Here is a 57,671-nt window from a genome sequence, read left to right on the forward strand (position 1 = left end):
ATCCATTATCTATACATTTTCCTACACGGGACATGCTATGAATCATGTTTGCTTTTTCTATTTTTCTCTTAAACCCATGTGACGTATATTGATACCCTCGATCACTATGAATCAATGGTTGTTCATTTTCTTTTAATATAGTGATAGCTTGGTCCAATGTTTGAAATACCAATTTATTATTGTTTGAATGACCCAAYACATAGCTAATAATAGAGCCATCATAAAGATCTAAAATGGCGCTTAAATATGTTTTYCTTCCGTTTCCTAATTTGAATTCGTTCTTCTAATGTTTTTCTTCTACTTGTCATAGAGTTTGTCATTCCTTTACCGGTATCATTTAATTCTCTATGACTAGTATACTTTTTAATCCATTTTCCCAAAACCGCAGTACTGGATATATTGTATTTTTGGATAACCTTGCTTAACGAATAATGTCCTGATAGATAATCATTGACGGCTGCTAACTTTAGCTCTTTTGAATAAGACTTCCAAGAAGTCGCTTCTGTTAAACCGTCTTCACCATTCATTTCATATCTTCTCTTCCAATCTCTAATCGTMCCAGGATCAACAGAAAACTTWKCYGTAATGTCAGCTATTGAATGATGACCATCTTTATAAAGAGTTAAAATAGCCAATTTTTCAGCTTTAGAATACTTTATTCGAGCCATAGAAAATACTCCCCTTAGATAAACAAATTTTATTTTTTATCTGTCTACCTAATGGGGAGCATATCAAGCTTTTCCAAAATAGATTCTTTTATTATATAAGTTTACATAATAAAATTATAATACCTAAAATGCATTCTAAATCTAGTCTGATGTGAATTTTTTACAAATTATTAATTTCTCCGTTTTTCTCTTTTTCATTCATGAAATCTAAATGTCCTCTTCCTCAACCACACATACTATCTAAAACAACGCTCACCGTTTTTCCATGCTCCGATAAACTATATTCAACTTTTGGAGGAATTTCTTGAAAGATTTCACGACTAATCAGTCGATCTTGTTCTAATTCTCGGAGTTGCTTTGCTAATGTTCCTTGTGAGATTTCTGGTATGAGACGTTTTAGTTCTCCAAACCGCTTTGTTCCATCTGTTAATAAAATAAACAAAATAAGTGGTTTCCATTTCCCACCGATTACTTGTAAGGTTGCAATAACTCCCTTCAATCTAGGTTCATGTAAATTCATTGTGTTATATCATCTCCTCTATCCCATGATATATCATATGTCGAGATTTTTATATTTTACAAGTTTCTCCATTCAAGTTATCCCTTCTATATCCATTCGTACGAATTTTACGACTAACTCCATATAAAGTGCGTACTTTTCAATGTTCATTTTTTATCCAATAATAAAAATATAAGATGATCTATCTGTTATGAATTATCTTACCTTGCGAATCAGCCAATTATCCCGTAAAAGCCCGATTGGTGAAGGCTAATAATCAATTGTCACTATATATTTTTCATAAAGAAAAGGAGCGAATTATTTATGTCTGTAACGTCGTTAAAGGCTAAGCATATTGTAATAATTGGTGGAAGTTCTGGTATTGGATTAGCTACCGATAAACAAGCAATGGAACAAGGAGCAAAGGTAACTATTGCCGGACGCTCCAAATTAAAATTAGAGAATGCCCAACAAAGTTTAAGCACTGATTCCATTCAAACTTATGAATTAGATAACAAAAAAAAAGATCAATTACAAAGCTTTTTTGAGAAATTTGGAGAATTTGACCATCTATTCACCCCAGGAGCTTCTTACGTGCGTGGACCAATAACTGCCTCTGCTGAAGTTGCTGAAAGTAGTTTTATAGGGAAATTTTGGCCGCAGTATTATGCAGCAAAATATGCAGCTAATTTTATTTCAAAATCAGGTTCCATCGTTTTAATGTCCGGAGCTTTCAGTCAGAGACCTCTTACAGATGGGGCTTCTTACGCAGCCTGTAATGGCGCTATAGAAAGTCTAGGAAAAGCGCTAGCTGTTGAACTAGCTCCTATTAGAGTAAATATAGTTTCCCCAGGAACTATATGGAGAGATGGACAAGAAGGAACGAAACGAGCAGCTTCTTTTGAAGAGTATAAAACAATTACCCTCTTACGGCGCGTTGGATATAATGAGGAAATTGCTCATACTGTACTTTATTTAATGGAGAATGGCTTTACAACAGGAAACGTTCTTTTTCCAGATGGAGGTTACACATTGCACTAACAGAAATAAAAGAAATTTTATGAAACTTCGTTGATACTTGACGTTAAAAATCTCCTCATTTTATATCAAGTGAGGAGATTTAGTTGGAGAAAGGATTTCTGCTTACAATTTCGACTTTCTAACTATGCATTACCAAGATGTCCAGCCACCATCAATACAAATATTTTGCCCTGTTACATAACTTGAAGCATTAGATGAAAGAAAGACAATCAATCCTTGTAATTCCCATGGATTTCCAATACGACCCAGCGCTGTTTTTTTATTTAAATTTTGAATAAATTCTTTATTTTTCTGAACTTCCTCATTAGGAAATGGACCTGGAGAAATAGAATTAGCTCTAATTCCTTTTAAACCATAGTGACATGCAAGATACCGAGTAAATTGTATGATAGCAGCTTTTCCAGCTCCATAATTAGGAGGATTATTAAAGCCTGAATCACCATAAATAGAAGGATCTGGGGAAACAACACCATACATTGAAGAGATATTGATAATATTACCTTTATTCTGTAATAACATATATTGTAATGCCGTTTTTGTAACTCTAAACACATTATTTATTGAACCGTCAATTCCTGTTTCCCACTCCCTATCTGTCATTTTTTCAATAACCTTTCCTGCTCCAAAGTAAGCATTATTAATCAGAATATCAATCTTATTAATAGAATTATAAATTTCCTCAAATGTATGCTTTATTGAATTACTATCTGAAACATCTAGACCATACCCCTGACAATTCACATTATACTTTTGATTTAACTGATTGGCTAAATTCATACATTTTTCTTTGCTCCTACTAACTATCATAACATTTGCACCATATTTAGCCAGACCTTCAGAAATTGCAGAACCTAGATAACCGGCTCCACCAGTAACAATTGCATTCTGTCCTTCTAAACTAAATAATTCATGTTGATTCATTACTCATCCTCCATAGATTTGGATTAATAATTATCTCAGGTATATCCTTAAATAATTTCTTTGCGGAAGTAAGAACTTCCCTTTCTAATAAGGGTAAATTACAGATTTGAATATTTTCTTTTAATTGGTTTACTGTTTCACATCCAATAATTATTTTGTCAACTTCTTTCATTTCTCGAACAAATAATAAAGCTAATTGTGCTCTACTTAAATTAAACTCTTTAGCTAGAAGTTCAAGTTCTTTTATTGGTTTTTTAGCAATGTTCAAATAATCAGGAATTTCTTCTACATCCATTAATAACAGTCCCTGGAGATATGGACTCCTTGCATGTATTTCTATTCCTTTTGTTTTCAATTCTTTTAGTAGACCTGAATAAATTAAACGCTGATCAAATATATTTAAAGGGACTTGAATAATATCAAAACAATCAAATTTCAAAAACTTTCTAACTTCATCAGGTGTATAAATGGACACACCTATCTTTTTGATTTCTCCCTTTAATTTTAATGTATTTAATTTTCGAATTATATATCCATTATGGGAATCAATATTTTTAGAATCATGTAATAGGCAACAGTCTAGACTTTTTGTTTTCAAATTCATTATAGATTGTTTAATATATTTATCAATTAGCCTATCTAAATGCTCCATACCAACATTTTTTTCATCAATCATAGGAATTTTAGTTACAATCCGAAAATTTTTTCCTGTTTTTTTACTTGAGACATATTCACCTATAATAGCTTCACTATTGCCATAAGAGGAAGCTGTGTCTAAAACATCAATACCATTATTTATAGCATATTGGATAATGTTTAAAGCCTCTTCCCTATTAGGCTTACCCATTATATTTCCTATTCCATAATGAAGACCAAGCTGAACTGTACCTAATGCTAATTTCATAGAGCACCTCCGTAATAACCACTTAGGATAGTTCGATATTTTAAACAAAATGGCGATACCATATATACAGTAAAAATTCCTTATTTGTTCATTTTTCACAATCAATATCGCGTATATAGATGTTGATGTAAAGAGAATAGAACATGAAACTTTTAGAATGAATGCGTATAGAATCATAACTACTTCAAAATCTCTCTAAAGAGAATACATGTGCATGTGAATATAATCTGTTACCAGTTATGTCACGCATTCAATGAAGACATTTTACCGGAAGTTTTCATACGAAAGGTGCCACCAAGAAAGAATGGGCTATCATTTATGTCTTTATAAAAACGAAAGTCATGTTCGTTCCTATCGGCTACTTCGTACAACACACCGTAAAATAAAGTGAAATTTCCATCAGTGGGGTCTTACTGCCCGCAAATAACGGGATAAAACAGGCAAACAGTGTCGTACCCAGTATATGAAGGTCACTGCTATTTGGTACAATGATTTTGAATTTCGGATAAAACATGAAAATATTATGAGGATAAGTCTATCCTAATGTTACTAAATCCTACATGAACTCATCAGACAAAACTTCTTGTTTTTAGATAAACATTAACCTCATATTTCCTTATTCTCCGTTCAATATTTACCAGAACTTAATTTAATCAAACGAATATACAGATGCTTAAAAGAAAGCGGTACCTTAGGTTTCACAAAGGTAAAGAAGTGATAATCCATTACTTTCTAATATAATTAAAAGCTCACTTAAAAAATGCCACAACGAAAAGATTGCACAATCTAAGACATTGGAAGTTCATAATACATTAGTCCATAGAACACTACTAATTGATGTTTCTTCACCAGAAAATACACCCAGTATTTCCTATTTATCCAATAATACTTTTGTAGAGAAATACTTATTTCACGTTCTAAATTCGTTTATTAGTTCATATGTTATTAAAGTTGTTGAAAAATAAAAAAGCGAAAAATTTATAATATCATAAAAAGATTTCAATGTCATAGCCTGTGATTAGATATAACTATATTTCACTTCCGTTTAAACATTTCATAATAAAAAATTATGCTAACCCTTACAAATTCGCTTGAAAAATTACATTCTATACAACTGCTGCAATTTTGTAGTTACCTTGAGAAAGGATGGATAGCTGGTGCGGAAATTTAACATTAATGGAAAGTTAATTGGTGATGATTCATCAGTTTTTGTAATTGCCGAGGCTGGAATTAATCATGCGGGTTCATTTATTGAAGCAAAAAAAATGGTCGAAGTTGCCAATTTAAGTATGGCTGATGCCGTTACTTTTCAGCATATAGCCTATAATGACATTGATTGTAGAAAATCTTCTAAGACCAAATTAGATTGGGATAAATGGAGATTATCAGACGAACAGATTATAGAATTGTTTGATGATGCACATAGATTTGGATTATCTACGACGGCTTGTGTAGTAGATTTTAAATCTCTTGAGTTTATTGTCAAGTCGGGTGCTGACTTTCTTAAAATAGTTAGCGGGGATATTACATGCCATCCCTTTTTGGCTGAATGTGCAAAAACCGGTTTACCTATATTTCTTTCTACTGGAAGTGCATTGTTACCTGAAATAGAAGATGCTTTAGAAGTGATTGACAAATCTGGTGGGAAAAATGTCGTTGTATACCAAACTAATACTAAATATCCGACTCCACCTAATGAAGTTGACCTTAAGGTAATGGAAGTACTAAAAAAATTCAAATATCCAGTAGGTTTCTGTGATCACACTGCAGGAACAGCTATCTCCTTAGCAGCAGTGACGTTAGGTGCTCACGTTATAGAAAAGCACTTCAGTTTAGACGCTACAATAAAAAGACCAGACTATGAAGTTTCTATTAATCCTCATGAACTAAATCAATTTGTAACTGATATACGTAATATTAAAGAAGCAATAGGAGCACCCATAAAGCGCCGGCATACAGATGACACAAATTTTATACTAACTCGTAGATCCTTGGTAGCCTGTAATGATATGGCCAAAGGTACAAAAATTCAATGGAGTGATTTAACATATAAACGCCCCGGAACAGGTACGCAACCTTCAGAAGCAAAGAATTTTATAGACAGAACTTTAAAGTATGATGTAAGTAAAGATGATCAATTATATGAAGATATGTTGGAGGAGATTTAATGAATAAAATTGAGAAACGTACCGCATTAGTGTTAGCTAGTTCTGATGGACTTGGTTTAGCAGTTGCAAAAAGATTATATCGTGATGGACATAATGTAATTATTACAAGTAGAAGTGAAAAATTAGACAAGGCTAAAAAAGAAATTTGCGCTATAGGTAGTAAAGGAGAAGTTCTAGCAATTCAATCCGACGTAACTAGCATCGAAGATTTAAATAAACTTATTATGCAAGGGAAAAATCAACTGGGTAATATTGATATTTTATTTACAAATGTGGCTGGCCCTAAAGCTGGAACGATAGAAGATTTAACTATTGAAGATTTCTATAAAGCACACAATGATCTGTTATTGCCCGTAATTTATTTAACTAAACAATTAATTCCTGATATGGCCTCTCGTAAATGGGGAAGAATTGTTATAAATTCTTCACTTACTGCGAAAGAGCCTTCAGAAATGCTTACCTTATCAAATATATATAGGGCTGGACTAGCTTCTCTTTCAAAAACTCTTTCTCATCAATTCGCTAGTTATGGAATTACAGTTAATACTGTTGGACCTGGTTCTTTTAAAACTGCCCGTGCATTAGAATTATTAAATGAAATGTCTAAAACACAAAAACGTAATGTTGAAGATATTGAATTAGAAATTACACAAAGTTTACCCATGAAAAGGTATAATGAACCAATAGAATTTGGCAATGTTGTAGCTTTTTTAGCTAGTGATGCTGCAAGTGCTATTACGGGTACTTTTATTCCAATTGATGGCGGAATTTCTCGTGGAGTATTCTAAATCAATATTGTAATAGTGTTGTAAATTTATATCCATGAGATTGTCAAATAAAGTGAAACTTCCATCAGTGGGGGGTTCCACATCCCTCACCTGTCTTCCTTGCTTCTCTCAGAATCTTGAGGTGGGATTTTTTTATATTGTGATCCCTTCTATTAATAAAGCAAGTTTTTTACCACTTTCAACTGAAACCATTCGATCTGGTGTTAAAGCCATCTAAAAAGAAAAAACAGCAATAAAAAATTGCTGTTTTTTCTTAAGTATACTTTAATTATCGAACTATTATTTAACCGTCTTAATATAATCCTCTAATTGTGCAAACATCCTAGCAAATCCTTGTTTAACTCCCTCATGTCCTTCTTGGAACGATTTATATTCTCCTTCATTCGCAGATACAGGGATTTATTGCATAATAAGTTTTGTTTTCCTATCTTGTTCAACAAATGGCAATATGTTTTGAATTTCAAGCGGACAAGTTGGACTAAACGGAGCACGAACTGTATTGCCTTCCTCATCAGAAAAAGAATTACTAAATACAAGTTTATCTGGATCATTTATTTCATGATGAGGTAGAGTCAGGAAAATGCGGATTTACAACGTTAAGGAAACCCAAATATAAAAAATCCTAGTTTCTCGGTGGTGTAAGTGAGAAATTAGGATTTAATTACTTCATAAAAGCGCCCGATTGTTGAATAATATTTTTATATATTTGGGATTCCATTCCTTCTATTAAAGCATTTATACGATAGATTGAAAGCATTCCTAAAGACTTTTGCTTTGATTGGCGTGCTTAGATAATAAGTAGATTTTCTCCGTTCTTTTGTCTATCTAGATTGGCACTTTTAATATTCTTTTAAACCAACAAGCTCCACTTCAGAATAGCATAAAAACTCATTTGCAATTTATTATTGCAAATGAGTTTTCTATCACTAGCTGACATCTAGTCTAGCTTTGTTTTAAAATATGGATTTTTTTAATAATTCTAATTTAATTATTTTGCTCAAGACATTGATAAACCGCCATCATATCTCGTTTATTTAACTCACGAATACGATTGAAAATTGGAATATCTGCAACAGCCTCAATATTTAAGCTTTCAGCAACAACATCACTTACTGTTCCAGTTAACCATGTTTTTACTTGTATACCTTCAACAAGTCCCTTAAGGCCATCATCATTGATGCCACTTGCATAACAACTTACACATGGAATTGTTAATTTAAACACGCCATCATGCAGATTATCTTCTGATATAACTTTCTTTCCTTTACAGAATGGACATGGATGACTTTTTTTAATTTTATTAATTTGGGTAACTAATTTTTTGTAACCAAATGTTTCATAAACATATGTTAGTTTTTTGTATTTTCCATTTGTGAAATACTTATCTATGATGGTTTCTCTTGTTTCATTGATATTAGGAAAATCACAAATGGTCACTTGATTATTATTGCTAATGGATTCGATATTGTCTTTGATTGTGTCCCAGAATGGTAAAACATTTTGTAATACCATTTCGTAACCCGTAAAGCTTGCTTGTTCTAATTCAAACATTTTCAGTGCGACTTGTGTTTTTCTAGGCAGTAAAGAGACATCTTCTGTCAAAATCATGTCGCCACCTACAATAGATTTCAGTTTGACGAGTGCAGGTAAATCACCTACTATTTTCAACACTTGGTCAATCGGCTGATTGATAATTTCACGAATATCTGTGTCTCCAAATTTAAGCGATTTATGGTGGTTTAAAACAGTACCCTCACATATTGGACATGTAATCACTTCTTTAGAAGCTTTAATTTGCTCTTTAATAATTGATTTTGAAACGAAAATATATCCACCAACGATGGTATTAAAACCTACCCAAGTTCTACGTGTCTTGCTTTTCTTATCATAAAATGACTTTTCAAAATACCCGTACCAAAATGTATGCTTTTCTTCATCTGACATCTCATTATAGCTTTTCGTCAGGTCATGACCAAGCTCATTCTTAATTTCTTCAAATAGAAATTCTAATTTTGGGTATTGATAAAATTTTAATACTTCCATTACTTCTGGATAGAATAGACCATCCCAGAATGGAAGATTTTTGTCTTGAATCACAAGGTCTTTATCAAATATTTCAACCTTAAGACGTCCCGAGCATGATGGACAATGATTGTCCTGAGAAAAGAAATCAAAGCTTCTCGTATCTTTATTGGTCGGATGCGACGCTATAATATGGTTAATCATGCCACCAATTTCATAAAGGAAACTATATTGACTATACAAATGTCTTTCAAGATCAATGGCAATGACAGGTGCAATTATATTAGAATCGTATTCACCATAAATCAAACGGGCTATTGATGATAAGCTTTTTAAAATACCGCCCTTATAGACATTTTCTGCATTTTTAAAATAGTCGATATGATTTTCTTTTAAATACGTAATGCCATTTTGTGATTTGAGTGTAGACGAAATAGGCGATGGTAGTGCAATATCTTCCCTATTTTTAGTCTCATAATATTCATGATGACTAACAACATTAAGATGCGTGACAGGTTCATTCTTTCTTTTACCAAAATCAACGATAAAATCAGAACTTTCCATCATATAGGCATTATGTTCAATCATCATGATTGAAACTGATTCATCTTGTAGAATGCCCCTGATACTATCAATAAATTGATTTAAAATATTTTGTGATAAACCTTTTGAAGGTTCGTCAAAAATGAAAAGTGTATTAGGATTTCTAGAATTTGCAAACAGTTCCGAGACTAAATGCACACATTGAAATTCACCAGTCGATAATGTTTGCGTTTTTCTATTTAAAGTCAAATAACCTAGTCCAAGTTTGATCAATAAGCTCAAACGTTTATGTGCGATACCTTCATTTGGAAGTTCATCAATGATATCTTCAATTGAGCGATCGAAAACATCATCAATTGCTTCACTATATTTTGTGATTTTCTTTTTAATATCAAGAAAAGTCGCAACAGTTGACCGACTCGTAATGGATTGGTTTCGATCTTGTCCAACCATAACGAGTTTATCGTTTTTGTATTGCTTCTGAAAATCTTTGGCAATACATTCGTTGACAAGTGTAGATTTACCACATCCAGACTCTCCGGTAATGGTTACAAGTCTATTTTTTGGTATTTTAATTTCGGCCATTTGAATATTACGGCAATATAAATCATGAAATTGATAGTAATCTGTTGGCTCTTCCTCATTTCGTTCTAAGTGTACTGGTTTTGGACGCGGTGATTCATCCACGATTTTTCCGCCATATTTACCACTGCCAGGTCCAAAGAATACTTGGTCATCTGTTGTATCGAGCACTGTGTCAGAATGGTCAATAAGCCAAATTTGATTCTTATTTCCTAATTGTTTAATTTGTTCTAAAATTTTAAGTAATGTTTCGTGATCAATACCGACTGATATTTCATCAATGATAATGATAGTATTTTCACTTACAGCCATAAATTCTGCCAAGTAAAGTCGAGTTAATTCTCCACCAGACAATGTACCCATAATTCTGTTTAATGTTAAGTAACCCATATTCATATTGATAATGTTTTTAAGTATATGCTGTTTTTCTTCACTAATATTTAAATCTTTTGATAGCAAAAGAATAGTTTCAATACTTAAGTTGTTAATTTCTGATATACTATGCGGTTTACCAAATAAATCGATTGTATATTGCTCAACTTCCTCGTTATAACGCCTTCCCTTACACTTAGGACATTCGACATTTTTATTAGTACCGCGGCCTTTACACTTAGGACACCAGCCTAATTCATTATTAAATGAAAAGACTTCTGGAGAAAGATCGTATTTTTCAGCGAGTCTTACACGAATCTCTGTAAATACGCCAGTATGCGTGCCAATTGTTGAACGTGGATTAGAAGAAATTGATGATCTTCCAAGAAAAAGCACTAAAGGCATTTCTTCCATATTAATGGCACTGAAATTTGTTTCCATAATATCAGGAAATAAATACTGATATTCAGCCTTTGGCAATAATGAAACGAGACGTTTCTTAGACTCATCACCAATTGTCTGACAAAAAGTTGTTTTACCAGATCCAGATAAACCAGCAATGCCTAACGATTGATCAGTTGGAAGCGCTACATCTAATTTGTTAATATTGTTCGCAATTAATTGATTTATTTTCATTGTGATCTCCTTATAATTCTCTAAAGTTAGTATTGCCATGTTAGTAAAACTTCAAATGAATTTGTTGTGTTTTTTCGAATCGACAAACTCATACTAATTGTAGACGAAGATTTCTAAATTTCTTGTTATATATTCGCTTATACCGTTTTGAAGAAACAATTTTATGGCTCAAATCTAGCAATTAGTGGTCCTTTTTTCAACGCAACCCCACAAAGTATTTACTTAACTCTCAATTATATTATAAAAGCTTCTACAACCATCCTGCCACGTTTGCTAAATTACAATTATTACAAAACTTGTTATTTGACTTAATCCTTTATTCCATTAAAAATGACGCTTTCCGTATTACAGAGAGGACAAATAGTCTTCAAGAAAGACTATGATGGTTATCTGCCAATTGGAACAAGTTAGAGGGAGTGTCTCTTGAAAGAGGAAAACTGTCAATTGCTCGGTTGGAAAAAGATGTTCCGGTTCCGTCCACATACTAAACAGCAAACTATGTGGCACATCAAATACATGTACAATATTTAGTTCACTCTTCTCTATTTTTATTTCATTGCACATTACCCATAACTTCCCGTATTAATAACAGTTTAAGCTTTATTTATTATGTAATAACTATATGTTAAATGATTCGATACGAACGATTATTTTATGATTTTATTAACACAAACCTTATACCTTTCATACCATTGCTCCCATTCTTTTTTGGGAAAATCCATATATTCTCCATCTAATAAAGCAGATAAAACATCCAGACACACATGCCATCCAGCTAAATCTTTCGGTGTATGATCTGTTATTGAATGGATAAACTCTTTCAACAATAGTAGACATCCTTCAGATTCCCGATACAATTCAAATCGAACTCGATCATCTCCCCATGTGAATTCTAATACAGAGTTTACATGACAATCTAAAATTGGCATATCAATAAATGTTCCGGAATCATCCATCATATCAAATTTTATTATGCCTCCTGTGCGAAGCTCTTCCACTTGAAGGTTCGGCATCCATTTTGCTAATTTATCATTTTCTGTTAATATAGCCCATACTTGTTCAACCGAATAATTTAATGATCGATTAAATTGAGCTGCATAACCATTATCTTTTTTCTCTATTATAGCTAACATAGTTATCACTCCTATTTGAAACCAAAAAAGAACATACATTCGGTTTCATTTCTAATTCAATAGTACACGAATCACATTAAAAAGGAAATAAAAACTTCTCTTTCTATTTTAAATGAAGATAAGGGTTTTTCATCATAAAGTATTACAATACAAGATACATTTCATATTGTGCCAAGGAATTCTTTTCAAAACCACATTTCTTTACATAGCCCTCTAGCAAACTATTATTAGGGAAACCGATAGAAAGCGTTGTGAGGTTTAATTCCTTGTATGCTATTTGTAATAAGGATGGTACCAAACTGTTTTCTTAATTCTTCAAGTAACTCAACTTCTTGGCTAATACTATAATTTTTCGTATGAGATTCCGTTCTCCCACAACCAACTTGATCATAAAAAATAAGTGTAAAATAATTAGAAAGTTCTTCAACATGTGGGAGGAAATATTCATGATTATCCCCTGGTCCACCATGTAAAAAAATAAAGGTTTACCCCTCCCGATTTTCTTGATATAAACTTGATGACTTTTTAAAGTTATAAACTCTTCAGAAACATTCAAACCTTATTCTCACCTTTCCCTATTAATTTGAAATAAAAGGACATTTTTGCTTGTATGTATCATCATTAATTTGCTTTATAATAAACGGAGCAATATCTCCATTCTTTATTTTCATTCCAGGTAAATCTACTATACTCTCTTTGATTTTACCAATGCCTTTTCCCTCCACAACAAAAGGTAAACGCACAATAGTCCATTCAACATTGCTTTTTTGAATCATTTGTAATTCTTTATATTTATCCTTCATCATATCTGAAAGAAACAACCGAAATAACTTGGCTCCGAGTTTGTTAAAAAAACTCTTTTTATCTCCTTGTACATCCATTGATCCTCCAGAAACAAGAATATATCGTTTTATTTTATATTCTTCCATTATTTCTAAAATATAATTTGTAACCGTACTGAATATATATGATTCTTTTTTAGGCTGTCCTACGGCATTAATGACTGCCTCGCAACCTTGAAGTAATTGGCGTATTGCCGAAATATCTCGTGCATCGCCTTTCACAACTTCTAGATGTTTATGGGATATTTCAATTGTTTTTGGATTTCGAGTAAGAATGCGAATAAGATAACCTTCCTGCAGTGCTTGACTTATAAGAAACTTGCCAGCTTTTCCGTTTGCACCGATAATTGCAATTCTATTTGCTTTTTGCATTGCTATAATTAAACTCCTTCTATAGAATGATGATATTATTAATGAGCTATAGTTACTTCATAAACACGTAAAAATGCAATTAAAAACTCACATGCTCTCTCACAAGCTAACATTTTAAATACTTTTTGTTCTTCTACGGTTTTGTCATTCGCTTGATCCGAAGCCGCTTTCAAACACAGGAACGGTTTCTTATTCACATGGCATACATATGCAAAAGCTGCTATTTCTTGATCAACAGCTATTGCACCATATACAGTATGTAATAAATATCTCATTTCTGTACTGCGAATACGCTGATCGCCTGATATAAATGTACCGAAATGCACTGGATCATAGGAACGTACCTTTTTCATTTGTCTTACAAGATATTTTGTAGTTTCAATAGGAGCCGACCTTCCAGTGTATAAATCAAAACTATCTGTTCCTGTCCCGGCAGCGCTCACATCATGTTGCAACGTATTTAGTGCAACAACAATATGGCCATTCTTTACTTTCTCAGATAAACTTCCACATATTCCGGTCATAAATAATTGTTCTGGCCCGAATTCACTTATTAGTAACTGTACACAGCTGGCACAGTTTACTTTTCCAACCCCCGTGATTACCGATATTACTTCTAATTCATTTATAGAATGAAAATGAAACTCCCAGGCTGCTCGTTTTTCTACACGGTGACTTGGATAATGCTGATGCAAATATGTAAGCTCTGGTTCCCAAGCAGATACAATTGCAATACGTTTCATCAAACTTTTCACTTCCTCCTATTTTCATTTTCCTTTAAATAATTCCTCTAGATGTTCTTGGGTATAACATAGAATCCACTCTTTATACTTTTCATATAAATACCGTATTGTTTCTTTATTCTTCGCAATTACCTCACATCCTCTATCATCGTAAATAAACATAATAATATCTTTCGTCTTATTAATAAAAAACACATCCATATATTCTTTTTATTAAACGCCATGTATTACCGATCAGCTATTCATAATTTAGCTTTTAAATCCCAATAAGCTTCCCCCAACCACGGATGCAATACTTTAAGAGTCTCTCTTCTTTCCCATAAATATGAAATATACGCAAAAGCCGCATGCTCAATTGATTTTTCTAAAGCTTCCTGCACCTCAACAATATATGGCGGTATACCTTTTTGGTCCCATTCTATTTTATCAGCGACAAATAATACGAGATCGATCCGAGTCGCGTCTTTATGCAATGTTGTATGACAACCAATAGCATTTAATATTGTTTCATCTTTAACTTCAAAGATTTCTCTTGCTATTACCTTCGATATTTTTTGATGAATAATCATTGGAAATTGACGCTCTTCTTGTAATATTTCTATTCCAAATAACGACCGCAATGCGTTCGTTATTTGGAAAGATAGCACTAATATCGTGTAAATAACCAGCAATAACAGCTTGTTCTTCATTCACTTGGAATCTTTTTGCAATCTTCCTCGCTTCATTTGCAACACGAACAGAATGCTCATAAGTAAATAGGTGATTGTATTGCACTAAAAAACTTTTTATATCATTTTCCCAATCTCCGGTTGGTACGAATGTATATAAATGTTCATATGTCATCTTATCCTCTCCTTTTTACAACGATTATTTTGTATATTATAAACAACAAAATCTCCTATAATCTTTATTCTTTATATATTTATTAAATTTTTTAATACGTTACATGAAATTTTATATACTATCTTAACTCCCAAACACCTAAATGTTTGTTATTATTATAGTAATAACAACATGGAAAGAAAGGAATTAAAGATCCGATGGAAAGAAATATTTTAATTATTGATGATGATAAAGAAATTGTAGAATTACTTGCAGTTTATTTAAGAAATGAAGGCTATAAGATTCATAAAGCCTATGATGGTGATGAAGCATTACATATGCTTTCTCTACAGCAAGTTGATCTTATGATATTGGATATTATGATGCCAAAACGGAATGGATTGGAAGTTTGTCAACAAGTTAGAGAGAACCATACTGTTCCTATTCTTATGTTAAGCGCAAAAGCTGAAGATATGGATAAAATCCTTGGTCTCATGACAGGTGCTGATGATTACATGATTAAACCTTTTAATCCATTAGAACTAATCGCTAGAGTAAAAGCACTATTACGTAGATCTTCTTTTCAATATGCAGCAGCACCAACAAAAGACGATGGTATTCTTCACATTCGTTCAGTTGAAATACATAAACATAATCACACTGTTAAAGTAAACGGTGATTATATTAAACTTACATCTATTGAATTTGATATCTTATACTTACTTGCTAGCAATACTGGTAGAGTATTTAGTTCAGAAGAAATTTTCGAACGTGTTTGGGATGAAGATGGATATGGTTCCAATAAAACTGTAATGGTTCATATTAGTAATCTCAGAGAGAAACTTGAAACGAAAATAAATGGAGAGAAATTGATTCATACAGTTTGGGGAGTAGGTTATAAAATTGAAAAATGAAACATTTGATATCTTAAAAGTCATTCCAAAATGGAAAATTGTATTTTGGCTTTTATTAGCGATTTTACTTACGCCTATTACCCAAATTGTCATATATCGCCTTGTTACAAGTGTAATTGACAGCTCCCTTACATTAACAGCATTAAGTACAGAGTTTGTAAGGATTGTCGGTCATGAAAAATACAGAGGCTTAACAGAGTCACTTTGGGCGCTCATGCTGTCCTATTTATTTTTATTTTCTATTTTTTCATCTTACGTTTATACTTTTTATCGACATGAAAAGAAATTATATTATGAAGTTTGCATCAAACAAATGATTGAAGAAATACGTTATATTGCAAATGGAAATTTCAATCATAAAATCTCTGTTTTACAACATGATTATTTAGAAGATTTGGCCACCGGTGTCAACCAAATTGTAGAGCAATTAAAGGTTTCAATTGATGAAGAACGTCGAACCGAACAAGCTAAAAGTGAACTCATTACAAACGTCTCTCATGACTTACGAACGCCTTTAACATCAATTGTTGGCTATGTCAATTTAATTCATCATGATAATTATAGAGATGAAGTGGAATTACGTCATTATATCCAAGTTATTTATGATAAAGTAAATCGTTTAAACCTGCTAATGAATGATTTATTTGAATATACTCGTGTCCAAAATAAAGAACTAAGCCTTAATAGTGTACCTATTGATATGGTTGAACTACTTGGACAACTAAGTGTTCAATTTCGTATGCAACTTCAAGAAGCTAATATTGAGTGTAGGCCTTCTTTCCCTTCTCAAAAGCTAATGGTACTTGCTGATGGAGATAAGTTAGTACGTGTATTTGAAAATTTAATTATAAATGCAATGACATATGGAAGTGACGGGAAATATCTTGATATTATCGCATACCAAGACGACAAAATGATTGCAATCGGGATTACAAATTACGGGCAACCTATCCCAAGTACTGATTTACCTCATATTTTCGAACGATTTTATCGAGTAGAAAAGTCTCGCTCGGCATACACAGGAGGATCTGGACTCGGATTAGCTATTGTCAAAAGCATTGTGGAACTTCATAATGGAACAATTGAAGTATATAGTGATGAGGAAAAAACAACTTTTACAGTGAAGCTTATTCCGCATACACAATAAGAAGTATTTTTCTCAATAACTAAAGATATACTAAAAAAAATCACCTATCTATTTACCGAAGTAAATTTTTAAAATGAAATGCATATGAAACGAACTAAACTATCTGTTCTCTAATTTTTTTAGAACAGGTAGTTTTATTTCGTTTCAATTTGAACAAAACTAGAATAATAGCTTACTAATCATTAAAAATTATTAAACACTAAATATACAATATTTAAATACAACTTGGTGTAATCGCTTTACTTTGAGGAAAGTTTCCACAGGCATAGGTGTTCCTATGAAATAGTCTTCAACTTCTTTTTTAAACGTATCACTTAGAAAAACCTATTTTTCTTGTGTAATATTATTGAGTTTAAACATATGATGGGTTACCCTTCTATGCTTTATGTATAAAAAGAATGACCCATTTAAGTGAAAAATACTTTATACATTTAAGATTACGGATATAAACATGAATTTAACCTTTTTTACATTATTCATTTTCTCTAAATTGACCTTCTCTACCTCCAAACTTTTAGATTTTTCTTTAAGGATTAGCTCCTACACCAAACGGATTATCCCCAGCCGGAATGGTAGCAATCGCCGTATTCGTTATTCCATCGATCACGGATACATTATTGCTGCTTCCATTCGTTACGTAAATAAGATTAGTAAATGGATTGACTCCTACAGCTAGCGGATTGATCCCAACCGGAATGGTTCCAATCACGATATTTGTCGCCCCGCTAATGACAGAGACATCGTTACTTCCAGCATTAGCAATGTAAATAAGATTAGTAAATACTGCCCCCGTTGCTCCTGTTACTCCCGTTGGAAATGTAAAAGGAGGAATTGGTGGTAATGTTGGTCCAACTAAATTTGAATTTAATGCAGCACCAATTAAAATTTCATCCAGAGTAAAACCCTTTATAAAATTTTCATTATACATACATTCACCTCCAAAAATCTTTTATCATAGTTAATAAATGCACAATATATATATAAAGATACAAATATTAATACAATAGAAAAAATGTGTGGAATAAAATTCTTTAATACCAATCAAAAATTTCAAAACTAAATTAATATCACATTTATAAAAATATCCTATATGATAAAAGGAAACACATTTACCTCCCAAGAATCCCCATAAGCTTTTCAAAGCAAAAAGACGACTTATTATGAAGTGCACCCCAATTACCGTCGTCTTTTTTTCTAAGAGTTTTCTATAGTTTTGTAAATCAAATTAGAATTAAATATTCATTACTGTTTTCAAAAAATTATTATAATTAATGCTATTTGTTAAATGATTTATGTTATAAGTGACTATAGATTACTTTATCATGATTTGATAATTCTCTAGAGGAATGTACCATACTAACCAAGGAGGTTTGTCGGTGCAAATGATACATAAAGCATTAAGTGATTTTGCAGAAGTAAATGCAGGAGTACATGTAAAGAATGATTATGAGCTATTTCTTTCATCTGCAGATAAGGAAGAAATCTAATATTATCCCGACCTACTGTAAGATTGCTGGACATGACAATATGCCTATAAAAAAGGACCTAACTTAGGCTTTTATAAATTAGATCCTTTTCTGTTTTACTGCTAATACCAACTATTCTTAACTCATCTCCGCCACACTTAAGGAGATTTTTCATCTCAAACAATTATTTTTCTTCACTACCAACTCTTATTTATGTTTAAATGTGAATGAAAATACATTTTTATCCTCCCATACCGTCCATAATTATCCAAAATTAATAATTTCCTTAACATTCTTTAGAAATTCTTTACCTTTTCTTTCTTCCTAATTAAATATTAATTTTTACAATAGTGATATTGATGTAATAGGAGGATAGCTTATGCAATTCTTAAAAAGAACGATGATTTTATTTTTATCTTTTATTATTACCGCCATTATTGTTTTATATTTTTATTTTTATGTAAATGGACCTAAAATTCAAGCTACATCAGCTATTTTAATAGATGCCTCTTCAGGCGAAATTGTTTATAAAAAAAATGAGGCTATTCCCCTACCTTCAGCTAGCTTATCTAAATTAATGACAGAATATATTGTGTTAGAGCAAATACATAACGGTACAATACAATGGGAAGATCGTGTAAAGATAAGTAATCATACTGTTCAAACTGATGGAGACGATGTTGATCTAACACCTACAGACCAAATCACAGTTCGTGACTTGTTTCACGCAATGGTTTTAGCTTCAGACAATAGTGCCGCCATATCTTTGGCAGAACATGTTTCAGGTAAAGAACAATATTTTACAGAGCTAATGAATGAAAAAACCTCACATTTAGGATTATCTAAAGAAACATATTTTGCAAATGCAACTGGAATAACAAATAAACAAGAGAAAAATTCTCAAATAACAGCTTTAGATGCTTCGAAATTAGCTCGCCGTTTAATAACAGACTATCCAACCATATTAGAAGTTGCTGGGAAGGCTTCTTATCAATTCACCTTCAAAGAAACTTATGTTTTCAATACAAATAAAATGTTGTATTCACTTGATAAAAATATAAAATTTAAAGGTGTCGATGGTTTACAAACTAGTTTCTCAACTCATGGTGATTATAGCTTTATCGGAACAGCAAAGAAAGGAAATAAAAGGTTTATTTCCGTTGTAATGAAAACAGATGGAGAAAATATTGCATTTATGGAAACGAAAAGACTATTTAATTACGCTTTTGAGCCTACTTACCTTCCAGCATTTCAATCTTTCAAAGATAATGTCACATCATGGACATCGCTACTTCATTTTAAAAACCTTTTTTTACAAACAATAACAATGCTTCTGGTCATTTTCATTTCTATATTAGTACATATACGAAAAAAAGATTCAGAGGATTTTTAATTAAAAACCTCTTTTACATAAAGAACCGACTTGTATTTTCAAAACAAGTCGGTTTATCTTACTTTTCTTTTTTCTTTTTCATAATATAATTTATCTGCATATCTTTTATTTGTTCCCTTTAAATATGCCAAAATAATTTAATATAAACTTGATATTCCTACTCTTGATAATTCAGCTTCTGTATTATCTTTTAAAATATATAATTTATCATTATGCTTCCTCAACATATGTAAGATCTCCGCTTTACTACTTCTCTCAAAGTCGTTTGTCCACTTAAACATTTTCATAAACATTTCAAATGTAGGTTTATAGTTAGCCTTTTCCAGTCTAAGTAACTGCAAAGTGAATCTTTTGATTATTCTGATCATTCTTTTCGATACACTTACATCTAAAAATATGATTACATTTGCATTTTGGAAGCTTTGAGACACCCATGTATGATGAGCACCTTCAACAATCCAAGTGTTTGAATGTACAATATTATAAAGTTTTTCATCTCTTTCCTCAGTTGTATTTCTTACATCTCCATTTTGTGTTCTTCTCCAAACTACATTATCTAGCTCATAATAAGGAATATTTAATTGAGAAGATAGTACTCTTGCTAAGGTTGTTTTTCCACTTCCCACAGAACCAATAATATGGATTTTACTAGGTACAGTACCTTTCAAGACAATCACCACTTTATAGATTTTTACAAAATAGATTTCCGTACTTCATCTAATAAACCTCTTCTAATTAAGTTTGCTGACACTGGCTGAAGATTCAGCTCTCTTGACCAAATAGATAATTGACCAATATGATGGATTTCATGTGCAATTACATGGCGTACAACTTCACCATACTTGTACGTTTCATCAGTCCATGAAGCTACTAATATTTTATTCTCCAAATTACTGGACCATGTTTGTAAAAAGGCCTCCATTTTATTCCGGAAAGAATCCGAAAGAACCTTCACTTTTTCTAATGTTTGATAATCTTCAAATTCAAGTTCAAAATCCTCTTTCCCTTGAAGGGCACGTATCCAGCTATACTCTACATCTACAATATGAAACAATGTTTGCAAAATACCTCCTACTCCTCCAGCACGCTTACAGAGCAAATCTTCTTCTGAAAGTTGCTTACACCATTCAAACCATTCATCTCTAACTTGCCAGTTATATCGAAATAAAGTTTCCAATACAGATCGCTCCTTTTTACATATGAGATACTATCCATTTAGCAGCATTTATCACATATTCAGGCTCATCTCTCTGAATATAATGACCGCTATTGGGTGCAACTATCAATTTATGTTTATTTGATAATTGTAATAATTCTTTTTGCATTTGTAGCCATTTTTCTTGAGCTTCAAGAGAATAAAATGCTTTTTTTCCAGCAGCAACTATAACAAGTGGGGTGTTCCCTATTGATTTACAATAAAGATTTACTTCATTCAAAAAACTACAGTGAATGCCATGTAATTCATTATCAATTTCAGCTCAAAATATTTTTTTGTTTCAAACTACACCACTCATTCTCCAAAATCCCCATCTCCCACAAGTTCCAATACTTATCTCCCATTTTCCTTGCATCTCTCAATAAACCTTCTTTTACAAATCCAACCTTTTCATAACATGCAATAGCAGATGTATTAAAATCAAATACTCCAAGAGAAACTTTATGTAAGCATAATTGTTCAAATGCAATATTGAGCACTGCTTCCATCATCTTTTTCCCAATCGATTTCCCTCTCAAACTTGCATCGTCAACTAAAACCTTTCCAATTCTTGCTGATTTATTGATTCGGTCGATTTTCCCAAGTGAAATATGCCCTATAACCTTTCTAATTTTTTGATCTATCACTTTATATACAAATACGTCTGCATTCTCATAATTTGCATTCTCTATATACTTCTCTAATTGTTTCTCCTGTAATGGGTATGTAAACGCTGGTCCTCCCCACTGTAATAAAAACTCTTCCGAATCAATCCAATCTATAAGTTGTTTAAAATCTCTTCTTTCAAAATATTCAAGTTTGATCATTTTCACTGACTCCCTTTAAGATTTCAAATGACTCATTGTCAAGCTCGATAATTCTTCCCTAACTCCTCTCCTATGGAAAAATAATGTCTAAAACTATAAAATAACGGGCTCCACTTTTGCGGATCAATATGATTTTCACCTTTTAGTATCTCTTCATGCGCATGTACATGGACAACTTCTGTTTCAATAATGGCAAAGAAAGGTGCATATTCTGGAATTCTTATTTCTTTTACCTTTGCTTCAATTTGTAATGGACATTCTTTTATACGCTGCGGTTTTACGGATTGTGATTGAATCGATGTAAAACCAGCTATTGAAAACTTATCTTTTTGATATGTATAACCCATTTCTTTTTTATAATTCGGAACGTTTTCTATTCCTGTATATGGTGCGATTTTTTCTACCTGCTTCCATTGTAATGAGGAAGGTAAATTTATGACACACTCCTTGTTTAATTCTAGATTTTGAATGGATTTCCCTCCAAGTCCTATTCCTAAAACAATATTGTTTCCCAAAGCCCATGAAGATGACATTGGGCTAATGTTTGTTGTCCCATCCGCATTTAAAGTTGATAGCAAATAAATTGGCATTCCATAATATAAAATTTTCGGCTCTATCTCTTTGCATAATGTTTTATTTTCTATATTCATATTATCACTCCCAATCTTATTTCTGTATTTGTATTGTAAAACATAAAAACTTCCATTATCATCGAAATATGGATGTAAAAAAGGAGTGATGCAGATGAATGTAAATGTAGCACATATAGCTTCTCTTATTAGCGATACATCACGAGCAACAATTCTAGTTCAACTTTTGGATGGTCGTCCATATCCAGCTACTGAATTAGCACATGTAGCAAAAATCAAACCACAAACAGCTAGTTTTCACCTCAATAAATTATATGAAGCACAAATTGTTGAGGTTGAGAAACACGGTAGACATCGTTATTACAAAATAGCCAATCATGAAATTGCAGAATCGCTAGAAAAAATACTATATTTAGCTCCTCCAGAACCAATTCAATCCTTTAAACAATCAAAGGAGTCTAAAGAAATTCAATATGCTAGAACTTGCTATGACCATTTAGCTGGAAAATTAGGTGTTGAAATTACAAATTCACTTTTACACAATGAAATATTAATCAAAGATGATTTGCAATTTAAAGTAACAAAAAAGGGACTGAAATTTTTCGAAAATTTCGGCATTAATTTAGATTCGTTACATAACAAAAGAAGGTTTTTTTCAAAATGTTGCTTAGACTGGAGTGAAAGACAACATCATATAGCAGGATCCTTAGGAAATGCTATATTAGAACGAATGCTAGAACTAAAGTGGATTACAAAAGCCTCCCAAACAAGAGCTGTGTATATAACCCCTTTAGGAAAGCAACAAATATTTAATACATTTCTTATAAAATGAAGCTGCTATCAAAAAAATAGATTCTCTCATATACAGAAGAAAACTCGCTTCCTTATACTACAAAGGTTGCGAGTTCTACTTCTTACCAGTAATCATAAATGATAGAATCTAATATGACTAAGGTAAATATACTACGTGCCAGGGGCTGGAGCTGTCATGGAATCCATTAAACAATGGATTCTACTTATAATATATGTAAAACAAAGAGGAGTGCTTGTACACTTTTCTATATACTAACTCCCCATTTTAATTGGGATTTTTATCATTTAAATTTTCTATCATTATAATTTATTTCGGATACAAAACTTCTTTATTCATAATAACTATATAAAAGAAGCCATTCACTTTTGTAAATGGCTTCTTTTGAACATTGAAAACTAGTTATTAATATCGAAAACATTAAGATTCTCTGCTGGAGTTTCACTAACAGCAACTATTAATTCGCGTACTGCAATAATTTCACAAATAGATAGTGTGAGTGGTCGAGCAGTTCCTGCTCCTCTTAGGGTAACAACATCACAGTTTACTGATTCAACAATACCAATAACTGACACTGTTACACCTCTAATTGCAATAGCTACAGTTCTACCTCTTAATGATCTTAGTGCCTGGAAAATACCTGTTGTGCAACAACAATCACATTTTTCATTTCGATCTTTTTTACATTCATGAAACTTTTTCCAGCAATCATCATCATGATGATGTTTATCATCGCAACGCTTAGAATGATGATGATCATCCCAGCATTTAGAATGCTTTTTGTGATCCCAACATTTAGAATGCTTTTTTTCAAACCAATCTTCACGACAACTCATAATTTCACCCCTTTATTCTTTTACTATAAAATATGTAAAAATGCATAAAGGGATAGAGACAAATACATAGAGGTAAGAAAACAAACGATTGTCCTATACTCTATTTAAAATGAGAATAATAAAAAATGAGCCCTTTTTATAAAGAGCTCATTTTTTATTTTTATATTTGTCTAGATTGTAATTCTTGAATATAAGAAACCACTTCTGGATTTACTAATGAGGATAAATCCCCTAATTCTTTCCCTAAATATGCTGCTTTAATCACTCGCCGCATTACTTTAGAATTACGGGTTTTTGGCAGATCTTCTACAACGTGAACATCTTTTGGACATAATGCTTTTCCAATATGAGAATTTACTAAATTCATTAACTCTTTTTTGAGTTCTGTTGTAAAGATTGTTCCTTCTCGCAGAACAACAAAACAGTGACAAACTTCCCCTTTGACATCATCAGGTACACCGATTGCTGCCGCTTCTATTACATGATGATGCTTTACAAGAATTGATTCATATTCAGCTGGTCCAATACGCTTTCCAGCAATATTTAATGTATCATCAGAACGCCCTGTGATAACATATTGTTCACCATCATAAATGACCCAATCACCATGTACCCACTTGTCTTCGAAACGCGACCAATACGTATTTACATACCGTTCATCATCTTCCCAGAAGCTTTTCGTCATTCCAACCCACGGCTTTTCTAAACATAGTTCCCCAACTTCATCTCGAATTGGAATCCCATTTTCATCTAAAACGACAGCTGCCATCCCAGGTAAGGATGCATTGAAACTAATGGGTGCAATTGGTTTAATTAAAACATTTCCAAAAATCCCACCAGAAATTTCTGTTCCACCTGAATAATTACAAATTGGCACCTTCCCTTTTCCAACTGTTTCAAAGAGCCACATCCAAGGATCTGGATTCCAAGGTTCTCCCGTTGATGCAAACACCTCTAAACTTTCTAGAGAATGTTTCTTTACATACTCATCCCCTTTCGCCATCAATGCCCGAATTAATGTTGGTGAAATTCCAAGATGAGTAATTTGATACTGATCGACTGTTTCCCATAAACGATCAGCATCTGGATAATCTGGAACACCTTCATACATTACCATTGTTGCCCCATTAATAAGAGAACCGAATAGTAAAAATGGTCCCATCATCCAGCCCATGTCAGTAACCCATAATACACGGTCACCTTGTTTTATGTTCATGCCGAATCCAGCATCAAATGCAGCCTTCAACGGAAATCCAGCATGTGTGTGTACCGTTCCTTTCGGCTTTCCGGTAGTCCCTGATGTATAAATGAGCATCAGAGGATCATCACTTTTCATCTCTTCAGCATGAGTAAATGGCTTTTCCTTTTCAAGGGCATTCCATGAAAGATCATAGTTATGCGGCGTAAAATCATTTCCAGAATGACGAACAATAACAACTTTCTCAACAGATGGGCAATGTTCACACGCTTTATCTACTTCATCTTTCAAAGAGACGATTTTACCGCGACGCGCGAATCCATCAGCTGTAATAATCATTTTTGAACCTGCAGCTTGTACACGTGTCATAACTGCATCAGATGCGAAGCCTGAGAAGATCGGAGAAATAATCGCACCAATTTTCATTACTGCCAACATAGCAACTACTGTCTCAGGAATCATTGGCATATAAATGGTTACGCGATCACCTTTCTCAATACCAGAATGTTTTAATCCATTTGCAACGCGGCTTACCCAGCTATCAACCTCTTCATATGTAAATGATTTTGTCGTACCATTTTCACCTTCATACATGAGAGCAGGTTGTGTTTTTGTCTCTTCGTCTGCAAGCCAACGAGATAAAGCGGATTCTACTACATTGCACGTTCCCCCTGTATACCACTGTGCAAATGGCGTGCCATTTTCTAAATCTAATACCTCTGTATATGGTTTCATCCATTGATAGCCAACTGCCCGTTCTGCTTCTCCCCAAAACCATGCAGTTTCTTCAATCGATTTCTCATAAAACGCTTCATAATCTTCATAGCCAAGCGATTTCATCCACCCATATAAACGTGTTTTATCTTTATATTCTTCTGTTGGAAACCAAACGGCTTGTTTCACTGTTTTCCCCTCCTCATTTTTCGAACAAGAAAGCCCTGAATAGGGCTTTTACACTGGATAAACTGGATGTTTTCGATCTGTAAACACTTGATATTTACTCATATACATTTCAAATCGTTTCTTTAGCTCTTCACGTAAATCATTTGGATGAACAATACCATCAATCACCATTTCTGATGCCAGACGATAAATGTCTATATCTTTTTTATACTCTTCACGTTTTTCTGCAATGAAGCTTGCACGCTCTTCTTCCGGCAACGCTGCAATTTTATTTGCATATACGGCATTGACAGCAGCTTCTGGTCCCATTACAGCAATGGAAGCTGTAGGCAATGCTAAGCAGCAATCTGGTTCGAATGCTGGACCTGCCATTGCATATAAGCCGGCTCCATATGCTTTGCGTACAACAATTGAAATTTTCGGTACTGTCGCTTCACTCATAGCAGAAATCATTTTCGCACCATGGCGAATAATACCAGCTCGCTCAACTTTTGTTCCAATCATAAATCCAGGTACATCAGCAAGGAATAATAATGGAATATGATAAGCGTCACATAAATTAATAAATTTAGCTGCTTTATCAGCAGAATCATGGAATAATACGCCGCCTTTCATACGCGGCTGATTTGCAACAATACCAACAGGTTTTCCGTCGATTCGTCCTAATCCTGTGATGAGTTCTTGTGCAAATAATTTTTTCACTTCAAAGAAGGAGCCTTCATCAATAATACGATTAATAAGATCTTTCATATTAAAAGGTGCATTTTGATTTTCTGGAATAATTTGTTCTAATGTTTTTTCGAACTGCTTTGGTTCTTGAGGCATATTCGTAGGAGCATGTTCTTGATAGTTACTTGGAAAATACGAAATATATTGTCTTGCCTGAGCGATTGCATCTTCTTCTGTCTTACATAACACATCCCCGCATCCTGATACCGAACAATGCATGCGAGCACCGCCCATTTCTTCAAGTGTTACTTTTTCACCGATGACCATTTCAGCCATGCGCGGAGACCCTAGGTACATGGAAGCATTTCCTTCAACCATCATGACAACGTCACAGAAAGCAGGAATATAAGCGCCCCCAGCTGCCGATGGGCCAAATAATAAACAGATTTGTGGCACTTTACCTGATAACTTCACTTGGTTATAGAAAATACGCCCTGCACCGCGGCGCCCTGGGAACATTTCAACTTGATCGGTAATACGTGCCCCAGCAGAGTCAACAAGATAAAAAAGTGGTACACGTAATTTTTCAGCTGTTTCTTGGATTCGTAAAATTTTTTCAACTGTACGTGAGCCCCAAGATCCTGCTTTAACTGTTGAATCATTTGCCATAACACATACAGTACGTCCATGTACTTTACCAGTGGCAGTTATAACACCATCTGCTGGTAAACCTGTTTGTTCACAATTTGCAAATAAGGCATCTTCTACATATTCACCATTATCAAATAGAAGTGCTAAGCGATCTCTAACAAAGATTTTTCCTTTTTCCTTATTCTGCTCATGGTATTTCGGTGCGCCGCCTTGTTTAATTGTTTCAACGCGTTCTTCAAATGAATTCGATTGTTGTTTTTGTTCTAACACATTTACTCCCCCTTATACATCGGCTTGCGTTTTTCCTGGAATGCTTGTAATCCTTCTAATCGATCTGTTGTATGAATAACACCTTCATACGCTTGCTTTTCCATTTGTAATCCGGTATGTAAATCTACTTGTATACCATTTGAAATTGCTTGTTTCGCTAATCGGACGGCAACTGGACCATTACTAGCAATTCTCTCTGCGATCTCTATCGCCTTTTCTTCGAGCGATTCAGCTGATACAACATACTCAACCATCCCGTATTCCTTTGCTTCAAGTGCTGAAACACGTCTCGCTGTGTAAATTAATTCTTTTGCTCTGCCGACACCAACTAGTCGTGGAAGGCGCTGTGTGCCACCAGCTCCTGGAATAATAGCAAGAGACGTTTCAGTAAGTCCAAGGCTTGCTGTTTCTGCTGCAATTCTAAAATCACATGCTAAGCTTAATTCGGTACCACCACCAAGTGCAATTCCATTTATTGCAGCAATAACAGGTTGTGACAATTGCTCCACCATATTCATTGTAGAACGAATCATTCCAACAGCATGACGCACTTGTTCCTCATTCATATTGGCACGTTCTTTTAAATCTGCCCCGGCACAAAATACTTTTTCGCCAGCCCCTGTTAAAATAATAACGCGTACATCAGCCTCTTCATTTAAGTGACTTAATGTGGATTGCAATTCTTCTAATAGTGCAAGAGATAACGAGTTTGCTTGTCGTTCACGATTTAATGTTAGTTTTACGATATGCGGTGTTACGTAATCAACTGAAATGTTTTGTAATTGTAGCATTTGATCACCTACTTATTGTTTTATGTTGCAGTGCTCGATACACGTGACTTGGTAATTGGATATTTAATTTACTTTGAATAAATTGACTCGCTTTTAATAACTTTTCTTCATTTACATTTGTTTGTACGCCTAGTTTATGGAGCATATACACTAAATCATCCGTTGCAACATTCCCGGATGCTCCTGGTGCATATGGACAACCACCAAGACCGCCACAAGAGCTATCAAATGTAGTAACACCGTACTCTAACGATTGAACAACATTCGCAAGAGCCATACCGTACGTATTATGAAAATGCATTGCAAATTGAGTAGAATCGTATTTTTTTAGTAAACGTTCTAATACACGTTCTACTTGCAGTGGATTTGCAACACCAATCGTATCCCCTAGTGATACTTCATAAATACCATATGAGAATAGTTGATTACATAACTCGTCTACAGCATCAATACTTACATCTCCCTCATAAGGACAACCAAATACAGTAGACACATAACCTCTTACTCTTTTACCTGCAAACTGTGCTTGCTTTGTAATATCTTGAATAACAGCTAATGCTTCCGTAGTAGATTTATTGATGTTACTTTTATTATGTGATGCACTCGCTGATAGAAACACGTTCACCTCATCTACATCTTGCAAAAGAGCTCGCTCCAAACCGTTTTGATTTGGAACAAGCGCTGCATATGTAATCTCTGGTTTCCGCTTTAGCTCTGTAAATACATCGCTTGCATCGGCTAAAGCAGGAACCCATTTTGGGTGAACGAAAGAGGATACTTCAATATATGATAATCCAGCTTCTGAAAGTAATTGAATCCATTGTATTTTATCTTTTGTGCCAACAATTTTCTTTTCATTTTGTAAACCATCGCGTGGGCCTACTTCTTTAATGACAGCAAAAGTTGGTAGCTTCAATACATTTCACCCCTTCTTCTCCCTATTCAATCTCTACTAATACATCTCCTTCATTAACAAAATCGCCCTCTTGCACATTTATTTTCATAACTGTTCCAGTTTCTTCTGAAATGATTGGAATTTCCATTTTCATAGATTCCAAAATGACGACATCCTGCTCTTCTTCTACTGTATCTCCTACTCCCACCACAATTTTCCAAACATTACCTGCCATCGATGCATACACTTTTGTCATCATTTTTTCCCCCTTTAATATTCATAAACCTTATTTTTTCACAAGTTGTTTTGTTACAAATCCTGTCGTATAAATACCACTTTGAAACACTTCATCTTCTAACACTTGCAGTAACATTGGAGTATTTGTTTTAATCCCTTCTACTTTTAGTTCTTGAAGTGCATCCTGTAACTTTCGAATTGCTTCTTCACGGGTTTCACCATGAGCAATCACTTTTGCAATCATAGGATCATAAAAAGGTGTAATTGTTATATTGTTTTCTAAAAAATGGTCCATACGCACTGCTTCTGGTAAAGTTAGCCCTGTAATTTTCCCTGGAGAAGGGAAAAATGTTTTTGGATCTTCCGCATAAATACGTGCTTCAATGGCATGACCACTACGCTTTACATCATCCTGTGTAAAGGAAAGTTTCTCGCCAGAAGCAATGAGTAATTGTTGTTCAACAAGATCTAGTCCCGTGATTTCTTCCGTAACAGGATGTTCTACTTGTAATCTTGTATTCATTTCTAAGAAGTAGAAGTTTTTCTTATCATCCACAAGAAACTCAACTGTACCTGCATTTGTGTAGCCAAGAGATTTTGCGGCTTGTACAGCAACTTCTCCCATCGCTTTACGTGTTTCTTCATCCAAAAATGGAGACGGTGCTTCTTCGATTACTTTTTGATTGCGGCGTTGTACAGAGCATTCACGTTCCCATAAATACACCGTATTCCCATGTGTATCTGCAAGAAGTTGAATTTCGATATGATGTGCATCTGCAATATAACGCTCTAAATACATTTCACCATTACCAAAGAAATTTTGCGCACGTGTTTTATTGCTCTCAAATGCCTTGGTGAGCGTTTGCTCAGTTTCCATCAATTGCATTCCAATGCCTCCGCCACCAGCGGATGCCTTCAGCATTAATGGGTAGCCAATTTGTTTTGCTATTTCAATTGCTTCTTCAGCAGTCTCAATATTTGTTGTGATTCCTGGTACAACGGGAACATTTGCTTCTTGCATTGCCAGACGCGATTCAATTTTACTACCCATCTTAGCAATGATTTCTTCAGAAGGACCGATAAATACAATACCTTCTTCCTTACAACGCACTGCGAAAGAAGGATTTTCTGATAACAATCCATATCCCGGATGAATTGCTTCGACATTCGTTTTTTTAGCAATTTCTATAATTTTTTCGAGATTTAGATAACTTTCTTGTACCCGAGGACCACCTACTACATAAGCCTCGTTTGCTAATTTTACATGAAGCGCATTTTCATCAGCCTCTGAATATATAGCAACTGTACGAATCCCAAGTTTTTGACAAGTTTTAATAATACGAACTGCGATTTCACCGCGATTAGCAATCAATATTTTTTGAAACATAGTGAGCCCTCCTTTTATCTACACCCTAAATGTCTTGCGATTACGAGACGTTGAATTTCAGAAGTTCCTTCACCAATTTCTAAAAGTTTTGCATCACGAATATGACGCTCAACTTCATATTCACGCATATAACCATATCCACCATGAATTTGCACCGCCTGATTCGCAATACGACTTGCCGCTTCAGATGCAAACAGTTTTGCCATAGCCGCTTCTTTACCGAAAGGCTTATCATGATCTTTTAACCAAGCTGCTTTATGTACCAAATTACGCGCCAATTCCACTTCAGTAGCCATGTCTGCCAATTTAAATTGAATCGCTTGGAAATTAGAAATCGTTTTTCCAAATTGCTGACGTTCTTTTGCATATTGAAGTGCACGCTCAAATGCAGATTGCGCAATTCCTACAGCTAATGCAGCGATTGAAATACGACCTCCATCAAGTGTATATAAAAACTGTTTAAATCCTTTATTTACATCGCCAAGTATATTCTCTTTCGGTACACGAACGCTATCAAGTACAATTTCACAAGTATTAGAGGCACGAACACCCATCTTATCGTATGGACTTGAAATCGTTAATCCTTCACTATTCGTTGGCACAATAAATGCAGAAATACGTTTTTTTCCATTTTCTTCGACACCATTGATAGCGGTTACAATAATTGTATTTGCATACTCTGCATTTGTAATCCAACACTTCTCACCACTAATGACATACTCATCACCATCTAAAAATGCTTTTGTTTGCGTGCCACCTGCGTCAGATCCGGCATTCGGTTCAGTTAAACCAAAAGCGCCTAATGTTTTTCCCGATGCCATCGGAACTAAGTACTTTTTCTTTTGTTCTTCTGTACCAAAGTAATAAATCGGCGAAGCACCTAATGAAATTGTTGCAGCATAACTTAAACCTGTACCGCCACAAGCACGACCGATTTCTTCAACAGCTAACGCATAAGATAAAGTATCGCCGCCAGAACCTCCATACTCTTCTGGGAATGGTATCCCTAACAAACCTAGTTCGCCCATTTTTTGAAATGTTTCATATGGGAATTCTGCAGTTTTGTCATAATAAACAGCCTTTGGTGCGATTTCCTTTTCAGCAAAGTCACGTACCATTTCTTTAATCATTTGTTTTTCGCGAGTTAGAGTAAATTCCATTCCGCCACACCCCTTATCGAATATTGAGTTTCGACAGCGTGCGAGTCTGTACTACAAACATTGCTTTTCAAAGACAAGAATATTAGTTAGATAATTGTTATAATTCTGTCATAATTTAATTTTAAAACAGATTCTGTACTCATGCACAAAAAAATTCCTACATTGTTCTACAACAACGTAGGAGTTTTTTTGTCGAATTATGTATTATTCTATTTAATAATCTCTTCCTTTTCCTGAATCCGAGATCTCTATCAATGCTTCTGGGTAAGGTTCAAAATATGTTTGCCGTAATAAATAGTGCTCTTCAAAACGAAGGGCCCATGATTTTAATACGACAAGCAAATTACTAAGTGGCATTTTCTTCTCTGCATACTTTTGAAGAAGCGTTAAAAAATGCTCCTTTTCTTGCTGCTTCAAATCGTTTTTAAAGTAACCAAAAATATGCTGACACACATTTATATTTGATGTATAGCGAGGTGTCCGATTCAATAATTCATATAAAGTTTTCTCATAGTTTTCAAAAATACTTTCAAGATTATCTTTTCCATGATTAGCAATAATTCGTCCTAATTCTTTTTGTTTCATCTGATTATATGCCATAAATAAATATTTATGGTCCGATTGAAAAGATACAAGTTCTTTCAAACTTTTCTTATGTTTAATGGTTTTAAAATGCGCGGTTGTAAACAGTCTTGTGAAGAAATGTTCCCGAATAATAAAATTCGACAATCTACCTTCCTCTTCTATTGCAGCCTGCGAAAAATTTTTTAATACAGCGCTACCAAATAGACCAGCACCTTTCCCCTTTACTGGCGCCCTCTCATATCCACTATAAATTTTCACGTCCCTAGTTCCGCAACTTGGAGAACGATTCTTTAAAATAAAACCATCAACGTCCGGTAATGCACTTAGAAATTGATCGGAAAACTGCTTCATTTTCTCAGTCATATCTTCTTTTGTCGAGGGCTGAATTAGCTTGTGAATACCATCTTTCTCGACAATACGTACTGTTTCACGTGGAATATCTAAACCAATTTCTACTTCAGGACAAACCGGAATAAATGTAACAAGCGGTTTCAAATTTCGAATCGTAGTATCATGAATCATATCTCCATTATAACGACAAGCCTCAAATTCTAGACATTTACTTACAACAACGGTTGGCTTAGCAAATTGTCGCATCTTATTACCTCCGAGGTGTTAATCCATACAATATAAATTGAATTGTATTTTCAATTTCCACTTCATCATCCCATTTTGCTTCAGGTAACAGTAAAAAACGGGTTAAAATTAGTCCAAGTATAGCAGATAAAGTAAATCGTAAAACAGAAGGTGTAGGCATTTCAATAATTTGTCCTTTTTCTTGAAAATATATAATTAATTTTTTAAAGCGTGAAAAAAGTTCTTTTTCTACTAATTGTTGTATTTCATTTTTTAATTCTGGTTGAAATGGTACTTCTTGTATTAAAATTTTTAACATTGGAAAATGCTTTTTTGCAAATTCAAATCGATTTTGAATTGCTTTTCTTAAAAATTCTTCATACGTTTCATACGTATTTTCCAGTATTTCTTTTGCAAAAGCTTGTACAAAAAACGGTGCAACCAATTTTGTCAAAGTTGGCATGACAACCGCGAATAATAAATCTTTTTTCGTTTTATAGTAGCGGAAGATTGTTCCTTCCGCTACACCAGCCTGCTTTGCAATTTCACTTGTTGAAGTTGACGCATATCCTTTTTCTCCAAACATATCAACTGCAGCTTCTAATATACGCATCTGACGTTCATTACGTTTACCTGTATCCGCCCTAGCAAGCAACTCTTCTAGCCAATCTTTCTTCATTCATAGAGCTCCTTTTTTATAAACATTATATTCTGCGATGTTTCTTTAAAGCAAATATATTTCCTACAGCGAATAATACTGCAAAAAGAAGTAACACACCGAGATCTCCAGCAATCTCAGCAAATCCTTGATTACGAATCATCACTTGCCTCATCGCATCTGCACCATATGTGAGGGGAAATAACTTCCCTAACATTTGTAACCACTTATTCATTGATTCAATTGGAAACAAACCCGAAAAGAAAATTTGTGGTACGATGACAAGCGGAATAAACTGAATCATTTGGAATTCATTGTTCGCATATGCCGATAAAAACGTTCCTAATGTTAATGCTGTTAAAGAAAGCATACATGTAATCAGTAACGTAAGCCATGGAGAACCCGCTACGTATAAATCAAGAATATATACAGAAAAACTTACAATTATAATTGATTGTACAAACGCAAAAATACCAAACCCGAGTATATAACCAACTACAATTTCCCATCGGCGTACTGGAGTGGATAGCAGTCTTTCTAATATTCCACTTAATCGTTCACGTACGAAGGATACGCCTGATAAAATGAAGACAAAGAAAAATGTAAAGAAACCAATTAATATGGGTCCAAGCCCATCAAACATTGTAAAATCTGCAGAACCATGTAAAAAATCAATTTCTGGTTTCATACCAGGTATTTCATTTTTTTCTATCCCCTTTTGTAATACTTGAAGCACTGCACGATTTTTTGAAGAATCACTTCCTTCTAGCAATACATTTACTTTTCCATTCTCTAAAGTTACAATAGCATCTATTTGTTGATCTTCTAATTTAGAATGCGCATTTTCTTTGCTAAGCTCATAAGTGATTGCATCTTGTTTTTTCATTGATTCCATCATAGGCGCTGGAACATCTACGAATGCGATATGAGGCGTATATTCATTTTGTGTAAATACAAGCGACAATAGCCAAAGTAGTAACATTGGAGCTCCAAACATCATTGCAAGTGATCTTTTATCTCGAAGAAACTGACGAATAATCCGAATCATTACACCACCGACTCTCATTACTCAACCGCTCCTTCCAACAGAAATACATCTTCAATCCGTCCTGATGAGGTTCTTTCTTTTAAATCATTTGGTGTTCCCGTCGCAATTAAATTACCATCCCTGATTAATCCAAGACGTTCACAAAATTCAGCTTCGTCCATAATGTGTGTTGTCACAATGATGGTTGTTCCTTGTTTTTTAAGGTCATAAAATTTCTCCCAAATCGATTTGCGGAGAACTGGATCAATCCCCACAGTTGGTTCATCTAAAATTAATATCTTCGGTTCATGTAAAAGTGCCATAGCCAGCGATAAACGTTTCTTCATCCCACCTGAAAAATGTTGCACCTGTTTTTTGGCATGTTGGGATAATTGTACTAACGTGAAAACTTCAACAATCCTATCTTTCTTCTGTTTCCCTTTTAACCCATACATCGTTGCGATAAAATCTGCATTTTCATAAGCTGATAATTCTTCATAAAGTGCATCTGCCTGTGCCATATAACCTATTTGTTTCATGCCATTTAAGTTTGGCATCTTTATCCCTAAAGCTATTACATCTCCTGTCGTTGATTCACTAATACCAGCAATCATTTTAATAAGTGTCGTTTTACCAGAACCAGATGGACCTACTATCCCGAAAATCTCTGTTTCTTCTACAGATAGTGAAATATTATGCAATACTTCCTTCTTTCCAAAACGCTTTGATACATCCTGTAAAATGACAGATGGTTGTTGCATTTAAAATCTCCCCCTTTTATAAAATGAGTGAGTACTCACTTTTTATTTTACTCTTGAAATACTATATGTCAATTTTTTGTGAATACCCCTCTCTTTTTACTAATAACTCATTAAAAACAACCCAAAAAAAGAGCCGACAATAGATTTTTATCCTTCTTGTATCGACTCTTTTTCTCTTTGATTTAGTTTTTTTATTCGGTCTATGAAATTATAAGACCATTGGGACATTTTTGATTCCATATACATTTCTTTTATACACTTAATTTCATATTCCCCCTACTCACTACTGTATCAATAGCAACAGTATTTTTATCTATTGTTCCAGTAGATAATATACCAATCTACTCATTATTTATTACTCCAAAAAAAATTAAATATTTAACTTTAAATATTTCCTAATTCTAGCAATATCTAAAGAATATTCGATCACTAGTTGCTGTATAGGAAAAATAACTTTTTCTGGATATAAATGTGCATATTGTAAAGTTTCCATATATTTTTCTAGTCTTTTTTCTAAGTACTTGATAATTTGCTCCGGATGATTTACCAATAAACATTGACTATAATAATGAATTTGTTCTTCAATCGCAGTATACTCCTCAATTTCAAATTCTTTATGCATGTGTACGCTCCTTTATAAAAAGTTTTATATTCACAAGCCATAAACGTTCTAATTCCATAAAAGCTGAGTATTTTAATTATTTACACTATAACAAAAGCATTTAGTCAAAATTTGTTAGTTTATGTAACGAAGAACAAATTTAACAAAACTGTAATGGATACTTATACTTTGTAGCAAACAACTTTTTATATAGACACTTCCAACTGTAACACTTTATTTTCCATACAAATAATTTTATTGCATTTACAAATCCAATGCCCTCAAAAACTAATAAAAAAGTCGTACAAATTAATCAAACTGTACGACTACAATCTCAGGTCTATTAAAAATCCTTTGAGGAATGATACTATTTCCTAAACCTCTATTTACTATCATAGAAGTAACTCCTTCTTTATATAAACCAGCCGTATATTTCGGTAATACTCCTTGATTAGGTGCAACTAAACCTCCAATAAAAGGTAGCCTAACTTGTCCACCATGAGCATGACCAGTAAGAACTACATCTATTTGATGTTCGGCATATGCTTGGAAATGCTCAGGTCGATGTGACAATAATACTTTAAATCCAACTGGGTCAATAACATTAGTAACTTTGATAATCTCATTTGTTATTGTGGTCATTTCATCATTTCCATCGCTATTTTCCACTGTAAATGTAGGATCATCTATACCTAAAATGTAAATTTCTTGTCCATCTTTTTGAATACGTATATGCTCATTCCTTAAAACTGAAACATTGTATTGTTTTAATTTTTTTTCTAGACTGGCGTAGCGCCCTGACCACGCTTCATGATTTCCTGTAACAAAATAAACAGGATAATGCTGCACAAGTTGTTTAATCACTTCTAAACTTGCTTCCGCATCATATCGCTTACTATCAATCAAATCACCAGTAATAGCAATTATATCAGGTTTTAGACTCTTCACTTTTTCAATTAAAACTTCTTGCTTATCTCCAAATTTTTTACTATGCAAATCGGACAACTGTACAATTTTGAAACCCTTAAAATTAGTTGGTATTTTACTAGATGTGATTGATATTTTGTTTACACTTAATAAATTGTTTTGCAAATATGAAAATGTGCTGATTCCTATTAAGGTGGCAATTATAATAGAGATTCTTTTATATTTCTTTTTCATTTTTCCTCCTAACTATTCTTTTATTCAAACAGATTCATATTTTCTACTAATCAAAAATCAATATAAATGCTTTCTTTTTATTTTTCGCACCACAGCCCTCTAAATGTTCTACTACTTTTAATATATTAAATTTCTTTCCATAAAGCTAAAGCAAATATCCAATTTGGATCACCATTTCCTTGATAACTTTGAACCGCTTCATATGTTTTCCCTTGATATACTACTCTATCACCTTTTGTATAGGCGCTTTTTGGATTCCACTCTGGGTAGAATGAACTTTGCTCTTTTGTTTTCACTGTGAAAACATTACTGCGAACAGATTCATTTCCAGCTGTATCAACTGCAGTAACTGTATACTTGTATACAGTATTTTGTTGTAAGTTCTTATCCATAAATGATGTAGTTTCAGAAGTGCCAACTTTTGTTATTTTTCCATTTGCATCTTCTCGATAAACCACATAATGGTTCACTGCTATATTGTCCTCCGACGGGCTCCACATTAGATCGACAGTAGATGATGTTGTACCCATACTATGTAAGTTTTTCGGCTGTGTTGGCACTTCTAAATCTGGTGATTCTACTAGTGTTTTTACAGATATCGCTTTACTTTCCTTAGACATGTTTCCTGCTGTATCTACAGCTTTTACCGTATAAGAATAATCTGTACTAGCCACTAATTTCTTATCTGTAAATGTTGTACCAGTTACAGTAGTAATCTCTTTACCATCTCTAAATACTTTATATTCTTTTACAGATACATTATCTGTAGAAGAATCCCACTTTAACTCTGCACTATTTGAAGTGATTTTAATTGCATGTAAGTTTTGTGGTTGTGTTGGTGCCTCTATATCTGGGGCTACATCATTAATTAAATTAACATCAATCACATTATAAAAAGCATTTGCAGTATCTGCTACATCCCAAACAGCTAAGATCACATGATATCCACTGCGGTCAGTTGGTATATTAACCGTATGAGTTAAATTATTAGAAGCTGCTGAACCATTATGTTCTACAGTTCCAATTGGTTCAAAATTGGCACGTGTTAAAGGTTTATTAGGATCCCATCCCTTTTTCGTAATATAGTAGTGCCACTTTGTCGTTGGATGTGGCGCAGTATATTTCCATGTAAAAGTATTTTGTCCTCCAGCTATACTATTCTTGAACCAACGATTTGCCGTCTGTTGATCGAGAATTCCTTCAAACAGACCTCCTGCAGAAGCGATTTCGCCGTCAGTTGGCCCATTTACTGGAAATCCTTTCGGTGCTTCTAAGCTTTGTGGCTCATACATCACATTCCCACAATTTAAATTTAATGAACCGTAAGATTGACTACACAATGCTGCACGACTACTTGGTTTTTCCACAAATCCATGTGCATAAGCATTATCTGGTATTAACATAGCTCCTATAATTCCCGTTGCTACTATAGCGGCACTAACACCTTTTTTTCTTGCACTTGTTTCTTTAGAAAGAAATGAAAACTTTTTAATCAACTTTTTGTCCCCCTTGGTATGCTCTATTACAAACAATTAATTTCGAGGGCTTTGATGCAAAAAACAAAAAGAAAGCGTTTTAATTTTTATCTAATAAAATATAAACTTTTATATATTTTCTCGAATTATTTTTCTATACTTAATTTGGTACATGAAATTTCCGATTCAGTTAATCGTGATTAAATTTAGGTTATTATCTATCTAATTTTACACTGCACTTATATTATTAACTTTTCATTGAAACTTTTCTAATTCTAATATCTCTATATAAAAAACAAACAGGACATAATTCACTATCATACCCTGTTTGTAAGTATCTATCAAGATGATTTTGCAATCCTATCTTTCATCTTCTGTATTACCTCATCATCAGATATTTTTTGACCAGCAGGAAGGTTTAATATAGATGCCGCTCCTTTACTAAGATAGATCTCTTTATTCGTATCATGACTCACAACAAATAAACCTTGCCCCTCAAATTCAAAATAAGCAACTTCTTTTATTTGCTCCGTATTATTTTTTATAGTTTGATAGATCTCATATAAATCTTTACTCCTATTTTCCCCACCCATACGTATAGGTTCTATATCATTTGCTACAATCAACCCTTCTGGCTGTTCTCCTTCCATAATAAACCATAGCTTTTCTTTTGTTGGTAATAAAACTTCTGAGATATTTTTGGAATTTATATTTAAAATTTGTTGTGCTTGTATCGTATTATAAATAGGGAAAGAAAATGTAGAAGTTGTTACTAAGGTTGGAGTTAGATTTTCATTGTGGTTTTCGTTTTCAGATGAAATAAATTTACCGTGCTGATAATCTTTTAGTGCTACAGATTCTGGTGTTTCTTTAGATTTATTAGATGCATATCCAATTCGATTTACACATACAATCGCAATAATTAAACAAGTGCACGGTATCAAGAACTTAAGAATTTTTCTCATAAATATACGCAACCTCCCGCTCTAACAAAATTAATTTGCACGAACATTATAGACTGTTTCGTTCCACCAAAAATTATTATTATTATCAAAGGAACTAAAATTATGATTGTAGTGGTCACCATACCAAGGATCCATATATGTTATATAATCGACTCCATTTGTTCCTTTATAATAACCATCCAGTACTAAGAAATGTCCAACATTTGCACCATTCTGCCACATAATAAGTGCAATCATCGGCTGATTGCTATTAATCTGATTTTTAAACCAATCGTACGATTTAGCACCTGAACTGATTGCAGAGCTAAATCCATATCCTGATAATCCATATTGTATTTCTCTAGAAGTAGCTGGGTTATTATAAGAACCTCCTTTGACATATCTAACGAATTGGTCTTGTGTAGGTGTTTTTCCGAAATGATTTAAAACGGAAACAGATGTACCTGCCCAACACCAATTTGATCTTTCTTGCAAAATGTTAGGAACAGATAATTTACGATCCGCCGAAGTATTTGGAGGATTTCCATTTATATAAGCTGATGTAACAAAGACTTTTTTTCCATTTTTAAAATAATAAAACCAACGATTATCCAAATTCCCAGTCCAATAATCTTTAACTTCTTCGCCGTATTCCCATCCCTTAAATGTCACTTTTGTATTCCCTGGCAGTACCTCTACAATATTAGCATTTAAACTCTTTGCATCTCTAACATTTACATTAAGTGGTGCTGTAGTACCTGAAAACTCAACCTCATCAGCAAAAATTATTTCGCTGTCCGTGAAATTCCATGTAAAAAAAACTAAGAGCATACATACGAAAAGCTGTTTTGCTACTTTCATTTTCTCACTCCTTTTTCACATGATTCTCATAGGAAAAACCACCAACAATTAAACATTATTAATTGTTCAAGCTTAATATTACACACTAAAGAAAATACAATATATGATTAAATAAATTTACATTCCAAATAAAAAACAGCCTATAAATTTTATAGACTGTTTTTGGTATTACTAAATTACTCAGCTAATGTTTTTGTTTCTCTCATTACATCAACGAAATATCCCCAGTTATTAATAACAGAAGAAATACTAATATGTTCATCCGGTGTATGAACATTAAAAATATCTGGTCCAAATGAGATTGCATCTAATTCAGGCATTTTTTGAACAAACACACTACACTCAATACCAGCATGTACCGCAAAGATTTCAGCATCTTTGTTATATTTTTCTTTATGCACTTTTTCAAACAAATCACGAATCGGTGAATTTGGACTATATGGCCACTCTGGATACTCAGATTCCTTCTCAAATTGTGCTCCAACTAATTCTGCAATATGCTTAATTTCATTGGTAATGTGCTGCTTTAGGCTACTTACAGAGCTTCTTACTTCATTTCGTAATTTAATTTCATTATGTAATGTTTCAATAACACCTAAGTTTGTTGAACTTTCTACAAGTCCTTTAATGTCCATGCTCATACTTTGAATACCATTTGGAATTAAGAATAAAGAAGAAATAAGTTGTTTTTGTGTTTCTTTTGCAAATACCTTTTCTACTTTTTCTTCTACCTTCGTAAGAGAAACATGCACATCAGGATCTACAGCACGTAGCTCTTCTTGTAAAATACGTGTCCATGCAGCTACTTTTCCTTCTACCTTTTGTACATCATTTGCAGATAATAAGATTGTTGCTACACTTTCACGCGGAATCGCATTTGTTTTTAATCCACCATGAATTTCACTCATGTTAAATTGAACTTCATTCGATAAATCATAAAGAACGCGCCCTAAAACTTTGTTGGCATTACCGCGTTGCTTATCAATTTCCATACCAGAATGGCCACCTTTTAGCCCTCCAACGTATAGACGATATGCAGCTAATTCACCAGGTGCTTCATCCCAAATAACAGAAATTGTTTCAACGGCTTTTGCGCCACCTGCACTGCTTACTAATAACTTATGATCTTCTTCAGAATCAATATTAATAAATATTTTTCCATCAAAGTGCTTTGAATCAACAGCAAAAGCACCACCCATTGTTGTTTCTTCTTCTGTTGTAATGACAACTTCAAGAGCTGGATGAGGAATATCAGTTGAATCCAATAGTGCTAACGCATATGCAACTGCAATACCATTGTCCGCCCCTAAAGTCGTTTGCTTTGCATACAACATATCCCCAACAATTCGTAACCCGATTGGATCCTTTTCAAAATCGTGAACAGTTGCTTGGTTCTTTTCACACACCATGTCCATATGACCTTGAATAATAATTGCAGGAACATTTTCATAGCCAGAAGTTGCTTTCTTTTTAATAATTACGTTTAAAGCTTCATCTTGTACCACTTCTAAATTACGATCCTTTGCGAATTTTACTAAATAATCACTAATCTCTTTTTCATTTCCTGATCCTCTAGGAATCTTTGAAATTTCTGCAAAATGATAAAATACAGGGTGCTTTGTTAATTGTTCTAAATTAGAATACATTTTCATTCTCCTTTCATACTTGTAATCCAACTTTCTTATGTAATAAAAAAGGACTCTCTAATAACATTATATCATGTTTAAATCTTTGACTTTTATTTTAGTTTTTTCTGCTCTTGTGTATGCTACAAAAATTGTACTAACATTCAAATATTACTCTACTAATCAATAAGAATATTCGATATTATATAAACATTAGATTTCTTATGGCGATTTTTACCTTTATATTGTTTAATAAAAACAATTTCTTATATATTGTTTGAAAACGAAATAAAAAAATTGGTGGAAAATTAACTTTCTAAGACAGGAGTATATTTATATTGAATAAACAACAGAATTCTAATAAAAAAAAGAAAGTTTTTTTGACAATACAATATTGCCTATCATCACTATTCTTTCGAGTGCGATTCTAGCATTATACAAGGGATTAGAATTTCTTTCAAAGTATTTACTACTTTTAATTTTAGTTGTCCTTGTTCTTGCTTCAGTATACCTATTATTTATGAAAGAAATTGGAGCTGCTACTATTGGATTTGTTTTTACAGCTCTTGGATACTACATGTATAAAATTATTTTCAAACAAAAAAAGAAATAGTATATCTTACTAGCGTTAAATTTTTAGTTATTCGGGGTTAATTGCACTAAAGAAATTGGAGTAACACTATTTTGAAAAAAAACCAATATCAGTTTTTTATTAAAAGAGGAGTCCCCCTAATCATCGGTGAGATTATCTCTATCTTCGTTATTCTATATGCAATATTAGAGTTTTTAGTAAAATATTTGTTATTTTATTAATCCCTGTTTCAATATTCCTTATAATTGCTTGTATATATCTCAAGGAATACGAAGGTATGATTGGTGACTTATTATCCTTAGTATTATCATTGCTGCTATATTTTTTATTTTTCAGAAAGAATAAAAGCTAACCTCATTATAAGGTTAGCTTTTTGCAGATTATAATTGCACTAATTTAGTGTATCGATCAATTTTCCAAACAAAAAAGCGATACTTTTTATGTATTAAGTTAAAAGAGAATGCTTTTACGCATTCTCTTTTAACTTAGTTCTTTTTATATACTTAGATGGTGAGTTCTCCATCAATTTTTCTAATCGATTTATATTTTGAGTCAATGCACCCTTCACAAGAGAGAAATCTGTATTGGGTTCTTCTTTCTTTTCCTTGAAAAAAGAAAACTTTTGTTGCTTTATTTCTTGCATTTCTTCTCCCCCTTTTGCAAAAAAGATACAAACTTTATCTATCTTTATTATATCGTAAATATGGACAAGAATCACTTTTATCCTTTTCTTTTTAATTCCTCTTCTAAATCTTCTACTTGCTGCATTGTATCTCCTTTTATTAAAGAGAAATCTGTTGTATCCTCAGCTTCTTCTTTAAAAAATTCATTATTATATTCTTTTTCCACTACTATCACCTCTACGTGCTAGTGTAGGGATGATTGTCCAATTTTATTCAACTTTGTTCTATTTTATGTATAAAGGAAAAGGACAGAATTTAGATTCTGTCCTTACTTATTAAAATAACTATGATGAATTGTCAAGTTATATACATTTTCAAAGTCACGATCTTGAAGATTATTCTTTTGTCCATCAATAATAATATAAACATCTTTCACTATTTTTGCTGGTATAATGCCCACATTTTCTACTTGCACGGCTTTTTGTTCATTTAATTGTTCTATATGTTCTAAAGATATGGTAATACTAAATTGAGAGCGAACACCGCGAAAATTTGTATTTAATTCATCAGCAGTGGCAAATACAATGATTTTCGCTCCAATTTTTTCTGCATACGTATCAAGAAATGCATTTAAGCTTTGTGCATACTCAGCCTCTGTTCGCCAATCCATTGTACCAAATGCCGCTGGATTTACATTTTGAATTATTGTTGTGTAAATCTCACCTCGTGCTTTCGAAGCAATAAGTGATCGCTTAATCGATTGAACTGTCTTTCCGATATCATTAAACTTTGCACCCCATATTTCAGAAATGTTTGGAGTTAAAATAAATGCAATATCGACAAATATAACCATCGCAACGAACATTAAAATATTTTTCCAGAGGGTCAAATCAATTCCTTTCATCATGAAATAAATTGCGACTGATGTAATAAACACACCATACCATGTTTTTCGAATAAGTTGCTTTTTCTCTTCATATAGTTCTTCGTTTTTCCAATAAAAGAAAATAAGAAACAAAAAGACTAAAACAAGAAGAAATAAACCAATTCGAATGTTAGATTCAGTCACTTACATCACCCTCCATTCAAAAACATCTCACGATTCATTACATGCTCAATTCTCACTCATTATGACAAAAGACATGGACAACCTTCTAAAGTTAGCTATATTGCATATACATAGAAGGAAGCCACATCTTTTATAATGAATCTACATTGTATATGTAGACAAGCATACATTTCAAATTTTCAAAAATATTTTTTTATAACGACATATGTTTCGGAATAATCCCTTCAGGTACTTCACCATCCATACTTAAATAGTAATGACGAATTGGTTGTAGATTTTCATCTAATTCATATACGAGCGGGATACTTGTTGGAATATTTAATGACGCTACACCATCGTTCGATAGATTATCTAAATATTTCACAAGTGAACGTATTGTATTACCATGTGATGAGATGATTACTTTTTGACCAGATTGTAACGTTGGTACAATTTCCTCATGCCAAAAGCCCAGCACTCTCTTTTCTGTATCTTCTAGACATTCTGTAAGTGGGAACTCTCCTTTTTCCAACAACTTATAACGTGGGGCAGATGATTCATACCTTGGATCATCTTCGGTAAGAGATGGCGGTCTCACGTCTGTACTTCTTCTCCAAATATGAACTTGTTCATCTCCATACTTCTTTGCTGTTTCTTCTTTATTTAGCCCTTGTAATGCTCCATAATGCCTCTCGTTTAACTTCCAAGACTTATGTACAGGAACCCAAGCAAGATCCATTTCATGAAGAATAATCCATAATGTTCGAATTGCTCGTTTTAATACAGATGTGTACGCCACATCAAACGTATATCCATTATTCTTTAAAATTGTACCTGCTTCCCTTGCTTCGCTTAATCCATTTTTTGATAAGTCTACATCTGTCCATCCTGTAAACCTGTTTTCAAGATTCCATACACTTTGTCCGTGACGAATGAGTACAAATTTTATCATAATAATCCCCTTTCGGAAATGAAAATTTGATTTTTCAATACGTACACGTAATAAAGTATCTGGCAATGTAATTTTTTATCCATTTATTCTATGATTCATCCATAGTTGCCAAAATAAATGGATAAAATAAGTTGTATTTCAAACGCTAAAAACAGATAAATAACAGATAAATGAATCATTCATTTATTTTTGATCAACCAGTTCTTCTCGCTTAGATAACCATGCATCAAATCCTAAACGACTATTCGCTAGCTCAGTCATAACTTGATGCCAATTTTCTTCACATGTTTCACCAAATTTTGAAAAAATACTGCCCATTTGTTTTCTTTGAACATCGCTCAGTTTTTTCTCTAGTGCTGCTCCTTCTTGCGATAGAACAAGCTGTTTTACACGACGATCATGTTCTGCCTCATTACTTTCAATCAGCCCCTTTTCAAGAAGTTGACGAAGTGGTCCATGAAGCGCTTGTTTACTTATCTCTAATAGAGATAATAATTCATTTATACTGAGCCCTGGAAATCGAGCAATAAAAAATAAAATTCGATGGTGCACTCGCTGTATCCCATATTCTTTTATAATTTCATCTGGTTTTTCTGTAAATGTTTTATATGCAAAATAAAACAATGCGAGTGCCTGATTCATTTGTTCTTCTTTATGTTGTGTCATCTACTTTCCCCCTGTATGTAAATTATACCACAATTTATCTTTAAAATATTAGGTCATCTTTTCATGCTTTGATTCCCCACGTGTCCTTTTTATAAAATGAAAAGGACACCAGTCATAGTGAAGTAAATTGGCTATCACTCTAATGATTTTGTGTCCTCTCATTTTCTAGCTCGACTATATTCAAAGGATTATTTTGTTCGAATTTTGGATAGGTGTTAATATTCTTCATATAGGAGGTGTATTGATGAAAAATTTATGGCCAAAGGTTTTTCTAGGTGTTCTCATAGGAGCTGCTCTTTTAATAATTTTATATTTTGTTGGTGTGTCACTTTTTTGGAATCAGCCCTAAATTAAAAGCATTTTAATTTATAACTATTAAGTATTTAACCCAACAATAAATTGTCAGTATGATTATTCAATATATACATCAATACTGTAGATACAATAATCTTTCTCCACTCCCCCTTGGAGAGCCGAGCAGTTAGCTTTTGCTAGTTGCTCTTTTATGCTTCTTCGTACTGCAACTTCACTTGGTAATCGCTGACCTTTTTCCCTTCTTCCCAAACCTCTATGAATCCATCAACAAAAGCGTTTTCTTCATCAAATGCTTTCTCTACACTTTTTAATGCATGATTGTAGTTCACTCCTGCATATGTCACCTGTACTGACTCTTCAAGATAAACAATCGCTATAAATGTGTGATTCATATCCATTCCTCTTTTCTACAAAATGAGATTTTTGTTCGATTTTCTTTTTATATAGCAGTAACATCCATCTCCTTTCTCATCAACCAAAAATCTACTCATATTCCCTTCATATTGCGCATCTATTAAGTACGATTAGAACTTTTTGGAGGTGAACATATGTCAAAGGAAGATGAACTGAATTCACCTGAAATTTTATATAGCGCTGCATTAGATCCAAGTTTAATTGGTCCCACATTACCAATTATTCTACCATTCACATTTCCTACTGGCATAACTGGTTTTACTGGTTTTACCGGTCCTACTGGGCCTACTGGCATAACTGGTGTCACCGGTCCTACTGGGYCTACTGGCATAACTGGTGTCACCGGTCCTACTGGGCCTACTGGCATAACTGGTGTCACCGGTCCTACTGGGCCTACTGGCATAACTGGTGTCACCGGTCCTACTGGGTCCACTGGCATAACTGGTTTTACCGGTCCTACTGGGTCCACTGGCATAACTGGTTTTACCGGTCCTACTGGATCTACCGGCGATACTGGACCTACTGGACCAGTACCACAAGTGGCATTTAGAGCTGTCAATTTTGCTGCCCCTCAAGATGTTACAGCAAATATCCCTGTACAAGTTCAATTTCCAGATTTTGAATTCAATGTAAATAGTGGATATGATCCAGGTACATCAAGATTTTTCCCTAGTCAAAACGGTGTTTATTCTGTTATTGCAAGTATTAGATTTGACCCTGAAAATATTACAGATAATTATAGTATACTTATAGAAATTCGCTTAAACGATACCACTATTGCAGCTGAAGATAACGATTTTGCTTTTGCAGGTGCGATTAATATAATAAGTGTCGCTGCTATACTTCAATTGCAAACCGGAGATAAATTGGAAGTTTTTGTGACATCAACCGTTAATGGTTTTATCCAACGTAGACGTAGTGCAACACACTTTGAAGCAGCTAGATTCCCGTCTCCAATTTAATAAAACAAACTTATTTCAGTCTTCTATATCACTAATCATATGAATAAAAGTCTCTTCAAAAATTTGGAGAGACTTTCATGGTCTCTAGATACATCAAATATCAAAAAGGAAAATTATATAATAAATACAGGTCTATTTCTTAATAAATAAAAAACGTATCTCTCATTAAATTGAGGATACGTTTTTTGTTTACGAAAAAAGACCCTATTTTGCAGAAAGATTTAACTGCCAAGAAACACCATACTTATCATTAAGCCAACCGAATTTTTTACTAAATGGATAAGACGCTAAAGGCATTAGAACCTCTCCGCCTTCTGATAACTTATTGAAAACTACTTCAATTTCCTCTTCTGTATCGCAATTCACATATAGTGATATCGAAGGAGTAAATGTAAATTCATGCTTCACATTACTATCTATACACATGAACTCTTGTCCATTTAGTGTGAATGTTGCATGCATTACAGTCCCTTCTTTACCAGATCCATTTGCATTATAACGAGAAATACTTACAACTTCTGACTGATCAAATAAAGAAGTATATAAAGTCATTGCTTCCTCTGCATTGCCATCAAACATTAAAAAAGTAGTGATTTTTTGTTTTGTATTCTTCAATTAGAAACAGCTCCTTTTATGTAGATACACATGATATTGTAGCCCTTAACAGAACATATATTCCTATAACTATATTTTCCTCAAAAAATATCGGATTGTCAACTAATTGTACCTTTAAAAAGTTTAATCACTTATTATAAAATTAAACTGTAAATTCAAAGAAAAATAAAGAAGGTACTAGCAATTTGTTTAACTAGCATCTTCTTTATTTTTATAAACGATTATCCAAATAGTCTCTAAAAATTTTGAGCTAACACGCTCTCTAATTTTTGTTTTACTGGAGCCCAATCACTTCATCACTTCTTTTTAAAAAGCACCGCCCAAAGGAAAGGCTCGCCGAACACTTCGTTTGGCTGAACAATTTGTTTCATTTTCCTCAGTTCAATCACTTCAAAGTCATAAAATATATCCCTTAATCTTTCTTCAGAATACGCGAGTCCACCTTGTAAACTCCACCCTCTGTAAACATCCCAATCAGATATTTCGGACCCATTTTTTTCATCTACTTCTCCTGCTGCAAAACATGTTAATCCGAAATAGCCGCTTGACTTTAGTGAATTCTTGATTAAACTTACATAATCAATTCTTCGATGCGGAGGGATGTGATGTAAGCAACCAGAATCATATACAAAATCATATTCATTTTGAACCTGTAAATTAAAAATCGAGTCACAGATGAACTGGATTTTAACATCTTGTTCTATCGCTCTCTCCTTACCCCAATTAATTCCTTCTTGAGATAAATCTATTGCAGTTACGTCAAAACCCTGCTTAGCTAAATAAATTGCATTTCTACCTGGACCACAGCCAAGCTCCAACACCTTTCCACCTGAAATCAATTCTTTATTTACATATGAAACTAAGTTTTCATCTGGAACATTTTCAAAAAAGGGCACATCTTTCTCTCTATCTCTATAAAATTCATTCCAAAATGGAACTGCCGGTCTTAGTAGAGAATCTAGCATTTTTAAAACATCTTCTGTACTATGTAACGTTTCATTTTTCATTCAAATCCCCCTACAAACATAATTTTCACAATATTATTATAACTTATTAATTCTTTTTAAATGCATGTATACAAAGAAAAATCTAGCATGGATTTAGCTTTTTCTTTTTTGTTCATCGATGCTCTATTCTCTTTATTAATCATATTTTGAATGTAAACTAATATACAAATTTCACATTCAAACATGAAAAAGAGTCCTAAATAATTAGGACTCTTTTTGTACATTTTTAATAGGAATATTTAATTTAATTTTACGACTAGTTATATAAACTCCCATTAGTATGAAGATTAATCCAATGATTAATTTCCAACTTATATTTTCATTTAGAAGAATGTATCCCCAGAAAATAGCTGATACTGGTAAATATGTAGATATGGAAGCGAAATCTGGACTCCCCTTTTGGATTAAGTAAAAGTAAAGCAAATACGCTATGCCTGATCCAAATACACCTATTCCAATTAATGCACCTATATGATGCCATGATATTTTAGTTAAAATTTGAACTGGTTCTTCTAACAATAAAACTATGAAACCACTACATATACTACCGACTAATAATGTACCTAAAGAAATTTGAAACATAGATATCTCTTTAAGACGAGATACACCGGCAATTTCACATAAAAGGATTACTGCTAGGTTTTCATTCGCATGTAAATCTTGAATCGCTCTATATTTATATTGTAGACGAACGCTTGTTAATGACGCCTCCTTTCGNACATAAAAGGATTACTGCTAGGTTTTCATTCGCATGTAAATCTTGAATCGCTCTATATTTATATTGTAGACGAACGCTTGTTAATGACGCCTCCTTTCGRGTTCCTCTAACTTTTTTAAAAAAGCATTTTCTGCACGTAATCGTTCATTTTCTCGCTCTAAACGTTTCATTTCCATCTTAAACTTTTCTTCATCAGTTAATTCATATTCCTCTTTCTTTCGACCGCGTTTATCTTGTAGTGCTTCTTCACCATGTGCTTCAAACTTCTTGACCCATTGATATACCTGTTGATAAGAAACTTCATAGCTTTCGGCTGCGAGCTGATAGTTTTTCTGATGTTTTATACAGTAATTCACAATTTGAATTCGTTCTTCTAACGTTGTTTTTCTTCTACTTGTCATAGAGTTTGTCATTCCTTTACCGGTATCATTTAATTCTCTATGACTAGTATACTTTTTAATCCATTTTCTCAAAACCRCAGTACTGGATATATTGTATTTTTRGATAACCTTGCTTAACGAATCGTGTCCTGATAGATAATCATTGATGGCTGCTAACTTTAGCTCTTTTGAATAACGCTTCCAAGAAAGTGCTTCTTCTAGGCCGTCTTCACCATTCACTTCATACCTTCTTTTCCAATCTCTAATCGTCCCAGGATCAACAGAAAACTTTGCCGTAATGTCAGCTATTGAATGATGACCATCTTTATAAAGAGCTAAAATCGCCAATTTTTCAGCTTTAGAATATTTCATTCGAGCCATAAAAAATACTCCCCTTAGATAAGCAGATTTTTATATTTTATCTGTCTACCTAATGGGGGAGCATATCAGGACTCAATACTGTTTATCTGGAGGGGATTCTTTTATGACGAAAAAAGGACAATCATTTCAAATATATACAGAAGAATTAAAACGAGAGGCAGTTTGCCTTTGGTTAGAAGAAGGAGCGATATTACAGGCAATTTGGACACAGTTAGGAATTCAAAGTGAGGCTGAAATTGTAGAATAGGTAAAACATTATGAAACAAGATAATTTTTTGAAGAGCAACGTGGTATATGGAATTGAAAGTATTTTAATTCCATAGAAGAAAACGCTTATTTGAAGGCGTAGGTAGAATATTTAAAAAGCGCAATCCAAATCTAAACGGGGGGGAATGATCCTAAAGAAAGAACATTTTGGGATTATTGATAGAATTCGTGCATCCTATCCCTTCGTTGGTTATTACAAATTGCTAAGGTGTCTAAGGTCGGTTACTACATACTACAAATAGCATAAAAGTTATTCTCATGTGGCGTTACGCCGGCAAAAAGATGCGTGGCATAAAGAACATATTTTATCTATTCACCGTAAACATCCGTATTATGGATGTTTACGGATGACCTGCGCCTTAGTTCGTGAAGGAATTGATATGAATCACAAGCGTGTTAGACGTTTGATGCATGAATTAAAAATTTGTTTTATTATTCGAAAGAAGCGTCCTTTTTACGGAAGGAAGCATCGATTGTGTTTCAAAATGATCTAAATCAAGAATTTTATGCGGATAAAAGAGGTATAAAATTAGTAACAGATATTACATACATAAGGATTGGGGACGAATTTTCGTATTTATCGGCTATCTTAGACTTATATAACAATGAAATCGTCGTATGGTAATTATCGTATCGAAATGATTTAGCACTTATACTTTCTACGTTAGAACAGTTGAAAGGAATCAAGTGTTCTTTTGACACCCTTCTACATTCTGACTAGGGGTTCAATATACATCGAAAAGTTACGCAAAACAGTTAGAACAATTAGAAATAAAGGGAAGTCACTCTAGATAAGGGAACAGTTTTGACAATACATGTATTGTCAAAACAGAGAAGTTATATTTAGTGTGCTCAAAAACATATGAAGCGATATATGGAGCAATCCTAGAAAAACTTCACGGTCATTTCTCGATAGGATATCGGGAAATGACCGTGGCATAAAACTTTTTTTATTATTGTCTAATTGACGGGGATATGACCAAAGTATTACTTCTTTTCGATCTTACAGGACAAATAAATATCTTTCAATTAGATAAGAAAAAAATTTGGTTGTAAAAAGGTCATTAAGTAAAAGGATTTTAATGTTAAATCATTTAATGGGTTAACCTCCCTGTGAATTAGGTAATATAAAAAATGTACTGGCACCTTCCACACTTAGGGGAAAGACGATTAATACGTCTAGCGTCTAGAAGCTACCATGGAACGTTTTATTCTGTAAAAATGCATTTGAACAAGCTGCATTTGAGATGGAACATAGACCTGTAAGCCAGAATCGTTCACTGTATAAGATAAAAGATTTCAATCCCTATAGAATGCTTGCAGTTGCAAGTGACATACCTCACATAATGACTTTTTACTACTATAATATCATGAGAGAGTTTTATTAAAAATGTGGGAGAACCAGTTTATTACCGTTACTAACATTTATATAAAGGTAAATAGAATTGAAGTTTATATTTCGAATTTTCCGTGTGATTAAGGGTGACTATAAAGCAATTCCTATATAATTGAAATAGAAGGAATGTAAAGGTTATAATTGTCATATGAAAAATTTTTGAATTATTTTGGTAGCGTTCACAATTGAGGGGGAAGTAACAATGGAAAAGCTTCAAGAAAGTATGTATCAACTGATTGTTGAAACATCGACGAATTTACCGAAAGATGTCCGTCGTGCGATTCAACAAGCGAAAGAACGAGAAAATGCAGGGACACGTTCAGCGATGGCACTTGGCACGATTACAAATAATATAAAAATGGCAGATGATAATATCTCGCCAATTTGCCAAGATACAGGGATGCCGACGTTTAAAATTTATACACCTGTTGGCGTAAATCAATTAAAAATAAAAGAAGCCATTTACAGTGCGCTTGAGCGGGCGACACAAGATGGAAAACTTCGTCCAAATTCTGTTGATTCTCTTTTTGGAGACAATAGCGGGAACAATCTAGGACCAGGTACACCTGTGATTAAGTTTGAGCAATGGGAGAAAGATTATATTGATGCTCGTTTAATTTTAAAAGGGGGCGGCTGTGAGAATAAAAATATCCAGTATAGCTTACCTTGTGAATTAGAAGGACTTGGACGAGCGGGCCGTGATTTAGAAGGGATTCGTAAATGTCTTCTTCATGCGGTATATCAAGCACAAGGACAAGGGTGTAGTGCAGGAGTAATCGGTGTTGGTATCGGGGGAGACCGCACGTCAGGTTATGAGCTAGCAAAAAATCAACTATTCCGTACGTTAGATGATGTGAATCCAATTTCAGAATTGCAAAAGCTTGAAGAGTACGTATTAGAGAATGCAAACAAGCTTGGTATTGGTACGATGGGATTTGGTGGAGAAACAACTTTACTAGGCTGTAAAATTGGTGTGTATAATCGTTTACCAGCTAGCTTCTATGTGTCTGTTGCGTATAACTGCTGGGCATATCGTCGCCTTGGTGTAACAATCTATCCTGAAACAGGTGAAATTATGGATTGGTTGTATCAGGAAGGAAAAGATACGCTTCAGCAAGAAGCGAAACAAGAAAAAAACGAACAGCGTGAAATAGTACTACAAGCTCCAATTACAGAAGAACAAATTCGTGAACTCCGCGTTGGTGATGTCGTTACAATTAATGGGATGATGTATACAGGTCGTGATGCAATCCATAAGCATTTAATGGATAACGATTGTCCAGTAGACTTAAATGGACAAGTTATTTATCATTGCGGGCCAGTTGTTGTGAAAGATGACAATGACAATTGGAAGATTAAAGCAGCAGGTCCAACGACAAGTATTCGTGAAGAGCCATATCAAGGTGACATCATGAAGAAATTTGGCATTCGTGCTGTAATTGGTAAAGGCGGAATGGGCGCGAAAACATTGGCAGCATTAGCGGAACACGGCGGTGTATATTTAAATGCGATTGGCGGTGCTGCGCAATATTATGCAGAATGTATTAAAGAAGTGAAAGATGTTGACTTCTTACAATTTGGTATTCCAGAAGCGATGTGGCACTTACGTATTGAAGGTTTCAAAGCTGTTGTAACGATGGATTCTCATGGAAATAGTTTACATGCAGATGTAGATAAAACATCACTTGAAAAATTAGCAACATTTAAAGAACCAGTATTTAAATAAGTGAGAAAATGCATCTCGAACGATTCGAGATGCATTTTTTTGGCATATATAGAAAAACATGCTCAGCATGAGAGAAAGATTAAAAACAGAAACTACAGGTACGATTATATATGGAAAGGAGACTATTTATGAAGTATAAATGGTTATATATAGGTCTCATTTTTTCAATTATGATGGCACTTGTTCCAGTTTCGGCGTTTGCTTATACAAATACACCACATAACTGGGGAATTCCGCGTCCTAAAAATGAGACAGCGCCAGACGCTGGAAAACTATATACAGATTTACTACAAAAAAATGGTGGCTTTTATTTAGGAGATACAAAGAAAAAAGATATATACTTAACATTTGATAATGGATATGAAAATGGATATACAGGGAAGATTTTAGATGTATTAAAGGAGAAGAAAGTACCAGCAACCTTCTTTGTGACAGGGCATTATATAAAAACGCAAAAAGATTTATTATTAAGAATGAAAAATGAGGGTCATATTATCGGTAACCATTCTCGAAGCCATCCGGATTTTACAACAGTGAATGATGAAAAACTTCGTGAAGAATTGCAAAGTGTAACGGATGAAATTAAAAAAGTAACCGGACAAAAAGAAGTGAAATATGTACGTCCTCCTCGCGGGGTTTTTAGTGAGCGTACGCTAGCTCTTACAAAAGAAATGGGATATTATAACGTATTTTGGTCGCTTGCGTTTCTAGATTGGAAAGTAGATCAGCAACGAGGATGGCAATATGCTCATAATAACGTTATGAATATGATTCATCCAGGATCTATTTTATTACTTCATGCGATATCAAAAGATAATGCAGAGGCGCTTGCGAAAATCATTGATGATTTGCGCGAGAAAGGGTATCATTTTAAAAGCCTAGATGATTTAGTAAAAAGCAATCAACCGTAAGCGTGTATGCTTACGGTTTTCTCATGCTATAATGATGTGTAAAAAGGATGGGGAAACGTATGTGGAGCGAACATGTTACGCTAAAGTATCCGTACCATTTTGAAGAAGTGCTAAGGCGTTTATCTTTTGACCCGCTAAATGTTGTTCAGCTGGATGAGAAAATAATTTATGTTCCACTCATTATAGATGGAGAACATGTTGTTGTTCGTGTGCAGGGAATCGGTACGCTTCAAAATCCACAATTTTGGATTTCAAGCCAGACAGGTGAGCCAGAGATAATTATGAAACGTATCCATTCTATTTTCCAATGGAACCAATCTTTTCAAGATATACAAACCCATTTTATCAACACATCATTACGTCCAATCTTTGAAACATATGCGTATACACCACTTATTTTAGAGTTTGATTATTTTGCTTGTCTCCTTCGTTGTATTATTCATCAACAAATACATTTGAAATTTGCGACTACGCTTACAGAACAATTTGTAAAACGGTATGGAACTGAGGAAAATGGAGTTTTCTTTTTCCCAACACCAGAAAGAGTAGCAAATATTTCAATAGAAGAACTTAGAAATCAGAAGTTTAGTCAACGAAAAGCTGAATATATGGTAGGATTGGCAAAACATATTGTGGAAGGTAAGTTGGATTTATTAGCATTAGAGAAACAAACAGAAGAAGAGGTTTCAGCAAAATTATTACCAGTGCGAGGTATCGGTGCATGGACGGTGCAAAACTTTTTACTGTTTGGACTCGGGAGAAAAAATATGTTCCCAAAAGCAGATATTGGGATTCAGCGTGCACTTCAAGGTGTATTTCAATTAGAGAATAAACCAGATGATGCATTTTTAGAACAAGTGAAACAAGAGTGTGAACCATACTGCAGTTATGCAGCGTTATATTTATGGAAAAGTATAGAGTAGAGGTGTAACAATAGTGCAAAAGCAACACGAGAGTAAGTTGGAAGTTGGTCAAACGTTTCCTGTGACAATTAAGCGTCTTGGGATTAACGGAGAAGGCGTTGGTTATTTTAAGAGACAAGTTGTTTTCATTCCAGGGGCATTACCAGGAGAAGAAGTTGTTGCGGAAACAACGAAAATTCAGCGTGGCTTTGCTGAAGCAAAAGTGAAAAAAATTCGTAAAGCGTCACCGCATCGCGTAAAACCGCCATGTCCGGTATATGATGAATGCGGTGGTTGTCAGCTGCAACATTTAGATTATAAAGAGCAGTTAAATCAAAAGAGAGATATAGTTGTACAAGCGTTTGAAAAGTATATGAACGGAAGCTTGGAAGCTGATATTCGTCCGACGCTTGGCATGGGAAATCCATGGCATTATCGTAATAAAAGTCAATTGCAAGTGGGACGTAAAGACGAAAAAGTGATTACAGGCTTATATAAGCAAAACTCACACCAGCTAATTGATATTTCTCATTGTATGATTCAGCATAAAGCAACAAACGAAGCGACGAAAGTCGTACGACGTATATTAGAAAAACTGAACATTTCTATTTACAACGAGAAAAAACAAAAAGGTCTAGTGCGTACAATTGTGACACGTGCTGCAGTTCAAACAGGGGAAGTACAAGTCACATTAATTACAACAAAAGAAGAATTACCAAATAAAGATCAATTTATCGCAGAAGTACAAAAACAAATGCCAACAGTTAAATCGATTATGCAAAATGTGAACTGGCGTAAAACATCTGTTATTTTCGGTGACAAAACATTCAACTTAGCTGGAAAAGAAGTTATTCAAGAAACACTTGGTGATTTATCATTCGAATTATCAGCACGTGCTTTCTTCCAGTTGAATCCAGAACAAACAGTTGTCCTGTATAACGAAGCGAAAAAAGCTGCTGCGTTAACAGGTACAGAAAAAATCGTTGATGCATATTGTGGTGTTGGTACAATTGGCCTATGGCTTGCGAAGGATGCAGCGGAAGTGCGCGGTATGGATGTGATTCCAGAAGCGATTGAAGATGCAAGGAAAAACGCAAAGCGTCACGGATTTACAAATACGAAGTAC

Annotated in this window: 53 protein-coding genes and 7 pseudogenes (1 of these 60 only partly in view); 14 read left to right on the forward strand and 46 right to left on the reverse strand. The window is 33.7% G+C overall.

Features of this window, described 5'->3' with window-relative positions:
- The 3 genes and pseudogenes from AZF08_RS32320 to AZF08_RS27650 all read right to left on the reverse strand — a co-directional run.
- Window positions 1–277 (reverse strand): annotated as a pseudogene (locus AZF08_RS32320) (transposase); the annotation flags it as partial.
- Window positions 219–668, reverse strand: coding sequence for a helix-turn-helix domain-containing protein (locus tag AZF08_RS27645; RefSeq protein WP_082793741.1), 450 nt, complete (start codon window positions 666–668; stop codon window positions 219–221). The gene AZF08_RS27645 and the pseudogene AZF08_RS32320, both read right to left, overlap by 59 nt.
- A gap of 223 nt (window positions 669–891) precedes the next feature.
- The gene (locus tag AZF08_RS27650; RefSeq protein ID WP_051726015.1) at window positions 892–1,188 is read right to left on the reverse strand and encodes a winged helix-turn-helix transcriptional regulator; all 297 of its coding nucleotides are present in this window, start codon (window positions 1,186–1,188) and stop codon (window positions 892–894) included.
- Window positions 1,189–1,491: 303 nt separating this feature from the next.
- Here AZF08_RS27650 and AZF08_RS27655 point away from each other — a divergent pair, with 303 nt between their 5' ends.
- Window positions 1,492–2,208: an SDR family oxidoreductase gene (locus tag AZF08_RS27655; RefSeq protein ID WP_033677504.1), complete on the forward strand. Its 717-nt coding sequence runs from the start codon at window positions 1,492–1,494 to the stop codon at window positions 2,206–2,208.
- Between the two features lie 129 nt (window positions 2,209–2,337).
- Here AZF08_RS27655 and AZF08_RS27660 read toward each other — a convergent pair whose 3' ends face one another.
- The gene (locus tag AZF08_RS27660) at window positions 2,338–3,129 is read right to left on the reverse strand and encodes an SDR family oxidoreductase (RefSeq protein WP_033677502.1); all 792 of its coding nucleotides are present in this window, start codon (window positions 3,127–3,129) and stop codon (window positions 2,338–2,340) included.
- Window positions 3,116–4,033, reverse strand: coding sequence for an aldo/keto reductase (locus tag AZF08_RS27665; protein ID WP_033677501.1), 918 nt, complete (start codon window positions 4,031–4,033; stop codon window positions 3,116–3,118). The genes AZF08_RS27660 and AZF08_RS27665 overlap by 14 nt, the downstream gene beginning before the upstream one ends.
- A gap of 1,157 nt (window positions 4,034–5,190) precedes the next feature.
- Between AZF08_RS27665 and AZF08_RS27670 the strand changes: the two genes are divergently transcribed.
- Both AZF08_RS27670 and AZF08_RS27675 read left to right on the forward strand, forming a co-directional pair.
- Entirely contained in the window at window positions 5,191–6,201 is a 1,011-nt protein-coding gene (locus AZF08_RS27670; protein WP_033677500.1) for an N-acetylneuraminate synthase family protein, read from the forward strand.
- Window positions 6,201–6,989: an SDR family oxidoreductase gene (locus AZF08_RS27675; RefSeq protein ID WP_033677499.1), complete on the forward strand. Its 789-nt coding sequence runs from the start codon at window positions 6,201–6,203 to the stop codon at window positions 6,987–6,989. The genes AZF08_RS27670 and AZF08_RS27675 overlap by 1 nt, the downstream gene beginning before the upstream one ends.
- Before the next feature lie 984 nt (window positions 6,990–7,973).
- Here AZF08_RS27675 and AZF08_RS27680 read toward each other — a convergent pair.
- The 7 genes and pseudogenes from AZF08_RS27680 to yqeK form a co-directional block, all read right to left on the reverse strand.
- Complete coding sequence (locus AZF08_RS27680; RefSeq protein ID WP_033677498.1) at window positions 7,974–11,144, reverse strand: ATP-binding cassette domain-containing protein; 3,171 nt, start codon at window positions 11,142–11,144, stop codon at window positions 7,974–7,976.
- A 647-nt stretch (window positions 11,145–11,791) separates the two neighbouring features.
- On the reverse strand, window positions 11,792–12,277 hold the full coding sequence (locus AZF08_RS27690; RefSeq protein WP_033677494.1) for an SRPBCC family protein: 486 nt from the start codon (window positions 12,275–12,277) through the stop codon (window positions 11,792–11,794).
- 142 nt (window positions 12,278–12,419) lie between these two features.
- Window positions 12,420–12,563 (reverse strand): annotated as a pseudogene (locus AZF08_RS29520) (GNAT family acetyltransferase); the annotation flags it as partial.
- Between the two features lie 292 nt (window positions 12,564–12,855).
- The gene (locus AZF08_RS27700; protein WP_033677490.1) at window positions 12,856–13,491 is read right to left on the reverse strand and encodes an SDR family oxidoreductase; all 636 of its coding nucleotides are present in this window, start codon (window positions 13,489–13,491) and stop codon (window positions 12,856–12,858) included.
- A gap of 38 nt (window positions 13,492–13,529) precedes the next feature.
- Complete coding sequence (mtnN, locus tag AZF08_RS27705) at window positions 13,530–14,234, reverse strand: 5'-methylthioadenosine/S-adenosylhomocysteine nucleosidase (RefSeq protein ID WP_033677487.1); 705 nt, start codon at window positions 14,232–14,234, stop codon at window positions 13,530–13,532.
- Window positions 14,235–14,258: 24 nt separating this feature from the next.
- Window positions 14,259–14,438, reverse strand: a pseudogene (locus tag AZF08_RS29525) (DUF3885 domain-containing protein); the annotation flags it as partial.
- Window positions 14,439–14,476: 38 nt separating this feature from the next.
- Window positions 14,477–15,077, reverse strand: a pseudogene (gene yqeK / locus AZF08_RS27710) (bis(5'-nucleosyl)-tetraphosphatase (symmetrical) YqeK).
- A 197-nt stretch (window positions 15,078–15,274) separates the two neighbouring features.
- On the opposite strand from yqeK, the gene AZF08_RS27715 reads away from it, so the two are divergent.
- The gene (locus tag AZF08_RS27715) at window positions 15,275–15,970 is read left to right on the forward strand and encodes a response regulator transcription factor (protein WP_033677485.1); all 696 of its coding nucleotides are present in this window, start codon (window positions 15,275–15,277) and stop codon (window positions 15,968–15,970) included.
- Entirely contained in the window at window positions 15,960–17,117 is a 1,158-nt protein-coding gene (locus tag AZF08_RS27720) for a sensor histidine kinase (RefSeq protein ID WP_033677483.1), read from the forward strand. The genes AZF08_RS27715 and AZF08_RS27720 overlap by 11 nt, the downstream gene beginning before the upstream one ends.
- Before the next feature lie 526 nt (window positions 17,118–17,643).
- Here the strand turns inward: AZF08_RS27720 and AZF08_RS27725 are convergent.
- Entirely contained in the window at window positions 17,644–18,045 is a 402-nt protein-coding gene (locus tag AZF08_RS27725; protein WP_033677512.1) for a YncE family protein, read from the reverse strand.
- A 917-nt stretch (window positions 18,046–18,962) separates the two neighbouring features.
- Here AZF08_RS27725 and AZF08_RS27730 point away from each other — a divergent pair.
- A complete protein-coding gene (locus AZF08_RS27730) occupies window positions 18,963–19,976 on the forward strand; it encodes a D-alanyl-D-alanine carboxypeptidase family protein (protein ID WP_033677481.1) in 1,014 nt (337 codons plus the stop codon).
- A 137-nt stretch (window positions 19,977–20,113) separates the two neighbouring features.
- Here the strand turns inward: AZF08_RS27730 and AZF08_RS27735 are convergent, their stop codons facing one another.
- From AZF08_RS27735 to AZF08_RS27755, 5 genes and pseudogenes are all read right to left on the reverse strand, one after another.
- Window positions 20,114–20,653: an AAA family ATPase gene (locus AZF08_RS27735; RefSeq protein WP_407639518.1), complete on the reverse strand. Its 540-nt coding sequence runs from the start codon at window positions 20,651–20,653 to the stop codon at window positions 20,114–20,116.
- 14 nt (window positions 20,654–20,667) lie between these two features.
- Complete coding sequence (locus AZF08_RS27740) at window positions 20,668–21,153, reverse strand: DinB family protein (protein WP_033677477.1); 486 nt, start codon at window positions 21,151–21,153, stop codon at window positions 20,668–20,670.
- Window positions 21,154–21,169: 16 nt separating this feature from the next.
- Window positions 21,170–21,397, reverse strand: a pseudogene (locus AZF08_RS27745) (alpha/beta hydrolase); the annotation flags it as partial.
- A 52-nt stretch (window positions 21,398–21,449) separates the two neighbouring features.
- On the reverse strand, window positions 21,450–21,998 hold the full coding sequence (locus AZF08_RS27750; RefSeq protein ID WP_033677474.1) for a GNAT family N-acetyltransferase: 549 nt from the start codon (window positions 21,996–21,998) through the stop codon (window positions 21,450–21,452).
- A 38-nt stretch (window positions 21,999–22,036) separates the two neighbouring features.
- On the reverse strand, window positions 22,037–22,648 hold the full coding sequence (locus AZF08_RS27755) for a flavin reductase family protein (protein WP_033677472.1): 612 nt from the start codon (window positions 22,646–22,648) through the stop codon (window positions 22,037–22,039).
- 94 nt (window positions 22,649–22,742) lie between these two features.
- On the opposite strand from AZF08_RS27755, the gene AZF08_RS27760 reads away from it, so the two are divergent.
- A complete protein-coding gene (locus AZF08_RS27760) occupies window positions 22,743–23,420 on the forward strand; it encodes an ArsR/SmtB family transcription factor (RefSeq protein ID WP_033677469.1) in 678 nt (225 codons plus the stop codon).
- 377 nt (window positions 23,421–23,797) lie between these two features.
- On the opposite strand, the gene AZF08_RS27765 is transcribed toward AZF08_RS27760, so the two are convergent.
- The 24 genes from AZF08_RS27765 to AZF08_RS27885 form a co-directional block, all read right to left on the reverse strand.
- Window positions 23,798–24,235: a hypothetical protein gene (locus tag AZF08_RS27765; protein ID WP_200875235.1), complete on the reverse strand. Its 438-nt coding sequence runs from the start codon at window positions 24,233–24,235 to the stop codon at window positions 23,798–23,800.
- Window positions 24,236–24,395: 160 nt separating this feature from the next.
- A complete protein-coding gene (locus tag AZF08_RS27770) occupies window positions 24,396–26,336 on the reverse strand; it encodes an AMP-binding protein (RefSeq protein ID WP_033677468.1) in 1,941 nt (646 codons plus the stop codon).
- 48 nt (window positions 26,337–26,384) lie between these two features.
- Complete coding sequence (locus AZF08_RS27775) at window positions 26,385–27,926, reverse strand: acyl-CoA carboxylase subunit beta (RefSeq protein ID WP_033677466.1); 1,542 nt, start codon at window positions 27,924–27,926, stop codon at window positions 26,385–26,387.
- Between the two features lie 2 nt (window positions 27,927–27,928).
- Window positions 27,929–28,717, reverse strand: coding sequence for an enoyl-CoA hydratase (locus AZF08_RS27780; protein WP_033677464.1), 789 nt, complete (start codon window positions 28,715–28,717; stop codon window positions 27,929–27,931).
- 4 nt (window positions 28,718–28,721) lie between these two features.
- The gene (locus AZF08_RS27785; protein ID WP_033677462.1) at window positions 28,722–29,633 is read right to left on the reverse strand and encodes a hydroxymethylglutaryl-CoA lyase; all 912 of its coding nucleotides are present in this window, start codon (window positions 29,631–29,633) and stop codon (window positions 28,722–28,724) included.
- A 22-nt stretch (window positions 29,634–29,655) separates the two neighbouring features.
- Window positions 29,656–29,871, reverse strand: a complete 216-nt coding sequence (locus tag AZF08_RS27790) for an acetyl-CoA carboxylase biotin carboxyl carrier protein subunit (RefSeq protein ID WP_033677460.1) — start codon at window positions 29,869–29,871, stop codon at window positions 29,656–29,658.
- Between the two features lie 27 nt (window positions 29,872–29,898).
- Window positions 29,899–31,236, reverse strand: coding sequence for an acetyl-CoA carboxylase biotin carboxylase subunit (locus tag AZF08_RS27795; RefSeq protein WP_033677459.1), 1,338 nt, complete (start codon window positions 31,234–31,236; stop codon window positions 29,899–29,901).
- A 14-nt stretch (window positions 31,237–31,250) separates the two neighbouring features.
- The gene (locus AZF08_RS27800; protein ID WP_033677457.1) at window positions 31,251–32,396 is read right to left on the reverse strand and encodes an acyl-CoA dehydrogenase; all 1,146 of its coding nucleotides are present in this window, start codon (window positions 32,394–32,396) and stop codon (window positions 31,251–31,253) included.
- 213 nt (window positions 32,397–32,609) lie between these two features.
- Window positions 32,610–33,578, reverse strand: coding sequence for a YbgA family protein (locus tag AZF08_RS27805; protein WP_033677455.1), 969 nt, complete (start codon window positions 33,576–33,578; stop codon window positions 32,610–32,612).
- A gap of 4 nt (window positions 33,579–33,582) precedes the next feature.
- On the reverse strand, window positions 33,583–34,236 hold the full coding sequence (locus tag AZF08_RS27810; protein ID WP_033677453.1) for a TetR/AcrR family transcriptional regulator: 654 nt from the start codon (window positions 34,234–34,236) through the stop codon (window positions 33,583–33,585).
- Window positions 34,237–34,261: 25 nt separating this feature from the next.
- Window positions 34,262–35,281, reverse strand: coding sequence for an ABC transporter permease (locus AZF08_RS27815; RefSeq protein ID WP_033677452.1), 1,020 nt, complete (start codon window positions 35,279–35,281; stop codon window positions 34,262–34,264).
- Window positions 35,281–36,003, reverse strand: a complete 723-nt coding sequence (locus AZF08_RS27820) for an ABC transporter ATP-binding protein (protein WP_033677450.1) — start codon at window positions 36,001–36,003, stop codon at window positions 35,281–35,283. The genes AZF08_RS27815 and AZF08_RS27820 overlap by 1 nt, the downstream gene beginning before the upstream one ends.
- A gap of 370 nt (window positions 36,004–36,373) precedes the next feature.
- Window positions 36,374–36,625: a hypothetical protein gene (locus tag AZF08_RS27825; protein WP_033677448.1), complete on the reverse strand. Its 252-nt coding sequence runs from the start codon at window positions 36,623–36,625 to the stop codon at window positions 36,374–36,376.
- A 288-nt stretch (window positions 36,626–36,913) separates the two neighbouring features.
- Window positions 36,914–37,765: a metallophosphoesterase gene (locus AZF08_RS27830; protein ID WP_033677446.1), complete on the reverse strand. Its 852-nt coding sequence runs from the start codon at window positions 37,763–37,765 to the stop codon at window positions 36,914–36,916.
- Window positions 37,766–37,890: 125 nt separating this feature from the next.
- On the reverse strand, window positions 37,891–39,261 hold the full coding sequence (locus AZF08_RS27835; RefSeq protein WP_033677444.1) for a lytic polysaccharide monooxygenase: 1,371 nt from the start codon (window positions 39,259–39,261) through the stop codon (window positions 37,891–37,893).
- Window positions 39,262–39,581: 320 nt separating this feature from the next.
- The gene (locus tag AZF08_RS27840; RefSeq protein ID WP_033677441.1) at window positions 39,582–40,205 is read right to left on the reverse strand and encodes a hypothetical protein; all 624 of its coding nucleotides are present in this window, start codon (window positions 40,203–40,205) and stop codon (window positions 39,582–39,584) included.
- Between the two features lie 30 nt (window positions 40,206–40,235).
- Window positions 40,236–41,045 (reverse strand): C39 family peptidase, encoded by an 810-nt coding sequence (locus AZF08_RS27845; protein ID WP_033677440.1) that lies wholly within the window; start codon window positions 41,043–41,045, stop codon window positions 40,236–40,238.
- A 176-nt stretch (window positions 41,046–41,221) separates the two neighbouring features.
- A complete protein-coding gene (locus tag AZF08_RS27850; RefSeq protein WP_033677439.1) occupies window positions 41,222–42,691 on the reverse strand; it encodes an aminoacyl-histidine dipeptidase in 1,470 nt (489 codons plus the stop codon).
- 1,037 nt (window positions 42,692–43,728) lie between these two features.
- Entirely contained in the window at window positions 43,729–43,905 is a 177-nt protein-coding gene (gene spoIISB, locus AZF08_RS31000; RefSeq protein WP_033677508.1) for a stage II sporulation protein SB, read from the reverse strand.
- 77 nt (window positions 43,906–43,982) lie between these two features.
- On the reverse strand, window positions 43,983–44,111 hold the full coding sequence (locus tag AZF08_RS27865) for a hypothetical protein (RefSeq protein ID WP_033677438.1): 129 nt from the start codon (window positions 44,109–44,111) through the stop codon (window positions 43,983–43,985).
- Window positions 44,112–44,213: 102 nt separating this feature from the next.
- Entirely contained in the window at window positions 44,214–44,954 is a 741-nt protein-coding gene (locus AZF08_RS27870) for a type II toxin-antitoxin system SpoIISA family toxin (RefSeq protein WP_033677436.1), read from the reverse strand.
- A 193-nt stretch (window positions 44,955–45,147) separates the two neighbouring features.
- Window positions 45,148–45,885 carry a 2,3-diphosphoglycerate-dependent phosphoglycerate mutase gene (gene gpmA / locus AZF08_RS27875; protein ID WP_033677434.1) on the reverse strand — a complete coding sequence of 246 codons (738 nt, stop codon included), beginning with the start codon at window positions 45,883–45,885 and terminating at the stop codon, window positions 45,148–45,150.
- Between the two features lie 183 nt (window positions 45,886–46,068).
- Complete coding sequence (locus AZF08_RS27880; RefSeq protein ID WP_033677432.1) at window positions 46,069–46,551, reverse strand: MarR family winged helix-turn-helix transcriptional regulator; 483 nt, start codon at window positions 46,549–46,551, stop codon at window positions 46,069–46,071.
- Between the two features lie 503 nt (window positions 46,552–47,054).
- Window positions 47,055–47,258 (reverse strand): hypothetical protein, encoded by a 204-nt coding sequence (locus AZF08_RS27885; RefSeq protein ID WP_033677430.1) that lies wholly within the window; start codon window positions 47,256–47,258, stop codon window positions 47,055–47,057.
- Window positions 47,259–47,414: 156 nt separating this feature from the next.
- On the opposite strand from AZF08_RS27885, the pseudogene AZF08_RS31700 reads away from it, so the two are divergent.
- Window positions 47,415–47,810, forward strand: a pseudogene (locus tag AZF08_RS31700) (exosporium leader peptide-containing protein); the annotation flags it as partial.
- Between the two features lie 9 nt (window positions 47,811–47,819).
- On the forward strand, window positions 47,820–48,242 hold the full coding sequence (locus tag AZF08_RS31705) for a C1q-like domain-containing protein (protein WP_051725897.1): 423 nt from the start codon (window positions 47,820–47,822) through the stop codon (window positions 48,240–48,242).
- 204 nt (window positions 48,243–48,446) lie between these two features.
- Here the strand turns inward: AZF08_RS31705 and AZF08_RS27895 are convergent, their stop codons facing one another.
- From AZF08_RS27895 to AZF08_RS27910, 4 genes are all read right to left on the reverse strand, one after another.
- Window positions 48,447–48,857 (reverse strand): VOC family protein, encoded by a 411-nt coding sequence (locus tag AZF08_RS27895; protein ID WP_033677426.1) that lies wholly within the window; start codon window positions 48,855–48,857, stop codon window positions 48,447–48,449.
- A gap of 296 nt (window positions 48,858–49,153) precedes the next feature.
- Complete coding sequence (locus tag AZF08_RS27900) at window positions 49,154–49,864, reverse strand: class I SAM-dependent methyltransferase (protein ID WP_033677425.1); 711 nt, start codon at window positions 49,862–49,864, stop codon at window positions 49,154–49,156.
- A 204-nt stretch (window positions 49,865–50,068) separates the two neighbouring features.
- A complete protein-coding gene (locus AZF08_RS27905) occupies window positions 50,069–50,530 on the reverse strand; it encodes a DMT family transporter (RefSeq protein WP_082793743.1) in 462 nt (153 codons plus the stop codon).
- 132 nt (window positions 50,531–50,662) lie between these two features.
- Window positions 50,663–51,343 (reverse strand): helix-turn-helix domain-containing protein, encoded by a 681-nt coding sequence (locus AZF08_RS27910; RefSeq protein ID WP_063177413.1) that lies wholly within the window; start codon window positions 51,341–51,343, stop codon window positions 50,663–50,665.
- A 103-nt stretch (window positions 51,344–51,446) separates the two neighbouring features.
- Between AZF08_RS27910 and AZF08_RS29535 the strand changes: the two are divergent.
- The 5 genes and pseudogenes from AZF08_RS29535 to rlmD form a co-directional block, all read left to right on the forward strand.
- A pseudogene (locus tag AZF08_RS29535) lies at window positions 51,447–52,552 on the forward strand (IS3 family transposase).
- A gap of 656 nt (window positions 52,553–53,208) precedes the next feature.
- Window positions 53,209–54,732: a class I fumarate hydratase gene (fumA, locus tag AZF08_RS27920; RefSeq protein WP_033677726.1), complete on the forward strand. Its 1,524-nt coding sequence runs from the start codon at window positions 53,209–53,211 to the stop codon at window positions 54,730–54,732.
- 128 nt (window positions 54,733–54,860) lie between these two features.
- Window positions 54,861–55,643 carry a delta-lactam-biosynthetic de-N-acetylase gene (gene pdaA / locus AZF08_RS27925; protein ID WP_033677728.1) on the forward strand — a complete coding sequence of 261 codons (783 nt, stop codon included), beginning with the start codon at window positions 54,861–54,863 and terminating at the stop codon, window positions 55,641–55,643.
- Between the two features lie 59 nt (window positions 55,644–55,702).
- Entirely contained in the window at window positions 55,703–56,566 is an 864-nt protein-coding gene (locus AZF08_RS27930) for a DNA-3-methyladenine glycosylase family protein (protein ID WP_033677731.1), read from the forward strand.
- A 10-nt stretch (window positions 56,567–56,576) separates the two neighbouring features.
- Window positions 56,577–57,671, forward strand: the 5' portion of a protein-coding gene (gene rlmD / locus AZF08_RS27935) for a 23S rRNA (uracil(1939)-C(5))-methyltransferase RlmD (RefSeq protein WP_033677732.1). The gene runs 285 nt beyond the window's last position; only the first 1,095 of its 1,380 coding nucleotides appear in the window; the start codon lies at window positions 56,577–56,579; its stop codon lies beyond the right edge, outside the window.

It is taken from the genome of Bacillus gaemokensis, assembly GCF_001590835.1.
Classification (GTDB): Bacteria; Bacillota; Bacilli; order Bacillales; family Bacillaceae_G; genus Bacillus_A; species Bacillus_A gaemokensis.

What these genes read in the sequence shown, in the direction of transcription:
- AZF08_RS27665 (WP_033677501.1), bottom strand. Translation starts at nt 4,033, where the DNA reads ATGAAATTAGCATTAGGTACAGTTCAGCTTGGTCTTCATTATGGAATA.
- fumA (WP_033677726.1), top strand. Translation starts at nt 53,209, where the DNA reads ATGGAAAAGCTTCAAGAAAGTATGTATCAACTGATTGTTGAAACATCG.
- AZF08_RS27725 (WP_033677512.1), bottom strand. Translation starts at nt 18,045, where the DNA reads ATGTATAATGAAAATTTTATAAAGGGTTTTACTCTGGATGAAATTTTA.
- AZF08_RS27795 (WP_033677459.1), bottom strand. Translation starts at nt 31,236, where the DNA reads ATGTTTCAAAAAATATTGATTGCTAATCGCGGTGAAATCGCAGTTCGT.
- gpmA (WP_033677434.1), bottom strand. Translation starts at nt 45,885, where the DNA reads ATGATAAAATTTGTACTCATTCGTCACGGACAAAGTGTATGGAATCTT.
- AZF08_RS27700 (WP_033677490.1), bottom strand. Translation starts at nt 13,491, where the DNA reads ATGCAAAAAGCAAATAGAATTGCAATTATCGGTGCAAACGGAAAAGCT.
- AZF08_RS27820 (WP_033677450.1), bottom strand. Translation starts at nt 36,003, where the DNA reads ATGCAACAACCATCTGTCATTTTACAGGATGTATCAAAGCGTTTTGGA.
- AZF08_RS27845 (WP_033677440.1), bottom strand. Translation starts at nt 41,045, where the DNA reads ATGAAAGTAGCAAAACAGCTTTTCGTATGTATGCTCTTAGTTTTTTTT.
- mtnN (WP_033677487.1), bottom strand. Translation starts at nt 14,234, where the DNA reads ATGAAACGTATTGCAATTGTATCTGCTTGGGAACCAGAGCTTACATAT.
- AZF08_RS27730 (WP_033677481.1), top strand. Translation starts at nt 18,963, where the DNA reads ATGCAATTCTTAAAAAGAACGATGATTTTATTTTTATCTTTTATTATT.
- AZF08_RS27680 (WP_033677498.1), bottom strand. Translation starts at nt 11,144, where the DNA reads ATGAAAATAAATCAATTAATTGCGAACAATATTAACAAATTAGATGTA.
- AZF08_RS27760 (WP_033677469.1), top strand. Translation starts at nt 22,743, where the DNA reads ATGAATGTAAATGTAGCACATATAGCTTCTCTTATTAGCGATACATCA.
- AZF08_RS27880 (WP_033677432.1), bottom strand. Translation starts at nt 46,551, where the DNA reads ATGACACAACATAAAGAAGAACAAATGAATCAGGCACTCGCATTGTTT.
- AZF08_RS27830 (WP_033677446.1), bottom strand. Translation starts at nt 37,765, where the DNA reads ATGAAAAAGAAATATAAAAGAATCTCTATTATAATTGCCACCTTAATA.
- AZF08_RS27765 (WP_200875235.1), bottom strand. Translation starts at nt 24,235, where the DNA reads ATGAGTTGTCGTGAAGATTGGTTTGAAAAAAAGCATTCTAAATGTTGG.
- AZF08_RS27650 (WP_051726015.1), bottom strand. Translation starts at nt 1,188, where the DNA reads ATGAATTTACATGAACCTAGATTGAAGGGAGTTATTGCAACCTTACAA.
- AZF08_RS27800 (WP_033677457.1), bottom strand. Translation starts at nt 32,396, where the DNA reads ATGGAATTTACTCTAACTCGCGAAAAACAAATGATTAAAGAAATGGTA.
- AZF08_RS27900 (WP_033677425.1), bottom strand. Translation starts at nt 49,864, where the DNA reads ATGAAAAATGAAACGTTACATAGTACAGAAGATGTTTTAAAAATGCTA.
- spoIISB (WP_033677508.1), bottom strand. Translation starts at nt 43,905, where the DNA reads ATGCAAGAAATAAAGCAACAAAAGTTTTCTTTTTTCAAGGAAAAGAAA.
- AZF08_RS27790 (WP_033677460.1), bottom strand. Translation starts at nt 29,871, where the DNA reads ATGATGACAAAAGTGTATGCATCGATGGCAGGTAATGTTTGGAAAATT.
- AZF08_RS27750 (WP_033677474.1), bottom strand. Translation starts at nt 21,998, where the DNA reads ATGATCAAACTTGAATATTTTGAAAGAAGAGATTTTAAACAACTTATA.
- AZF08_RS27810 (WP_033677453.1), bottom strand. Translation starts at nt 34,236, where the DNA reads ATGAAGAAAGATTGGCTAGAAGAGTTGCTTGCTAGGGCGGATACAGGT.
- AZF08_RS27805 (WP_033677455.1), bottom strand. Translation starts at nt 33,578, where the DNA reads ATGCGACAATTTGCTAAGCCAACCGTTGTTGTAAGTAAATGTCTAGAA.
- AZF08_RS27715 (WP_033677485.1), top strand. Translation starts at nt 15,275, where the DNA reads ATGGAAAGAAATATTTTAATTATTGATGATGATAAAGAAATTGTAGAA.
- AZF08_RS27655 (WP_033677504.1), top strand. Translation starts at nt 1,492, where the DNA reads ATGTCTGTAACGTCGTTAAAGGCTAAGCATATTGTAATAATTGGTGGA.
- AZF08_RS27885 (WP_033677430.1), bottom strand. Translation starts at nt 47,258, where the DNA reads ATGAATCACACATTTATAGCGATTGTTTATCTTGAAGAGTCAGTACAG.
- AZF08_RS27825 (WP_033677448.1), bottom strand. Translation starts at nt 36,625, where the DNA reads ATGCATAAAGAATTTGAAATTGAGGAGTATACTGCGATTGAAGAACAA.
- AZF08_RS27780 (WP_033677464.1), bottom strand. Translation starts at nt 28,717, where the DNA reads ATGCTACAATTACAAAACATTTCAGTTGATTACGTAACACCGCATATC.
- AZF08_RS27755 (WP_033677472.1), bottom strand. Translation starts at nt 22,648, where the DNA reads ATGAATATAGAAAATAAAACATTATGCAAAGAGATAGAGCCGAAAATT.
- AZF08_RS27675 (WP_033677499.1), top strand. Translation starts at nt 6,201, where the DNA reads ATGAATAAAATTGAGAAACGTACCGCATTAGTGTTAGCTAGTTCTGAT.
- AZF08_RS27815 (WP_033677452.1), bottom strand. Translation starts at nt 35,281, where the DNA reads ATGAGAGTCGGTGGTGTAATGATTCGGATTATTCGTCAGTTTCTTCGA.
- pdaA (WP_033677728.1), top strand. Translation starts at nt 54,861, where the DNA reads ATGAAGTATAAATGGTTATATATAGGTCTCATTTTTTCAATTATGATG.
- AZF08_RS27930 (WP_033677731.1), top strand. Translation starts at nt 55,703, where the DNA reads ATGTGGAGCGAACATGTTACGCTAAAGTATCCGTACCATTTTGAAGAA.
- AZF08_RS27660 (WP_033677502.1), bottom strand. Translation starts at nt 3,129, where the DNA reads ATGAATCAACATGAATTATTTAGTTTAGAAGGACAGAATGCAATTGTT.
- AZF08_RS27850 (WP_033677439.1), bottom strand. Translation starts at nt 42,691, where the DNA reads ATGTATTCTAATTTAGAACAATTAACAAAGCACCCTGTATTTTATCAT.
- AZF08_RS27840 (WP_033677441.1), bottom strand. Translation starts at nt 40,205, where the DNA reads ATGAGAAAAATTCTTAAGTTCTTGATACCGTGCACTTGTTTAATTATT.
- AZF08_RS27690 (WP_033677494.1), bottom strand. Translation starts at nt 12,277, where the DNA reads ATGTTAGCTATAATAGAGAAAAAAGATAATGGTTATGCAGCTCAATTT.